52 protein-coding genes and 2 riboswitches (1 of these 54 only partly in view) are annotated in these 57671 nt (G+C 54.4%); of the genes, 37 read left to right on the forward strand and 15 right to left on the reverse strand.

The genetic code is table 11. From position 1 onward, the window contains the following. Positions 1–58: 58 nt before the first annotated feature. From AC5Q5A_RS03145 to AC5Q5A_RS03155, 3 genes are all read right to left on the reverse strand, one after another. Positions 59–631, reverse strand: coding sequence for a cob(I)yrinic acid a,c-diamide adenosyltransferase (locus AC5Q5A_RS03145; protein ID WP_064779858.1), 573 nt, complete (start codon positions 629–631; stop codon positions 59–61). A 46-nt stretch (positions 632–677) separates the two neighbouring features. Beyond that, the gene (locus tag AC5Q5A_RS03150) at positions 678–872 is read right to left on the reverse strand and encodes a twin transmembrane helix small protein (protein ID WP_008889168.1); all 195 of its coding nucleotides are present in this window, start codon (positions 870–872) and stop codon (positions 678–680) included. Positions 873–977: 105 nt separating this feature from the next. Then, on the reverse strand, positions 978–2924 hold the full coding sequence (locus AC5Q5A_RS03155) for a sigma 54-interacting transcriptional regulator (RefSeq protein WP_493894307.1): 1947 nt from the start codon (positions 2922–2924) through the stop codon (positions 978–980). A 211-nt stretch (positions 2925–3135) separates the two neighbouring features. Here AC5Q5A_RS03155 and AC5Q5A_RS03160 point away from each other — a divergent pair, with 211 nt between their 5' ends. The 7 genes from AC5Q5A_RS03160 (at position 3136) to AC5Q5A_RS03190 (ending at position 10496) form a co-directional block, all read left to right on the forward strand. Further along, the gene (locus AC5Q5A_RS03160; protein WP_493894308.1) at positions 3136–4602 is read left to right on the forward strand and encodes a CmpA/NrtA family ABC transporter substrate-binding protein; all 1467 of its coding nucleotides are present in this window, start codon (positions 3136–3138) and stop codon (positions 4600–4602) included. Between the two features lies 1 nt (position 4603). Then, on the forward strand, positions 4604–5434 hold the full coding sequence (ntrB, locus tag AC5Q5A_RS03165; protein WP_008889171.1) for a nitrate ABC transporter permease: 831 nt from the start codon (positions 4604–4606) through the stop codon (positions 5432–5434). Between the two features lie 11 nt (positions 5435–5445). After that, complete coding sequence (locus tag AC5Q5A_RS03170; protein ID WP_493894309.1) at positions 5446–6354, forward strand: ABC transporter ATP-binding protein; 909 nt, start codon at positions 5446–5448, stop codon at positions 6352–6354. 37 nt (positions 6355–6391) lie between these two features. Next, the gene (cynS, locus tag AC5Q5A_RS03175; protein ID WP_008889173.1) at positions 6392–6832 is read left to right on the forward strand and encodes a cyanase; all 441 of its coding nucleotides are present in this window, start codon (positions 6392–6394) and stop codon (positions 6830–6832) included. 214 nt (positions 6833–7046) lie between these two features. Further along, entirely contained in the window at positions 7047–7751 is a 705-nt protein-coding gene (locus tag AC5Q5A_RS03180) for a glutathione S-transferase N-terminal domain-containing protein (protein WP_493894310.1), read from the forward strand. 103 nt (positions 7752–7854) lie between these two features. Then, positions 7855–9021, forward strand: a complete 1167-nt coding sequence (locus AC5Q5A_RS03185; RefSeq protein ID WP_493894311.1) for an adenosylhomocysteinase — start codon at positions 7855–7857, stop codon at positions 9019–9021. A gap of 137 nt (positions 9022–9158) precedes the next feature. Then, positions 9159–10496 (forward strand): ferredoxin reductase family protein, encoded by a 1338-nt coding sequence (locus tag AC5Q5A_RS03190; protein ID WP_493894312.1) that lies wholly within the window; start codon positions 9159–9161, stop codon positions 10494–10496. A gap of 95 nt (positions 10497–10591) precedes the next feature. Here AC5Q5A_RS03190 and AC5Q5A_RS03195 read toward each other — a convergent pair whose 3' ends face one another. The 3 genes from AC5Q5A_RS03195 to ccrA form a co-directional block, all read right to left on the reverse strand. Next, positions 10592–12682 carry a methyl-accepting chemotaxis protein gene (locus tag AC5Q5A_RS03195; protein ID WP_493894313.1) on the reverse strand — a complete coding sequence of 697 codons (2091 nt, stop codon included), beginning with the start codon at positions 12680–12682 and terminating at the stop codon, positions 10592–10594. A 236-nt stretch (positions 12683–12918) separates the two neighbouring features. After that, positions 12919–14586 carry an acyl-CoA dehydrogenase family protein gene (locus AC5Q5A_RS03200; protein ID WP_493894314.1) on the reverse strand — a complete coding sequence of 556 codons (1668 nt, stop codon included), beginning with the start codon at positions 14584–14586 and terminating at the stop codon, positions 12919–12921. A 161-nt stretch (positions 14587–14747) separates the two neighbouring features. Beyond that, entirely contained in the window at positions 14748–16028 is a 1281-nt protein-coding gene (gene ccrA, locus AC5Q5A_RS03205; protein ID WP_493894315.1) for a crotonyl-CoA carboxylase/reductase, read from the reverse strand. A gap of 291 nt (positions 16029–16319) precedes the next feature. Between ccrA and AC5Q5A_RS03210 the strand changes: the two genes are divergently transcribed. Continuing rightward, complete coding sequence (locus tag AC5Q5A_RS03210) at positions 16320–18377, forward strand: protein meaA (protein WP_493894316.1); 2058 nt, start codon at positions 16320–16322, stop codon at positions 18375–18377. Between the two features lie 84 nt (positions 18378–18461). Here AC5Q5A_RS03210 and AC5Q5A_RS03215 read toward each other — a convergent pair whose 3' ends face one another. The 4 genes from AC5Q5A_RS03215 to ispH form a co-directional block, all read right to left on the reverse strand. Continuing rightward, on the reverse strand, positions 18462–20822 hold the full coding sequence (locus AC5Q5A_RS03215) for a putative bifunctional diguanylate cyclase/phosphodiesterase (RefSeq protein ID WP_490412415.1): 2361 nt from the start codon (positions 20820–20822) through the stop codon (positions 18462–18464). 268 nt (positions 20823–21090) lie between these two features. Beyond that, complete coding sequence (rnhA, locus tag AC5Q5A_RS03220; protein WP_008889182.1) at positions 21091–21540, reverse strand: ribonuclease HI; 450 nt, start codon at positions 21538–21540, stop codon at positions 21091–21093. Positions 21541–21565: 25 nt separating this feature from the next. Beyond that, entirely contained in the window at positions 21566–22534 is a 969-nt protein-coding gene (locus AC5Q5A_RS03225; RefSeq protein WP_008889183.1) for a homoserine kinase, read from the reverse strand. A 45-nt stretch (positions 22535–22579) separates the two neighbouring features. Further along, a complete protein-coding gene (gene ispH / locus AC5Q5A_RS03230; RefSeq protein WP_008889184.1) occupies positions 22580–23527 on the reverse strand; it encodes a 4-hydroxy-3-methylbut-2-enyl diphosphate reductase in 948 nt (315 codons plus the stop codon). A gap of 256 nt (positions 23528–23783) precedes the next feature. On the opposite strand from ispH, the gene AC5Q5A_RS03235 reads away from it, so the two are divergent. The 7 genes from AC5Q5A_RS03235 to AC5Q5A_RS03265 all read left to right on the forward strand — a co-directional run bounded on the left by AC5Q5A_RS03235 (position 23784) and on the right by AC5Q5A_RS03265 (position 30853). Beyond that, positions 23784–24341: a hypothetical protein gene (locus AC5Q5A_RS03235; RefSeq protein WP_063088556.1), complete on the forward strand. Its 558-nt coding sequence runs from the start codon at positions 23784–23786 to the stop codon at positions 24339–24341. A 103-nt stretch (positions 24342–24444) separates the two neighbouring features. Next, a riboswitch (glycine riboswitch) is annotated at positions 24445–24543 on the forward strand. Between the two features lie 3 nt (positions 24544–24546). Next, a riboswitch (glycine riboswitch) is annotated at positions 24547–24654 on the forward strand. Between the two features lie 59 nt (positions 24655–24713). After that, positions 24714–25826, forward strand: coding sequence for a glycine cleavage system aminomethyltransferase GcvT (gene gcvT / locus AC5Q5A_RS03240; RefSeq protein WP_493894317.1), 1113 nt, complete (start codon positions 24714–24716; stop codon positions 25824–25826). 74 nt (positions 25827–25900) lie between these two features. Further along, positions 25901–26272, forward strand: a complete 372-nt coding sequence (gene gcvH, locus AC5Q5A_RS03245; RefSeq protein ID WP_008889187.1) for a glycine cleavage system protein GcvH — start codon at positions 25901–25903, stop codon at positions 26270–26272. A 3-nt stretch (positions 26273–26275) separates the two neighbouring features. Continuing rightward, positions 26276–27631 (forward strand): aminomethyl-transferring glycine dehydrogenase subunit GcvPA, encoded by a 1356-nt coding sequence (gene gcvPA / locus AC5Q5A_RS03250; RefSeq protein WP_063088557.1) that lies wholly within the window; start codon positions 26276–26278, stop codon positions 27629–27631. Next, positions 27628–29124, forward strand: coding sequence for an aminomethyl-transferring glycine dehydrogenase subunit GcvPB (gene gcvPB, locus AC5Q5A_RS03255; RefSeq protein ID WP_008889189.1), 1497 nt, complete (start codon positions 27628–27630; stop codon positions 29122–29124). The genes gcvPA and gcvPB overlap by 4 nt, the downstream gene beginning before the upstream one ends. Positions 29125–29326: 202 nt before the next feature. Next, positions 29327–30238 carry a protein phosphatase CheZ gene (locus AC5Q5A_RS03260; RefSeq protein WP_493894318.1) on the forward strand — a complete coding sequence of 304 codons (912 nt, stop codon included), beginning with the start codon at positions 29327–29329 and terminating at the stop codon, positions 30236–30238. A 210-nt stretch (positions 30239–30448) separates the two neighbouring features. Continuing rightward, positions 30449–30853, forward strand: a complete 405-nt coding sequence (locus tag AC5Q5A_RS03265; protein ID WP_040822685.1) for a hypothetical protein — start codon at positions 30449–30451, stop codon at positions 30851–30853. A gap of 89 nt (positions 30854–30942) precedes the next feature. Here AC5Q5A_RS03265 and AC5Q5A_RS03270 read toward each other — a convergent pair whose 3' ends face one another. Both AC5Q5A_RS03270 and AC5Q5A_RS03275 read right to left on the reverse strand, forming a co-directional pair. Then, positions 30943–31422 (reverse strand): peroxiredoxin, encoded by a 480-nt coding sequence (locus AC5Q5A_RS03270; RefSeq protein WP_008889192.1) that lies wholly within the window; start codon positions 31420–31422, stop codon positions 30943–30945. A 222-nt stretch (positions 31423–31644) separates the two neighbouring features. Continuing rightward, the gene (locus tag AC5Q5A_RS03275; RefSeq protein ID WP_493894319.1) at positions 31645–33852 is read right to left on the reverse strand and encodes a protein-disulfide reductase DsbD family protein; all 2208 of its coding nucleotides are present in this window, start codon (positions 33850–33852) and stop codon (positions 31645–31647) included. Between the two features lie 320 nt (positions 33853–34172). Between AC5Q5A_RS03275 and AC5Q5A_RS03280 the strand changes: the two genes are divergently transcribed. Beyond that, entirely contained in the window at positions 34173–34751 is a 579-nt protein-coding gene (locus AC5Q5A_RS03280) for a YqgE/AlgH family protein (RefSeq protein ID WP_493894320.1), read from the forward strand. Between the two features lie 88 nt (positions 34752–34839). Here AC5Q5A_RS03280 and AC5Q5A_RS03285 read toward each other — a convergent pair whose 3' ends face one another. Continuing rightward, a complete protein-coding gene (locus tag AC5Q5A_RS03285; RefSeq protein ID WP_064779841.1) occupies positions 34840–35625 on the reverse strand; it encodes a hypothetical protein in 786 nt (261 codons plus the stop codon). Positions 35626–36454: 829 nt separating this feature from the next. On the opposite strand from AC5Q5A_RS03285, the gene coxB reads away from it, so the two are divergent. The 21 genes from coxB (at position 36455) to rnhA (AC5Q5A_RS03390) (ending at position 56224) form a co-directional block, all read left to right on the forward strand. Further along, on the forward strand, positions 36455–37306 hold the full coding sequence (gene coxB, locus AC5Q5A_RS03290; protein ID WP_338183906.1) for a cytochrome c oxidase subunit II: 852 nt from the start codon (positions 36455–36457) through the stop codon (positions 37304–37306). Positions 37307–37317: 11 nt separating this feature from the next. Continuing rightward, positions 37318–38901, forward strand: coding sequence for a cytochrome c oxidase subunit I (gene ctaD / locus AC5Q5A_RS03295; RefSeq protein ID WP_338183904.1), 1584 nt, complete (start codon positions 37318–37320; stop codon positions 38899–38901). An 80-nt stretch (positions 38902–38981) separates the two neighbouring features. Continuing rightward, a complete protein-coding gene (cyoE, locus tag AC5Q5A_RS03300) occupies positions 38982–39908 on the forward strand; it encodes a heme o synthase (RefSeq protein ID WP_197146034.1) in 927 nt (308 codons plus the stop codon). Further along, on the forward strand, positions 39905–40045 hold the full coding sequence (locus tag AC5Q5A_RS03305; RefSeq protein ID WP_157097699.1) for a cytochrome c oxidase system small membrane protein: 141 nt from the start codon (positions 39905–39907) through the stop codon (positions 40043–40045). Before cyoE ends, AC5Q5A_RS03305 begins: the two co-directional genes overlap by 4 nt. Positions 40046–40051: 6 nt before the next feature. After that, on the forward strand, positions 40052–40642 hold the full coding sequence (locus tag AC5Q5A_RS03310; protein WP_338183900.1) for a cytochrome c oxidase assembly protein: 591 nt from the start codon (positions 40052–40054) through the stop codon (positions 40640–40642). Positions 40643–40727: 85 nt separating this feature from the next. Then, positions 40728–41528 (forward strand): cytochrome c oxidase subunit 3, encoded by an 801-nt coding sequence (locus AC5Q5A_RS03315; protein WP_008889200.1) that lies wholly within the window; start codon positions 40728–40730, stop codon positions 41526–41528. A gap of 104 nt (positions 41529–41632) precedes the next feature. Beyond that, complete coding sequence (locus AC5Q5A_RS03320) at positions 41633–41920, forward strand: DUF983 domain-containing protein (RefSeq protein WP_493894321.1); 288 nt, start codon at positions 41633–41635, stop codon at positions 41918–41920. Between the two features lie 6 nt (positions 41921–41926). Further along, a complete protein-coding gene (locus tag AC5Q5A_RS03325) occupies positions 41927–42658 on the forward strand; it encodes an SURF1 family protein (RefSeq protein ID WP_287450872.1) in 732 nt (243 codons plus the stop codon). A gap of 65 nt (positions 42659–42723) precedes the next feature. Continuing rightward, positions 42724–44211 carry a carboxypeptidase M32 gene (locus tag AC5Q5A_RS03330; RefSeq protein WP_493894322.1) on the forward strand — a complete coding sequence of 496 codons (1488 nt, stop codon included), beginning with the start codon at positions 42724–42726 and terminating at the stop codon, positions 44209–44211. Positions 44212–44326: 115 nt separating this feature from the next. Beyond that, positions 44327–44746, forward strand: a complete 420-nt coding sequence (locus tag AC5Q5A_RS03335) for a cyclic nucleotide-binding domain-containing protein (protein ID WP_063088567.1) — start codon at positions 44327–44329, stop codon at positions 44744–44746. Between the two features lie 186 nt (positions 44747–44932). Then, entirely contained in the window at positions 44933–46330 is a 1398-nt protein-coding gene (gene thrC, locus AC5Q5A_RS03340; protein ID WP_493894323.1) for a threonine synthase, read from the forward strand. Positions 46331–46377: 47 nt separating this feature from the next. Next, positions 46378–47637, forward strand: a complete 1260-nt coding sequence (locus tag AC5Q5A_RS03345; RefSeq protein ID WP_008889206.1) for a M16 family metallopeptidase — start codon at positions 46378–46380, stop codon at positions 47635–47637. A gap of 119 nt (positions 47638–47756) precedes the next feature. Then, positions 47757–48677 carry an ROK family protein gene (locus tag AC5Q5A_RS03350; RefSeq protein WP_493894324.1) on the forward strand — a complete coding sequence of 307 codons (921 nt, stop codon included), beginning with the start codon at positions 47757–47759 and terminating at the stop codon, positions 48675–48677. 176 nt (positions 48678–48853) lie between these two features. Beyond that, positions 48854–49825, forward strand: a complete 972-nt coding sequence (locus tag AC5Q5A_RS03355) for a sensor domain-containing diguanylate cyclase (protein ID WP_493894325.1) — start codon at positions 48854–48856, stop codon at positions 49823–49825. Between the two features lie 220 nt (positions 49826–50045). After that, complete coding sequence (locus AC5Q5A_RS03360; RefSeq protein WP_493894326.1) at positions 50046–51620, forward strand: DUF6538 domain-containing protein; 1575 nt, start codon at positions 50046–50048, stop codon at positions 51618–51620. A gap of 180 nt (positions 51621–51800) precedes the next feature. Continuing rightward, positions 51801–52025 carry a hypothetical protein gene (locus tag AC5Q5A_RS03365; RefSeq protein ID WP_493894327.1) on the forward strand — a complete coding sequence of 75 codons (225 nt, stop codon included), beginning with the start codon at positions 51801–51803 and terminating at the stop codon, positions 52023–52025. A 12-nt stretch (positions 52026–52037) separates the two neighbouring features. Then, the gene (locus AC5Q5A_RS03370) at positions 52038–52487 is read left to right on the forward strand and encodes a hypothetical protein (protein ID WP_493894328.1); all 450 of its coding nucleotides are present in this window, start codon (positions 52038–52040) and stop codon (positions 52485–52487) included. Between the two features lie 73 nt (positions 52488–52560). Next, a complete protein-coding gene (locus AC5Q5A_RS03375) occupies positions 52561–52983 on the forward strand; it encodes a hypothetical protein (RefSeq protein ID WP_493894329.1) in 423 nt (140 codons plus the stop codon). A 790-nt stretch (positions 52984–53773) separates the two neighbouring features. Beyond that, complete coding sequence (locus tag AC5Q5A_RS03380) at positions 53774–54433, forward strand: recombinase family protein (protein ID WP_493894330.1); 660 nt, start codon at positions 53774–53776, stop codon at positions 54431–54433. A 47-nt stretch (positions 54434–54480) separates the two neighbouring features. Beyond that, a complete protein-coding gene (locus AC5Q5A_RS03385; protein ID WP_493894331.1) occupies positions 54481–54864 on the forward strand; it encodes a hypothetical protein in 384 nt (127 codons plus the stop codon). Between the two features lie 883 nt (positions 54865–55747). Then, complete coding sequence (gene rnhA / locus AC5Q5A_RS03390) at positions 55748–56224, forward strand: ribonuclease HI (protein WP_493894332.1); 477 nt, start codon at positions 55748–55750, stop codon at positions 56222–56224. Positions 56225–56557: 333 nt separating this feature from the next. Here rnhA (AC5Q5A_RS03390) and AC5Q5A_RS03395 read toward each other — a convergent pair whose 3' ends face one another. Then, the gene (locus AC5Q5A_RS03395; RefSeq protein WP_493894333.1) at positions 56558–57298 is read right to left on the reverse strand and encodes a M48 family metallopeptidase; all 741 of its coding nucleotides are present in this window, start codon (positions 57296–57298) and stop codon (positions 56558–56560) included. Positions 57299–57303: 5 nt separating this feature from the next. Next, positions 57304–57671, reverse strand: the 3' end of a protein-coding gene (locus AC5Q5A_RS03400) for a type I restriction endonuclease subunit R (protein WP_493894334.1). Its footprint extends 2632 nt past the window's final position; only the last 368 of its 3000 coding nucleotides appear in the window; the start codon falls outside the window, past its right edge — the gene reads right to left on this strand; the stop codon is at positions 57304–57306.

Consider the following 57671-nt stretch of genomic DNA (forward strand, 5'->3'; position numbering starts at 1 on the left):
CGGCAAAAATCCGCAAGGGAACAAGGATTTTGTCCGATAATCTTGTTATCACGTCAGTTTATCGGGTCAGCCCGGGCTTCCAGAGAACATCATCCTTGCCGCCATTATTGGCGTGGCGGGCCAGAACAAACATGTGGTCTGACAGCCGGTTGATATAGCGCACGGCCTCGGGATTGATGGTTTCAATCCCGGCCAGTTCGACAATAAGGCGCTCCGCCCGGCGCGAAACGGTGCGCGCGACATGCAGCTGTGCCGAAAGCGCACTACCACCGGGCAGGACGAATGATTTCAGCGGATCAAGGGCTTCGTTGATCTGATCGATCTCGGCCTCAAGCCGTTCGGTTTGCTTGGCGGTGATGCGAAGGGCGGGCCGTTCGGGGTTATCATCGCTGCCATCGCCCGGCGTGCACAGATCAGCACCCAGATCGAAAAGATCATTCTGGATTCGGGCCAGCATTTCATCGACGTTGCCATCTGCATGCAGGCGGGCGACACCAATCACGGCATTGGTTTCATCAACGGTGCCATAGGCCTCTACGCGCACATCATTTTTGGCAACGCGCGTGCCATTGCCGAGGGCGGTTTTGCCCTTGTCGCCGGATTTTGTATAGATACGAGTCAGTTGAACCATGTGCCGTCCGTAATCTTGGTTTGTGTGTTCAAGGCTTATGCCTGGCTTAGGAACCGACCGCCATCAGCGACAGGATGAACAGCAGCAACAGGGCCAGGCCCTGCAAAAGGACGCGCATTTGCATCAGTTTGTTTTGTTTGCGCGCATCCTTGCCGCGTGCCATCGAAACGATGCCCATGATCAGGACCCCGGCGACAGCTGCCATCGCAAGCAAAACACCAATCTGTAAAAAACCAGCCATTCCTGTTTCTTCCCTGTTTCTGCCTGCTGACTTATACCGCGCCCGGCGGCGACATGCTGCGCCAAATGGACGCAACAGGCAACCAGACGATGGCAATTTTGGCAATTAGTCGATGGTTTCGTTTGCCGCAAAGCTGCGACGGTCGATTTTGAATTTCTTGATACGCGATGCCAACGTGGTTGGTTTGATATCAAGAAGGGCGGCCGCACCATTTTCACCAAATACCTTGCCCTTGGTCATGGTCAGCGCGTGGATGATGTTGTCATATTCAGTTTGGCGCAGCTCACCCCGGGTCAGTACGGGTTTTTCCGGTTTGCTTTCGGGCTCTGTCGCAGGCGCTGCTAATTTGCGGCTGTCGCGCCCGCCCAGTTCGGGCAGGTCAAAATGCAGCTTGCCGTCATGGGCCAGAATCGCAGCCCGTTCGATGACGTTTTCCAGTTCGCGGGCATTTCCCGGCCAGCCATAGTTTTGCAAGGTGCGGACCTGCCCCTTGGTTAGGGTGGGCTGGGCGATATTAAGGCGCTGACAGATATTGCGCAGGAAGTGTGATGCCAGCGGTGGAATATCATCGGGCCGTTCGCGCAAGGGTCGGCATTCGATGGGGAAGACGTTGAGGCGAAAATAAAGGTCTTCGCGGAAACGTCCCTGACGGACTTCTTCCTTTAGGTCGCGGTTGGTGGCGGCAATCAGGCGGACATTGACCTCACGCGTGCGTTCTTCGCCAATGCGTTCGAACTTCTGATCCTGCAAAACACGCAGCAACTTGCCCTGCAATTCCAGCGGGATTTCCCCGACTTCATCGAGAAACAGCGTGCCCCCATCGGCCAGTTCAAACCGGCCGACGCGATCACGCACGGCACCGGTAAAGGCACCGCGGACATGGCCGAAAAACTCGCTTTCAAACAGTTCATGCGGGATTGCGGCACAGTTCACACGCACCAGAACGCGATCGGATCGCGCGCTGGCCTGATGGATGGCGCGCGCAATCAGTTCCTTGCCGGTGCCGGATTCACCGGTGATCAGAACGTTGGCATCGGTGGGCGCAACAAGGTCGATCTGTTTAAGCGCACCCTGAATGGCATCGGACTGGCCGATGATTTCATGGTGGTTGTTGGTTGAGAGGATTTCTTCCTGCAGATAGGCGTTTTCAAGCTCCAGCCGTTCACGCAGCCGGTCGACCTCGGCAAGGGCGGCGTGCAGCTTTTCCTCGGCAATTTTACGTTCGGTGATGTCGCGAAAAACAATCACCGCCCCGATCACCAGCCCATGGTCGCGGATCGGGGTGGAGGTATATTCCACCCGGATCGGTTTGCCGTCGCTGCGCCAGAAGACCTCGTCATCAACCCGCCTGACGATGCCTTCGCGAAAGGCGTTGTAAATCGGGCATTGTTCGGCGTGATACGGGTCACCATTGACGTGGGAATGGTGGATGATCGAATGGATTTCGCGGCCGACCAGTTCCTCTGCCGTCCAGCCCAGCATGCGTTCGGCTGCCGGATTGACGAATGTCGTGATCCCGTCGCTATTGACCCCGTAAATGCCTTCGCCAGCGGCACCCAGGATCAGCTGGTTTTCGCGCTCAATCTCGCGGAAAAACCGTTCGGCACGGCGCCATTCGGCAATGCCTTCGCGTAAGTAATCATCGGCCTCCGAGTCCACATCGCGGCGATGGCGGGCATCAAGATCGGAAATCGTGACGGTCAGATAGTCTTCGCCGTCCAGAACGAGCGGACGCGCTTCGTGTTCAAGTTTCAGTTCTGTGCCGTCGGGACGGGTCAGGTCCAGACCGCGGGTCCAGGCAAATCCGTGATAAAAGGCCGCCTCGCTAAACACGACCAGACTGGGCACCTGACCTTTGTGCAGCGCACTCATCGAGGTCGCCAGAAGTTCTTCGATGCTGCGCCCCAACAAGTTCGCAGCGGCCTGATTGGCAAAGACAATCCGGTCCGTTTTGGGATGAATCAGCAAGGTTGGATGGGTGTGTGCGAGCAATGCCTGCAAATGCAGGTTTTCAATCATCACCGGTAGGGGATTGATTTCACTGATCCTCATCACACTCTCCTACGAAATATCGTAATATTTACTACGATATTTCGTGAATTACGATTTTTCGTATGTGGTTAGCGTCTCACTCAAAGGCGCAAGAGTCCAGCGTTTTCAACGAAAAATGACGCATTGCACAAAATGGCACGCCCGTTGCTGTAGGGACTGTGAACATCTGGTGCTGCCTTTCTGGCGGCGTAACAACACAGGGGGTGATCACATGTCAGTCAAAAGTCTGGGCAATCCATTTAGTGGCGATACCGATCTGCGTCACAGCAAATCATGCAGCTGTGATGTCTGTTCGTCAAAAGATGGGCATACACATGCATCACATAAAGACCATGACCATGGCGTAAAACACGATTTGGCCAGCATGCCGGCCCATAGTGATATGGGCGATATGGATGCCAAAACGCCGGAAAGCAGCGAAGAAATGCTTGATCGTGCCATCGACAGCGCGATTGTGCGTTCGGTGTTTGGTCATAACGACATTTCGCGTCGTTCCTTTGCCAAGATGGTCGGCGGCAGCACCATGATGGCAGCCCTTGCCTCGGTCCTGCCAATCGACAAGGTCAAGGCGGCCATCCTTGATGATCTGGGCACGCCGGAAAAATCCAAACTGAATATCGGCTTTGTGCCGATCACCTGCGCAACGCCGATCATCATGGCCCAGCCGATGGGCTTTTATGAGAAATACGGCCTTGATGTTGATGTCATCAAGACCGCCGGTTGGGCAGTTGCCCGCGACAAGTCGCTGAACAATGAATATGACGCGTCGCACATGCTGACCCCGATGCCGCTGGCGATTTCGATGGGGGCGGGTTCGACCGCAACGCCGTTCCTGATGCCGGCCGTTGAAAACATCAATGGTCAGGCGATTGTCCTGCATAACGATCACCTTGATAAACGTGATCCCAAGCAGTGGAAGGGCTTCAAGTTCGGTGTGCCGTTCGAATATTCGATGCACAACTTCCTGCTGCGCTATTACGTCGCCGAGCATGGCCTGGATCCGGATAAAGACATCCAGATCCGTGTCGTTCCGCCGCCCGAGATGGTGGCAAACCTGCGTGCTGGTAACCTTGATGGTTATCTGTCACCCGATCCGTTTAACCAGCGTGCAGTTTGGGAAAAAATCGGCTTCCTGCACACCCTGACCAAAGATATCTGGGAAGGCCACCCGTGCTGTGCATTCGCATGTTCCAAGGCGTTTTCCGAAGAACTTCCGAACACCTATGGCGCGCTTTTGAAATCCATCGTGGACGCGACCCAGTACGCCGCCAAGGCGGAAAACCGCAAGGAAATCTCGGCCGCCATCGCACCGGCCAACTATCTGAACCAGCCGGTTCCGGTGATTGAGCAGGTCCTGACCGGCCGTTACGCCGATGGTCTGGGCGAAGTGAAAAACGTGCCGGATCGCATCGATTTCGATCCGTTCCCGTGGCACTCGATGGGTGTCTGGATCCTGACCCAGATGAAGCGCTGGGGCTATATCGAGGGCGATGTCGATTACAAGAAAATCGCCGAAGAAGTCTATGTCGCGAGCGATTGCGCCAAGATCATGAAAGAGCTTGGCTATGAAGCGCCGACCGAGACTTACAAAAGCTATACCATCATGGGCAAGACGTTCGATCCCGATCAGCCTGAGGCCTATGTCAACAGCTTTGCCATCGGCAAAGGGGTAAGCTGACATGCTGGCATCGCTCAATGCCAGGGCGTTGGTGTTGTCACTTGTACTTCTGGCGGTCTTCCTTGGTCTTTGGGAGGCCGCCAGCCCAAAACAACAACTCGCTGGCGAACTTACGGAATATGAACTTCTGATGGGCGGGGCAGAGCCAAAGGCCGCTGTGCCGCCCCCCTCGGACGTGATCGCCAAGGCATGGGAGGAGCTCAGCAACCCGTTCTATGACGCCGGTCCCAACGACAAGGGCATCGGTATCCAGATCGGCTATTCGCTTTATCGCGTGTTGAGCGGTTATTTCCTTGCGGCGGCAATTGCCATTCCGGTCGGGTTCCTGATCGGGATGTCACCCCTGATGTACAAGGCGCTTGATCCGTTTATTCAGGTCCTTCGCCCGATTTCCCCGCTGGCATGGATGCCACTTGCGCTGTTTGTCATTCAGGACAGTCAGGCATCGGCGATCTTTGTGATCTTTATCTGTTCGATCTGGCCGATGTTGATCAACACAGCCTTTGGTGTGGCCGGGGTTCGCAAGGACTGGGTCAATGTGGCACGCACCCACGAACTGGGCCCACTCAAAACCGCCTGGATCGTCATCCTGCCGGCTGCGGCCCCGACCATCCTGACCGGCATGCGGATTTCAATCGGCATTGCATGGCTTGTGATTGTCGCGGCCGAGATGCTCGTGGGTGGGACGGGGATTGGCTACTACGTCTGGAACGAATGGAACAACCTTGATCTGACCAGCGTGGTGTTCTCGATCCTGATGATCGGTGTTGTCGGCATGTTGCTTGATACCGCCTTTGCCTACTGCGCACGTCTTGTGCAGTACCAGGAATAAGGAGACCTGAAATGTCGAAACCATTCCTGAGTTTGCAGAACCTGACCAAACGTTTTCAGGCACCCAAGGGCGGTGAAGCCCTGACGGTGTTTGAAAACGTCAATCTGGGGATCGAGAAGGGGGAGTTCGTTTGCATCATCGGCCATTCCGGCTGTGGCAAATCGACAATCCTGAACATTCTGGCTGGTCTTGATGAACCGACCGAAGGGGCGGTCATCATGAATGGCAAGGAAGTGTCGGGTCCCAGCCTTGATCGCGGGATCGTATTTCAGAACTATTCCCTGCTGCCATGGTTATCAGCACTTAAGAACGTCACCTTTGCCGTTCAGGCGCGCTATAAATCCTGGAGCAAGAAACAGGTTCACGACCATTCGATGAAGTATCTGGAAATGGTCGGGCTGGCTGGCGGGGCGGAGCTTCGCAAACCATCGCAATTGTCGGGCGGCATGCGTCAGCGTGTGTCGATCGCACGTGCCTTTGCGATCCAGCCGGAATTGTTGCTTTTGGATGAGCCGTTCGGGGCCCTTGATGCCCTGACACGCGGCAGCATTCAGGATGAATTGATCCGCATCTGGTCGGGGTCGGACCAGACGGTGTTCATGATCACCCATGATGTGGATGAGGCCATCCTGTTGGCGGATCGCATTTTGCTGATGACCAACGGGCCCTATGCCCGTGTCGCAGAATCGGTTCAGGTCGATATCCCGCGCCCGCGTGAACGGGCCAACATCATTCACTATTCCGACTATTACGACATCCGAAACCACTTGGTCGAATTCCTTGCCACCCGCTCCAAGGCGCTTGCCGGCAAGCAGGAGGAAGGCACACCAAGCGAACCATCCATCGTGCGTTTTGGTGCGCATGGGGTGGTTTCAGATCCCAAAGACAACCGCAAACCGGCCACCAGCCCGGTGGAATAAATCACCTGCACGCTGATTACTTAGAAGGAGAAAAGCTGTGAAAAAAGCAGATGTCAAAGAAATGATCATCGAAGCCAAAAAGGCCAAAGGCCTTGGCTGGGAAGAAGTTGCCAGCAAGATCGGCATGTCGCCGGTATGGACGACTTCGGTCTGTTTTGGCATGAATTCCGCGCCAAAGGACAAGGCCGACATGCTGGTCGCCCTGTTTGACCTGCCGCCTGAAGCATCGGCTGTCATGCAGGAATGCCCGATGAAAATCTGGGATCAGGCCGTGCCGACCGATCCGGCGATCTATCGCCTGTATGAAATCGTTGGTGTTTACGGCGAGACCATCAAGGAAATCATCCACGAGAAATTCGGCGACGGCATCATGAGCGCGATCGACTACGAAATGTATATCGAACGCAAGGAAGACCCGAAGGGCGACCGCGTTGTCATTACCCTTGATGGTAAATTCCTGAAATACCGCGCCTGGTAAATCAAGCCAATCGGTGGTTCGCAGTCACCTGGTACGAGCAGTCGCAGAAGACGAAACCGGTCTGTTTCACGCAGGCCGGTTTTGTTTTTCAGGCGCGCGCATTGGCAGAGATAACGTGCGGGAAACAATAAGTTGCCAGATTGCCGGTGGCACATTTCGAAGGATCATCTAAATGTTATGGTCAACACTATAACGATTTCAAAAGGGCTTTATCATGGCTGATCTGTCGAACTTCGAGATTACCAAACGCTGGCCTGCGCAAAATCCGGACATTATCCAGCTTTATTCCCTGCCGACGCCCAACGGGGTGAAGGTTTCGATCATGCTGGAAGAAACCGGTCTGGACTATGAGCCGCATCTGATCAATATCGGCGAAGATGAAACCTGGACGCCGGAATTCCTGTCGCTGAACCCGAATGGTAAAATCCCGGCAATCATTGATCCGCATGGACCGAATGGCAAACCGCTTGGTCTGTTTGAATCGGGTGCCATCATCCAGTATCTGGCGGAGAAGACTGGCAAGTTGTTGCCTGTCGATCCGGCCAAACGGATCGAGGCGATCCAGTGGGTTTATTTCCAGATGGGCGGACTAGGCCCGATGTTTGGCCAGCTTGGCTTCTTCCACAAGTTTGCCGGCAAGGAGATCGAAGACAAGCGTCCGCTGGATCGGTATCGCAAGGAATCAAAGCGGCTTCTGGGTGTGCTTGAAACCCGCCTTGACGGTCGTGACTGGATCATGGGCGATGAATACAGCATTGCCGACATTGCGTCGCTTGGCTGGGTGCGCAACCTGATCGGTTTCTATGACGCGGGTAGCCTTGTGGATTATCACGAGTTCAAAAACGTTCCGGCGTGGCTGGAACGCGGTCTTGATCGCCCGGCCGTTCAGCGCGGGCTGAACATCCCGGCCCGTGATTAATCCCCGCTGATTTTGACCGGATGGAGACAAATGCTTTTCATCCGGTCAGGCTGGCCTTAATTAGGGGATGATCCATTGTCCCACGAAGTTAAGAGACCAATTCATGACCAGCCGCATCAAGGACGCCGCCCTTGCCCAACAGATCACTGACGAGACCCTTGCCTGGCGCGAGGTGATTTGTCCGGTGACGGCGAAATACGGGAACTATGTTGCCAAGCGTGATCTGCGCGACAAAACCATCGTCAGTTTCCAGCACGTTCTTGAAGACACCATTCCCACATTGCTGCCGTTTGTGAAGGCCGGTGCCAGGGTCAAGGTTGGCGCATGTAACCCTGATAGTACTGATGATGCGGCCGCCGCCTACCTTGCCGCCCATGGGGTAGAGGTCCATGCCTTTTCCGGCATGACGCGCGATGAATATGCCCAAAGCATCGATATCCTGTCGTCCGAGCCCGCAGACATCATTGCCGATATGGGCGGGGAGCTGATTGAGGCGTTTGTCAAAAAAGGCCACAAGGTCGATGGCGCGCTTGAAGCGACTACGACCGGTGTGCACCGGGTTGAGAAGCTTGATTATTCCTTCCCGGTGTTTAACTGGAACGATATTGCCATCAAGGATCGCCTGCATAACCGCCACCATGTGGCACAGGAAATGTGGCCGGTCTTTTCGAATGTGACGGGTCTTGCACTTTATGGGCGCACGGTTCTTGTGATCGGGTTTGGCCCGGTCGGGCGCGGGGTGGCCGAACGCGCGCGCAATCTTGGTGCGGTGGTGTCGGTTGCCGAACGCGACCCGGTCCGTGCGCTTGAGGCGCAGCATCATGGCTGCCGGGTTGTCAGCCTTGAAGATGGCCTGAAAGAAAACGCGATCATTGTGACCGCCACCGGCCTTTCGGGCATTCTGGGTGCTGCGCAGATCAAGCAGTGCCGTCGCGGTGCGATTCTGGTCAATGTCGGGCATTCCAATACCGAGATTGACGTCAAATGGCTGGATACCCAGACGCGCACGAAAATGCGCCGCCATATCGAACGGTTCGAGCTGGATAACAGCCGCGAGGTGTATCTTCTGAACCGCGGTAGCCTACTTAACCTTGCACCCGGCATGGGGGGATCGGGCAAGGATCTGTTTGATCCGTTTTCGGCCATTCTGATCCGCGGGATTGACTGGCTGGCATCGGGCGGGGCGACCTCGTTCAAGCCGGGCTTTTATCCCTATCCGGAAGATGTCGAACGCGAAATTGCCCAAGCGATCCTGCAATCGCACAGCTGATCAATTTTGCTGAACTGACGAATCGCAACGAACCACCCGGTGCTGTCTGGTAACCTTAATGGGTTGATGTCGGGGCGCGCGCAAACATTTGCGCTCAATCGCCCACGGCATCACTCATTATAGGATGGAGGCCGGTCATGAGAACGATTTCAAAGGTCTTTTTTGGCTTTGTTCTGGTGATGACCGGCATCTGGCTGGTTTCAAATCCCGATCTTTTTGCGGCATCCAGTTTCATCAGCCTTCGCCATTTTATGGTGCAGTATTCGGGCTTCCTTGCGATCAGCATGATGAGCCTGATCTTGTTGTTGTCGGTTCGGCCTGTGTGGCTGACGCGACGGTTGGGCGGGCTTGATAAGGCATATCGCCTGCACAAGTGGCTTGGCATCAGCGTGCTTATCGTAGCGACCCTGCACTGGGCCTGGCGGATGGCGCCGAAATGGGGTGTTGCGCTTGGCCTTCTGGAACGGGGGCGGCGTGGGCAAAGGCAGGATGGAACGGGCCTGCATTGGGCGCAATCGCTGTTTAATGAGCAGCGCGGGCTGGCGGAAACGGTTGGGGAGTGGGCGTTTTATATTGCCGTTGCCTTGATCCTGATAGCGTTGATCAAGCGCATCCCGTATCGCTGGTTTGCCAGAACACACACCGTTCTGGCCGTGATCTATCTCGTGCTGGTTTATCACAGCATCGTTTTGCTTGATTTCGCCAATTGGGCAACACCGGTTGGCTATGTTCTGGCGGCGATGTTGCTGGTGGGCACGGTGTCATCCATCATTGTTCTGTTTGGCCAAATCGGGGCCGGGCGCCGATCCACCGGCGAGGTGATCGAGGTTGATTATTTGCCGGAGATGAAATCGCTTCAGATCGCGATCAGATCGGATGGCGGGTGGAAAGGCCACCTTGCCGGGCAGTTCGCCTTTGTCCGGTTTGGCAATAGCAACGAAGCGCATCCGTTTACCATTGCATCTGCCTGGCGCGACGGGGTTCCGGGCCTAACCATTATCGCCAAGAAACTCGGCGACTATACCAGCACGCTTTACGAAACATTGAAGCCGGGCGACCGGGTGGCGCTTGAGGGGCCTTATGGCACCTTTGTACTGGATCGGGAAAAACGCCATCAAATCTGGATTTCCGGCGGGATTGGACTGACGCCATTTGTTGCCTGGCTTGAAGATCTGGTGGCCCATCCGGCAAAGCTTGAGATCGATTTTTATCAGGTTGCGCCGCATTGCGATCCCGAACTGATGGCACGGATCAACGATCTTGCCGGGCGTGCCGGTGTTCGCTTGTACGAATGGCGTGATGCGCGCGACGGCTTTCTGACCGGCGAGAAAATCCGTTCTGATGTGACCCATTGGCAAGAAGCGCAAGTCTGGTTCTGTGGGCCGCGCCAATTTGGCGAAGATGTCAAAAACGATCTGGTGGCCGCCGGATTGCCCTGCAATGCCTTCCATCAGGAGCTGTTTGATTTCAGATAGGAAAACCAGAGTTTGGCGCTGAATAGAGTGCGGGCGGTCCGTTATGGAACCGCCCGCTTTTCGTTTGCTCGTTATCCAAATTGGTTTGGCAATTCCTAGGATTTGTAGCCGATCCGAAGGTTACCCCACTGTTCGCCATTGACCATGATCGGCACGTCGCATTCCTTCATGAAGACGACGGTGTTGCCCATGTCACGGAAATAGGTCTGCAGCAGGTGGGGCTTGGTGTTGCGCCCGGCCATCAGACCGGCACGGTCATCAAAGATGCGCCGGTTGCGGCAGTTGCCCATATTCCAAGCGGGTTCGCCCGGTCTTTGCGGTTGGCTGTAGACCTTGTTGTGGGTCGGCAGATAGCCGTTGGTATCCACACCGGCGGCAAAGACGATATGTTCGTCCTTTGCAAGAATGGCTTCCTGCAGCGGGGTGAAGTTGCGGTCGGTAAAGGGCACATACGGCGTCATGAACTGCTTGGGATCGGTGCCGTCAATCGGCTCGTAGCGGGTGTTGAACAGATCATCATGGGTGAATTCGTGACTGCGCAAGCCGCCCTCAAGAACCTTGCCCAACTCGCCGGCCAGTTGCTTGCCGAGATCGGCAATCTTGGCGTCATGTTCGTGGGTTTTCTTAAGCAGTCCCAAAATGACCTTGGTTGCTTCGTCGTCGATTTCGGTGAACTGGATGTGGGTGCCGAGTGTCGAGTACGCTTTGACCGTCCCCTTAAGCCGGGTGCCGTCGGTCATCGTGATCGTGATTGCTTTGTTGCGGTCATCTTCGCTGGCATCAATACGCGCAAGCAGGCCGGCAAGCGACATGTCAGCGGTCACACCCTGGCGCACATCACCGTTGCCAAAGTCGACCTTGATATCAACCGCAATAGGAACCCGTTCTTCGTGACGACGGTTGGTGTTGTCTGCACTGCGCAGAACCATGCGGAAGCGCGTTTCCATCTCGTTGATATCATTGCGGATATTCGAAGACAGAATGCGAAGGTTTTCCGCCGTCTGGCTGGCATTGTGCGATTTGTGGCTGGCCAGTTCGATGTCGCCGGAAATGCCCTGCATGTGGGTGGAAACTTCCTGCGCACTTGTCGAGATTTCGGCAATGGCGGCTGTTTGTTGTTCGACCGATGCCGAGATATCGCTTGATAGCTGGCTGACTTCGTCAATCGCGCCACCGATGCCCTCAATCGCGGTAACCGCCTCGGATGTGGCGCCCTGAATGGCGGTGATCTGGGCGTTGATATCAAGGATGGCTTTTTCGGTCTGGGTGGCGAGGTTTTTGACCTCGTTGGCGACGACCGCAAAGCCCTTGCCGGCGTCGCCGGCGCGCGCGGCCTCGATGGTGGCATTGAGTGCCAGCATCTTGGTCTGATCGGAAATGCGTTTGACGATATCAACAACCTTGCCGATTTCGGTCGCGGTTTCCGACAGGCTGCCCATGGTGGTGGATGTTTCCTGGGCGCGGGTGACGGCCTGACTGGCAATGTCATTGGTTTTGTGGATGCGTTCGGCAATTTCGTGGCTGGATGCCTGCAGTTCCTCGGTCGCGGATGCGACGGTTGCGACATTGCTGCTGGCGACTTCGGTGGTGGCAGTGATGCGTTCGACCAGTTGGGAAAGCTCGCTGGCATCACTTTCCATGGCCTGCGCCACGTCATTGGTGCGCCCGGCCTGGAAGCCGACCTCGGAAATGATATTGTCGGTTTCACGTTCGATGATTTCCGACATCGACTGAATTTCAGAGGCCGAACGCTGGTTGGCCAAAACGGTCTGGCGCGCCGATATCAGGCTGCCCATATCCGCCATCAGCAGGCATCGCGCCGCATCAGCCGCCGCAGTGCCGCCCTTGGACCGCGCGGCAAGCGTTGCACAAAGTGCTGAAACCTTGTGGTAGGCCAGTACAAGGTGATCGGGAGCCAATCCGATGACCGCATTGGCCAGAACGTGCTCTTTAAAGCATTGGTTGAATGCATCAGAGCTGTTTGCATTGATCAGCGTTGTAAAACGTCGGGACAGTTCGGCAACATGATGTTGCGGATCACTTGGCGCAGCACTGCTTTGCCCGGTCCCCAACAGTTCGGTGACCAGATTTTCTGCAAGCTGTTCTCCATGTTGCGCAAACAATTCCGTGGCGGCATTTATACGCGCATAGATTGTACTTTCTGGCATTGCAGAGCTGTGATTCATTTGCCATTCTCTCCCTTATTCCCGGCGGACCTTTTAGCCCGATTTTTTCACAGACTTTTAGTAGTCTGTGTGTGCTTTTGGGGAGTGTATCACTACTGGTAAGTCCAAAATATATCATACTTTAGGTTGATATGGAAAAAGGCCCGCCAGTGTTGGCGGGCCAAGTTTGCCCTCGTTGTTCACAGGGGCCACGGTTCGGATGAGAATTTTATCAGTATTTCAGAATGTTATGTCGTTCACCGGGTCAGAATGCCGCGCGTGACCACCTGTGCCTGAATTTCGGCGGCCCCTTCGAAAATGTTCAGAATGCGGGCATCGCACAGCACACGGCTGATCTGATATTCGAGCGCATAGCCGTTGCCGCCGTGAATCTGCAGGGCGTTGTCGGCATTCGACCATGCGACGCGTGCGCCCAGAAGCTTGGCCATGCCGGCCTCGATATCGCAGCGGATATCCTGATCCTTTTCAAAGGCCGAGAAATAGGTCAGCTGGCGGGCGATCATGGTTTCAACCACCATCCATGCCACTTTGCCATAAACCCGCGGGAAGGCGTAAAGCGGCTTGGAAAACTGGATGCGATCCTTGGCATAGCGCATGCCGATTTCAAGCGCGTTCTGGGCGACGCCGACAGCACGGGCTGCGGTCTGAATACGGGCCGACTCAAAGGTCGCCATCAGCTGCTTGAAGCCCTGACCTTCTTCGCCGCCCAAAAGGTTCTCGGTCGGGACTTCGAACCCGTCAAAGGAAAGCTCATATTCCTTCATGCCGCGATAACCAAGCACCTCGATCTCGCCACCTGACATGCCGTTGGCCGGGAACGGGTTTTCATCGGTGCCGCGTGGCTTTTCGGCCAGCAGCATCGACAGGCCGCGATAACCGGACTCGTCGGGGTTGGTGCGGGTCAGAAGGGTCATCAGATCAGACCGCGCGGCATGGGTGATCCAGGTCTTGTTGCCAGTGACCTTATAGGTATCGCCATCCTTTACCGCGCGCGTGCGCAGGTGGGCCAGATCCGATCCATTGTTGGGTTCGGTAAAGACGGCGGTCGGCAGGATTTCACCCGATGCCAGTTTGGGCAGGTAATGTTCCTTTTGCGCGTCGGTTCCGCCAAGGCGGATCAGTTCGGCGGCAATTTCGGAACGGGTCCCAAGCGACCCAACACCGATATAGCCACGTGACAATTCCTCGGTGACAACGCACATCGCGGTTTTGCCCATGCCAAGGCCACCGAATTCTTCGGGGATGGTCAGGCCGAACACGCCGAGTTCGGACATTTCATTGACGATTTCAATCGGGATCAGCTCGTCACGTTCGTGCCAGCCATGGGCATGCGGCGATACCTTTTCCTCGACAAAGCGGCGGAATTGATCGCGCACCATATCAAGTGTTTCGTCTTCAAGGCCGGTTTCGCCAAAGCGACCGGTATCAAGGCTGTCTTCGATTTCAGCGGCAATCGCCCGGCGCGCAGCATCGGAATTGCCACCACGTGCAAGGGTCGCGACCGATGGGTTGGCGGCAAGGGATGCAATCAGGTCATCAGAAACGCCAAGGGTCGAAAGACGGATGATCTCGCCCTGTGACATCGGAATGCCACCGATAATCTGCGCCAGATACTCCCCGAAGGCCGATTGCAGGATCAGTTGTTCGAGATTGCCGAACTTGCCCTGATCCTTAAGGCGGTTTGCCCATGCCTTCATCTGGCCAAGGGCGGTGACATAGGTGGTGAACCAGGCAAAGCCATGTGCAGCAAACTGGTTGTCATCAAAGGCATCGGCATTAACCCGGCCATCGACCGTTACAGCAGTCCGCAGCGCATATTCGGCCGCGTCATAAACCGGGCTGAGTGCCGCAAGGGCGTCATCGCACAAACGTTCGAGGTCAGGCAAAAGGGCGTTGTTCGTCATTCTTCGGGTCCTCGGATCAGGTCCTCGTCGTGCAATCCTGTGGGGCGATTGCGCGGATCAGTTATGAGTGCATCAAAGCATCAAGGGTGGTGGCACCCCATGCGCAGATCGGGCGAGAATGCGCGCGGGGTGCCAGCTATCAGTCGAAGATTAATGTGGGACTAGCCTTCGACTGCTTCTTCAAGGGTGCGCATTCCCGGGCGCTTTGCCTGCACCAGAACGGCCATGTTGCCGGGTTTGTGTTCGTTGCGCATCATCTTCATGTGGGCGCGCGGAATGTCTTCCCAGCTGAACACTTCAGACATGCTGGGATCCAGACGGCGTTCGATCACGAGCTTGTTGGCCTGTGCCGCCTGTTTCAGGTTGGCGAAGTGGCTGCCCTGAATACGTTTCTGGCGCATCCAGACAAAGCGCGCATCAAATGTCAGATTAAAGCCGGTGGTCCCGGCACAGAACACAACCATGCCGCCGCGTTTTACAACGTTGCACGATACCGGGAAGGTCTGTTCGCCCGGATGTTCAAAGACGATGTCGACGTCATTGCCCTTGCCGGTGATGTCCCAGATCGCCTTGCCGAATTTGCGGACTTCTTTCATGTAATCGCCAAATTCCGGGCCGTTGACGGTGGGAAGCTGTCCCCAGCAATTGAAATCCTTGCGGTTGATCACGGCCTTGGCGCCCAGTCCCAGCACAAAGTCGCGCTTTGTTTCATCGGAAATGACGCCAATCGCGTTGGCCCCGGCCGTTGTGATCAGCTGAATCGCCATCGAGCCCAAACCACCCGACGCGCCCCAGACCAGAACATTGTGCCCCGGACGCAGGATATGCGGACGATGGCCAAACAGCATGCGATAAGCGGTGGCAAGGGTCAGCGTGTAGCACGCACTTTCTTCCCAGGTCAGATGTTTGGGGCGCGGCATCAATTGCTGTGCCTGAACACAGGTGAACTGGGCGAAGGATCCGTCCGGTGTTTCATAGCCCCAGATACGCTGGGTCGGGGACAGCATCGGATCGCCGCCGTTACATTCTTCGTCGTCGCCGTCATCCTGGTTGCAGTGAATGACCACTTCGTCGCCGACTTTCCAACGGGTGACTCTCGATCCAACCGCCCAGACGATGCCCGATGCATCCGATCCGGCAATATGGAACGGGCAATCATGGACATTGAAGACCGAGATCGGTTTGCCAAGGGATGCCCAGACACCGTTATAGTTCACCCCGGCCGCCATCACGAGAACAAGCACTTCGTGGCTGTCGGGTTGGGTCACTGGCAGAACTTCGCACTGCATGGCCGTATCGGGTTCGCCGTGGCGTTCTTCGCGAATCGCCCATGCATACATATTCTTTGGCACATGGCCCAATGGCGGGATTTCGCCAATTTCATAAAGATCTTTTTCTTCCTGACCGCCACGGAAAGGCAGCACTTCAGCAGACGTATTCATGGCCTTCACTCCTTGTTCGGGGTCGATCCGGTTTGCAGGGTAATTAAATTACCAATGCTGCGTTGCGGTCGACGGATCCTCCAAGCCACGGAATTTATTTTATTTTCCCCGGGCATCTCCCGGTTTCCTGCGGAATTTCAGCAAGGATAACCTGGGCGATATTTGTTTTCGCTTTTATCGCGTTGCACAAATTGTTATATAATTACCCAAGTGATGTCTAGTAGATAATTTAATAACGTTCAGGCGTAATTATCGTAAAGACATTGAGTAATAAAAATACAAGAGGTCGCGATGTCGATGGAAAACAAGCGCAACGCAGCAAAGCCGGAACGCGATCGCCCGTGGCTGATCCGGACCTATGCCGGGCATAGCTCCGCACAGGCATCGAATGCGCTATATCGTCAGAACCTGGCAAAGGGGCAGACCGGGCTTTCGGTGGCCTTCGATCTGCCGACCCAGACCGGGTATGATTCTGACCATGTTCTGGCGCGCGGCGAAGTCGGAAAGGTTGGCGTGCCGGTTTCCCATCTGGCTGACATGATGACGTTGTTTGACGGGATCCCGCTTGATCAGATGAACACGTCGATGACGATCAACGCGCCAGCCGCGTGGCTTTTGTCGCTTTATATTGCGGTGGCCGAAAAGCAGGGCACCGCGCGCGCCAGCCTGCAGGGCACGACCCAGAACGACATCATCAAGGAATATTTGTCACGCGGGACCTATATCTTCCCGCCGGCACCCAGCCTTAAGCTGATTACCGATGTCGCGGCCTTTACCTATCGCGAGGTTCCGAAATGGAACCCGATGAATGTGTGCTCCTATCATTTGCAGGAAGCCGGGGCGACGGCCGAACAGGAGCTGGCCTATGCGCTGGCAACCGCGATTGCGGTTCTGGATGCAGTGCGCGATTCGGGGCAGGTGCCCGAAGAAGACTTTGCCAAGGTGGTTGGGCGTATCTCGTTCTTTGTGAATGCCGGGATTCGCTTTGTTACCGAGATCTGCAAGATGCGGGCATTCTGCGAACTTTGGGATGAAATCACCCGCGACCGTTACGGCATCGAAGACGCCAAATACCGCCGGTTCCGCTATGGGGTTCAGGTCAACTCGTTGGGCCTGACCGAACAGCAGCCGGAAAATAACGTCTATCGTATTCTGATCGAGATGCTGGCGGTGGTTCTGTCAAAGAATGCCCGGGCGCGCGCCGTGCAGTTGCCCGCCTGGAACGAGGCCCTTGGCCTGCCGCGTCCGTGGGATCAGCAATGGTCGCTGCGCCTGCAACAGATCATGGCCTATGAAACCGATCTTCTGGAATATGAAGACCTGTTTGATGGCAACCCGGCGATTGAACGCAAGGTCGGCGCGCTTAAGGAAGGCGCGCGGGCAGAACTTGCAAAGATTGATGAGATGGGCGGGGCGATTGCCGCAGTTGATCGCGGCTATATGAAACAGGAACTGGTGCGGTCCAACGCGCTGCGTCTGGCCGATATTGAAAGCGGTGTTACCAAGGTGATTGGTGTGAATGCCTTTACCGAAACCGAACCATCACCGCTGACATCGGGGGAGAAATCGATCCTGACCGTGGATGACATGGCCGAACAGGATCAGATCGAAAAACTTAAAGCCTGGCGGTCGAAGCGCGATCAGGCCGAAGTCGATGCAACTCTGGCCGATTTGAAGTCAGCCGCCAGCGAAGGCCGCAATATCATGGAGAGTTCCATTGCCTGTGCTCATGCCGGGGTCACCACCGGCGAGTGGTCGGAAACCCTGCGCGACGTGTTTGGCGAATACCGTGCCCCGACCGGGATTACATCGATGATCGTGACCGGGGATGCCGAAAACCTTCAGGATTTGCGCAAACGCGTTGATGAGGTTTCCGACAAGCTTGGCGAACGCATGAAGATGCTGGTCGGCAAACCGGGTCTGGATGGTCATTCCAACGGGGCCGAACAGATTGCGGTCAAGGCGGGCGAAGCCGGGATTGAAGTGCTGTATGAAGGCATACGCTGGACGCCAGAGGAACTGGTGCGAAACGCGATTGAAGACGGCGCGCATGTCATCGGTCTTTCGATCCTGTCCGGGTCGCATGTGCCGCTGGTGCGTGAAGTGGTCAACGGGCTGCGTGCCCAAGGGGCTGGTCATATCCCGGTCGTTGTCGGCGGGATTATCCCGGAATCTGATATGCTGGTGCTGCGCCAGATGGGCGTTTCGGCGGTCTATACCCCCAAGGATTATCAGTTGGTCAAGGTGATTTCCGAGATTGTTGATCTTGTGGATCGCAAGTCATCTGACAAAACAGCCGTTTCATCAAATGGGGCCGGCGACGCACATGGGGATGCAGCGCTTTATTAACGTCCATGTCGGAACGCCCATCTAATAAAAAACCGGTCGGACCCAACAACGGGTGCGACCGGTTTGTTTTGGGATGTGCCCGGATCAGGACTTGGCTGAGACAGTTTCCTGTTCGGTGCCATGCCGCTCGTTGACCCAGCTTTCGAAGGTCGAAGCGGGCAATGGCTTGGAGAAGAGGAAGCCCTGGATAAAGTCGCAGCCCTTTTCCTGCAGATAGACAAGCTGTTCGACTTCTTCCACGCCCTCGGCAACGACTTCGAGATTGAGGCTGTGGCCCAGGCCGATGACCGCATCGACGATGGCCTTGTCATCGACATCGACATGAATGTCGTTCACGAATGAACGGTCGATCTTGATTGAGGTCACCGGGAACCGTTTGAGATAGTTCAGCGACGAATAGCCGGTGCCAAAATCATCAATCGCGATCAGAACACCAAGTTCCTTGAGTTCCTTTAGCGTCGAGACGGCCTTTTCCGGGTTGTTCATCAGAATGGATTCGGTGATTTCAAGTTCCAGCGTGCCATGCGGCAGGGCGGTTTCCTTGACGATCTTGGTCACACTATCAACCAGTTCGGCATCCTGGAACTGTGCCGGGGACAGGTTGACCGCAATGCGAAGATCGGAAAGTGATGAGTCGCGCCAGATACGTGTCTGACGGCAGGCCTTTTCAAGAACCCATGCACCCAGACGGTTGATCAGGCCGCATTCCTCGGCAACGGAAATGAATTCGCCCGGCAGGATCAGGCCGCGTTCCGGGTGATGCCAGCGCACAAGCGCCTCGGCACCGACGACGCGTTCGGTGCGGCAGTCGATTTTCGGCTGATAGTAAAGTTCGAGTTGATCGTGTTCGAGCGCGTTGCGCAGATCTTCCTCGATGGTTTTGCGTTCCTTGACCCGTTCATGCATCGACGGCAGGAAGAAGCGGTAATTGTTGCGCCCTTCGGCCTTGGCAGCATACATCGCCATGTCGGCGTTCTTGACCAGCTGTTCGGGGTTTTCGCCGTCTTCCGGGAAAAGCGTAATGCCGACACTGGCCGTCGAATGCAGGCGGATGCCGCGGCAATCAAACGGCTGGCACAGTTCGTCGATGATGCGTTGGGCAAGGGCAATAGTGTCTTCGATGTTCTGGACATCGGTCTGGATGATGGCGAATTCATCCCCGCCAAGGCGGGCGGCGGTATCCGAATCCCGGATGATGCGCGACAGGCGCTGACCCATTTCCTGGATCATCAGATCGCCAACATCGTGGCCGAAGTGGTCGTTGATGTCCTTGAACCGGTCAAGGTCGACAAACAGAACCGTCACGCCGCGCTGGAAACGACGGGCAGACAGCAGCGCCTGACGCAGACGGTCAAGGAACAGGGTGCGGTTCGGCAGGCTGGTCAGAACGTCATGGACCGCAAGGTGACGCATGCGGGCTTCGGTTTGTTTACGTTCGGTAATATCGGTGTAGGTCGCAACATAACCGCCGCCCGGCATCGGGTTGTGATCAACCTGAATGACACGACCATTAGGGCGGGTACGTTCCATGCGATAGGGTTCACGGCGACGGGCAATCGCAACGCGGTCGGAAATCAGCGCCTGAATGCTGACATCGCCATATTCACCGCGTTCACCGTTATAGCGCAGGATGTCGGAAAGCGGGGTGCCTTCCTTCACCAGATCACGCGGCAGGTTGAGCAATTCGATATAGCGTTCGTTCCAGACCATCAGGTTCAGGTCCTGATCGAACAGACAGATGCCCTGGCCGATATTGTGAAGGGTTGCTTCCAGCAGGGCCTGTTTGCGCTGGGCTTCTTCCTGCGCCTGACCCTGAAGGGCGACCATTTCATTATATTCGCGGATCAGAAGCCCGAGTTCGTCCGAGCTGTTCCATTCCACCGGGCGGCGCAGTCGGCCGTGCTTGGTCATTCGGATGGAGTGCAGCAGTCGGTTAAGCGGTTCCTTGATCGAGCGTTTGTTGGCGATCAGAAGGCTTGCGGCCACGACCGAGATCAAAAGCCCGAACAGGATCATGTCGATCGCAATACGGCGGAACAGCAAATCCTGAACGCGTGCGTCGGTGAAGTAAATCACCAGTTCGCCAACGTCATGGCGGACGTTGTTGCGTTCGAAATAGACACGGCGCGAAAGGCGAAGCGTGTCGGCCAATTCGGATTGCGATACGCCGGTATGGGCAAATTCGGTGCCGTCTGCGCCCAGTGCCTGCACGGCAACAATGTCGCGATCGCGCGCCATGGCATTGAGTGCAGATTCAATATTGTCGACGTCGAGATACCAGAAAGGTGTGGCCAGAACGCGGGCGTTAATGTCGGCGGTCTGTTCGACCTTGCCATTCAGGTCATCGCGCAGCACCTTGTAGCTGACATAGCCAAAAACGATGAAAAGCGCGAGCGAGAACAGCGAAACAAGCGGCAATGCGATAAACAGCAGCCGACTGCTCAAGGACTTTCGTTGTAAAAACCCGTACGATCCGCGTGACAAGCGTTCTCTCCCTGACACCCACTTTAGGCTAGTCGAATATAATGTACTCGACCTTTGTATGGGTGCCAACACCCCCTTGAATTAGTCTCAAGTCAAACCGCAACTTGATGAAAACGCAAGTTTGATTTCGTTAAACATTCAATTATCTGACACAAGCCAGCAAAGCTATTTATCTTGTAGCGAAGTCCCTCAGCTTCAAGCATTTTTCCCGATAACCGCGAAAAATTCGTTATCGCGGCACAGCTTGTCGGGCCAATTCGTCGCATCTTTCGTTTTCCGGGTGACCGGCATGACCCTTTACCCAGTGCCACTCGACCTTATGTGGTTCAAGGGCTTGGAGCAAACGTTGCCATAATTCCACATTCTTGACCGGCTTTTTATCGGCGGTTTTCCAGCCACGTTTCTGCCAGCCGAAAATCCATTTGGTAATACCGTCGCGCACATAGCTGCTGTCGGTGTAGATATCGATGACGCAGGGACGTTTCAGGGCTTCCAGCGCACTGATGGCCGCCATCATTTCCATACGATTGTTGGTGGTTTCCGGATCGCCGCCCGACATTTCCTTTTCGACACCCTTGAAGCGCAAAATAGCGCCCCAGCCACCGGGGCCGGGATTGCCGCTGCACGCGCCGTCCGTGTAAATCTCGACGCGGTTATCGTCACCGTTACTTGAAGTCATATTGTCGTGTTCCCCGCCTTTGTGCCTAATCCAGGCCATAGGCTGTTGCGTTTTCCACACGTTGGTGGAACCGCAATTTGTTGATGTATTCGCGCGGGTTCTTCGGGGTGACCAGCGCATCCTTGGGTGTATTCACCCAGTCATACAGCCGTGTCAGAAGGAACCGAAGACTTGCGCCGCGCGCCAGAATGGGCAGGGCGGCCTTTTCGACGTCCGAAAGTGGACGGACCTTGCTGTAATGCGACAGAAGGTTTTTGGCCTTGGTCACATTGAAGCTGTTATCGGGTTCAAAGCACCAGGCATTCATGCAAATTGCAACGTCATAGCAAAACAGGTCATTGCACGCGAAATAGAAGTCAATCAGCCCGGAAACGGCTTCCTTGTTCGGAAAGAAGAAGACGTTATCGGGGAACAGATCCGCGTGAATGACCCCCTTGGGCAAGGCATGCGGCCAGTTTTCTTCAAGAAATGCGAGCTCTTCGCCAATCATCTTGCCAAGGCCGGGTTCGACATCGTCGGCATGTTCCGCGCAGCTGTCGAAAAGCGAACGCCATCCTTTGATGCTCAGCGCATTGGGCAGGTGCATTTCGAAGTCCTGACCGGCTGAGTGCAATTCGGCCAGTGCGGCGCCGACCCCGGCACAGTGATGGGGTTGAATACGCCTGGGCGACATGCCTTGCAGGAAGGACGTGATGGCGGCCGGGCGACCACAAAGGCGTCGCAGGGCAACACCGTCCTTGCCGTGGATCGGGGTCGGGCAATTCAGTCCCTTGGCCGACAAGTGATCCATCAGGCCAAGATAGAAGGGCAAATCATCTGGATTTACCCGCTTCTCATACAGGGTCAGGATATAAGGCGCCTTGGTCGTCTGAAGCAGGAAATTGGTATTTTCGACGCCTTCTGCGATCCCCTTGAACGATACCACGTCACCGATATCGTATTCGGCCACAAAGCGGGAAATATCTTCGTCTGAAACGTCGGTATAGACGGCCATGAGTTCTATCGTCGTCCTGATCTGAAAGTAAGCATGTCCGCAGACCTAGCTGGCAAGCTGACGCGGCAGTTTGAAGGTGACATTTTCGTTGGTCAGCGTGATTGTCTCGACCGTCACGTCAAAGCGTTCGCGGCAGGCATCAATGACTTCCTCGACCAGGATTTCAGGCGCGGACGCACCCGCAGTGATGCCAAGGCTTGAAATACCGTCAAGCTTGGACCAGTCGATATCCTTTGCCCGTTCGACCAGAACCGACCGTGTGCAGCCTTCGCGTTTGGCGACTTCGACCAGACGGTTGGAGTTCGATGAGTTCGGCGCGCCAAGGACCAGAATGGCATCGGCCTTTTCCGCGATCAGTTTGACCGCATGCTGGCGGTTGGTCGTGGCGTAGCAGATGTCTTCCTTTTTCGGCACCGCGATTGACGGGAAACGCCGTTGCAGGATTTCAATGATCTTGGCGGTGTCATCAAGTGACAAGGTCGTCTGGGTTACGAAGGCCAGATTTTCCGGATCGCTGATTTCGATGGTTTCGGCGTCTTCTTCGGTCTCGACCAGGGTCATGCTGCCGGGGGGTAACTGGCCCATCGTGCCGATGACTTCGGGATGACCGGCATGACCAATCAGAAGAATATGTTTGCCATCGGCGTGATGACGTTCCGCCCCGCGATGGACCTTGGAGACCAGCGGGCAGGTCGCATCAAGATATTCAAGTTTGCGGGTTTCGGCCGCCTCGGGCACGGATTTCGGGACACCATGGGCCGAAAAGATCACTGGCACGCCATCGGGAACGGCATCAAGTTCGTCAACGAAAACGGCACCCATATCGCGTAGGCGATTGACCACGAATTTGTTATGCACGATTTCGTGGCGGACATAGACAGGTGCACCATATTTTTCGAGTGCCTTTTCGACGATCTCGATGGCGCGATCAACCCCCGCGCAGAAACCGCGCGGATTGGCAAGAACGATCCGAAGGCTGGCTTTGTCAGACATGATACAGGTCCGGCTTTCCCAATTGCGTGCGGGCGTTGCCGACGCATTTTTCAAACATTGACGTTACATAACCTGCCTGATCATGCGGTGCAATGACTCTGGGGTAAATGGTCGGTGCGGGTTGGCCGAATTTTTGACGTTTTACACGGCCCAAGGCCGTTCAAGCGGGTTGTGCCGACATCCGCGACAGAATAGACTGCGCGCGGGCCGGTCGTCGCGACGTGGCCCGAAAACATTTGGTTTGATAGAGGCTTGGATGACAATCGGTAACGGACTTCGGCGCGTTTATGCATTGGGTATGGTCTCGCTTGGTGGATTGCTAAGCGCATGCGGCGGTGGCAACCCGTTTGAAGAACAGCCGGTCCCGGTTTGTCCGGCGGCCTATCTGCCAAAGGATACGGCAAAGCTTGTCCAGTTCAGTGGTGCAGGCCGTGACCTGACCGATGTGATCGTCGAAGCCGAATTTACCGGCTACCTTGGTGATTGCGGCTATGACCTTGATGACAAGGAACTTGATGTCATCATCAGCCCGATCATTACCGCCGAGCTTGGACCGGCAGCCCAGAACCGTAACGTTCAATTTAAATATTTCGTCGCCCTGCGTGACCCGAACGGCACCTTCATTCAGAAGTCGGTGTTTGACGTGAATATGGCGTTTGCCGACAATCTGAACATGGCACGCATCCGTGACGAGCAGGTGACCCTGTCGGTGCCGTTGGACGATGTCTGGACCGGTCCGGATTACGAAATCTATCTTGGTTTTCAGCTGAGCGCGGACCAACTTGAGTATAATCGCCGGTTCGGAACCGATTGATTTTATTCGGGTTTGTTTGCTTGAGACGCGGCAGACCGATCGTGCCCGAAAAATAGGGGCTGGTCGGTTTGCGCGGAAACCCGTATAACAGAAACATACCCAAATGATGCACGTGGGAGAGGCCGCAGTCCTTATCGGATGAGCGGACGCCGAAGGAGCAACCACCCCGGAAACTCTCAGGCAACAGGACCGCGTGGAGATGGGACTCTGGAAAGCAGGTGACCTGAATTTGTGATCAGGAACACCTCGCCGAAGATGTAAGCAGACCGGCTTCCTACCCCGGATGTGATTCTTTCAGGCTCCAAAGACAGAGGGGGAATGTGGTTGGCCACTGGTCGGCTATATTTCGCAACGATTGTCCTGGAGAACCTGATGGCGGATCAAGAATCCGAACTTCTAAAAACTGCCCTTTATGATTTGCATGTGGAACTCGGTGCCAAAATGGTGCCGTTCGCTGGCTATGCCATGCCTGTGCAATATCCGCTTGGTGTGAAGGGCGAACATCTTCATACCCGTGCGAAGGCAGGCCTGTTTGATGTGTCCCATATGGGGCAGGTGCGTTTGACCGGCGAGAACCGCGTGGCGGAGCTTGAAAAACTTGTGCCCGGTGATATCGCCATCCTTAAACCCGGTCGCACCCGCTATTCCGCATTTACCCAGGACGATGGCACGATCCTTGATGATCTGATGATTACCAATGCGGGCGACAGCCTGTTTCTGGTGATCAATGCGGCCTGCAAGGACGATGACATCGTTCACATGCGTGCCAATCTTGGCGATGGTGTATCGCTTGAAGAAATCGATGACCGTGCGCTTCTGGCACTTCAGGGCCCGGAAGCGGCCAAGGTTCTGGCACGCTTTGCGCCATCGGTTGCCGATCTGAAATTTATGAGCTTTGCCGAAATCGACATCGCTGGCAGTCCGTGCTTTGTGACCCGTTCGGGTTACACCGGCGAAGACGGCTTTGAGATTTCCGTACCCAACGCCGATGCCGAGGCGCTTGCACGCAAGTTGCTCGCCGAGGATGAGGTCGAGGCGATCGGCCTTGGTGCACGTGACTCATTGCGCCTCGAAGCGGGTCTTTGCCTGTATGGTAACGACATTGATACCACCACGACCCCGGTTGAAGGGGATCTGAACTGGATCATCAACAAACGTCGCCGGGCCGAGGGTGGCTTCAAGGGGGCGGATGTGATCCTTGATCAGCTTGAACACGGTGCGGATCGCAAACGTGTCGGCATCAAGCCCGAAGGCAAGGCACCGGCACGCGAACACACCCAGATTTTGAACGCGGATGGCGAAGACATCGGCGAGATCACCTCGGGCGGGTTTGGCCCGACCGTCGATGGTCCGATTGCCATGGGGTATGTTGCAATTGAATTTGCCGAACCGGGTACCAAGGTCGATCTTATGGTGCGTGGCAAGGCGCGCCCGGCCGAGGTGGTCGAACTTCCGTTCGCGCCGCATCGTTATTTCCGCGGTTGAGAACCAGAATTTATCATAGAGAGAGCGGCGCTACGCTGCATTGGCACTGAATTGATCAACAGGGACAATGGAAGATGACTAAGAAATTTTCGCAGGAACATGAATGGATCGAGCTTGAAGACGGTGTGGCAACCGTTGGCATTACCGATTACGCGCAGCAGTCGCTGGGCGATATCGTCTATGTCGAGCTGCCGGAAGTTGGCAAGAAACTGACCAAGGATGGCGACGCCGCAGTTGTTGAATCGGTCAAGGCCGCCAGCGACGTTTACGCCCCGCTGGATGGCGAAATTGTCGAGGTCAATGAAGAGCTCGATGACAATCCTGCACTGGTCAATGAAGCCCCGGAATCCGATGGCTGGTTCTTTAGAATGACACTGACCGATGAATCCCAGCTTGATGAGCTGATGGATGAAGCTGCCTACAAAGACTTCGTCGAAGGCCTTTAAAACATGCGTTATCTCCCACTGACACGCGCTGATCGTGCTGCGATGCTTGATACCATCGGGGCATCATCGGTTGATGAACTTTACTGTGATGTGCCGGACGGCGCGTTGCTTGATGCACCTGTTGATTTGCCATCCCACCTTGGCGAAATGCAGGTCGAACGCGATATGATGGCCTTGGCCGCCAAGAATATGGGCGCATCAAGCGTGCCCAGTTTCCTGGGTGCGGGTGCCTATCGCCACCATGTCCCGGCGACGGTTGATTACGTGATCCAGCGCGGTGAATTCCTGACCGCCTATACCCCGTATCAGCCGGAAATCGCGCAAGGCACGCTGCAATACCTGTTTGAATTCCAGACCCAGGTTGCCTCGATCACCGGGATGGATGTTGCCAACGCGTCGATGTGGGATGGTGCGACATCCTGTGCCGAAGCGGTTCTGATGGCCTGCCGCGCGACCCGTCGCAAAAAGGCGGTGCTTTCGGGTGGTCTGCATCCGCATTACCGCGAAGTGACCGAAACCTATTGCCAGTATAGCGACACCGAAGTCGCCGGGCGCGACGGGCATCCGGAACATCAGGCAACTGCCGAAGAACTCAACGATCTGATTGATGATCAGACGGCATGTGTTGTGGTGCAGTACCCGGACGTGTTTGGCCGCATTCAGGATCACACCCAACTGGCTGATCTTTGCCATGCCAAGGGTGCGCTTCTGGTGGTGGTCTTTACCGAGGCGGTGGCGTTTGGCGCGGTGAAATCACCGGGCAGCTTTGGCGCAGACATCGTTTGCGGCGAAGGCCAGTCGATCGGTAATGCGCTGAACTATGGTGGGCCGTATGTCGGGCTGTTTGCCACCACGCAAAAGCTCGTGCGTCAGATGCCGGGCCGCTTGTGCGGTGAAACGGTCGATCAAGACGGCAAGCGTGGTTTTGTTCTGACGCTTTCGACCCGCGAACAGCATATCCGCCGTGAAAAGGCGACCTCGAACATCTGCACCAACTCGGGCCTGTGTTCGTTGGCCTTTACGGTGCATATGAGCCTGCTGGGTGAAGACGGTTATCGCCGTCTGGCGACATTGAACCATGAAAATGCCTGCAAGGCGGCGGATGCGATTGATGCCGTTGATGGGGCGTCTGTGGTCAATGACAGCTTCTTTAACGAATTCACCGTCAAGCTCTCCAAGCCGGCCGCCGAAGTGGTTGAAGCACTGGTTGCCAAGGGCGTCCTTGCTGGTGTGCCGCTGTCGCGCCTGTATCCGAACCGTTCGGATCTGGATAACTACCTGTTGGTTGCGGTCACCGAAACCAACACGGACGAGGATATCGCGGCCCTTGCGTCCGCATTGAAGGAGGCGCTGGCATGACCTTTACAACCCATACCGGCAACCGTGGACTTGTTCTTGAAGAGCAGCTTATTTTCGAGCAGGGCCAGCCCGGCCGAACCGGCGTTGATTTGCCGGAACCCAAGGGCACCAAATCGCGCCTTGGCGGTCTTGACCGTGACAGCGACGTTGGTCTTCCGGGCCTTTCGGAGCCGCAAGTCGTGCGTCACTTCACGCGCCTGTCGCAGAAGAACTATGGCATTGATGCCGGTTTCTTCCCGCTTGGTTCGTGCACGATGAAGCATAACCCGCGCCTGAACGAAAAAGTTGCGCGTTTGCCCGGTCTTGCCGATCTGCATCCGATGCAGCCTGAAAGCACCGTTCAGGGTGCGCTGGAACTGATTGATCAGTGTGCGCATTGGCTTTTGGTTCTGACCGGCATGCCGGCGGTTTCCATGTCCCCGGCAGCGGGCGCTCAGGGCGAGCTTTGCGGCATGATGGCCATTCGCGCCGCCCTTGATGCACGCGGTGAAAACCGTCGTCGCGTTCTGGTGCCGGAATCCGCCCACGGGACCAACCCGGCAACCGCAGCCGCCTGTGGCTTTACAGTTGATTCGATCCCCGCGACCGAAGACGGCCGTGTTGATCTGGCCGCATTCGAAGCCAAGCTTGGCGACGATGTGGCGGGCATCATGCTGACCAACCCGAACACCTGCGGTCTGTTCGAACGTGACGTGCGCAAGATTGCCGATCTGGTGCATGAAGCGGGTGGTTACTTCTATTGCGATGGTGCGAACTTCAACGCCATTGTTGGTCGGGTGCGCCCGGCAGACCTTGGCATTGATGCGATGCATATCAACCTGCACAAGACGTTCTCGACCCCGCATGGCGGCGGTGGACCGGGTTCAGGACCCGTTGTCTTTTCCGAGGCACTGGCACCGTTTGCCCCGATCCCGTATGTCGTGAAAAAGGGTGATGGCTTCCATCTGGTCGAAACCGCAGACGAAGAAGACGGCATGAAGCCGTTTGGCCGTCTGAAAGGCTTCCATGGTCAGATGGGCATGTTCATTCGTGCCCTGACCTATATGAAAAGCCATGGTGCAGATGGCCTGCGTCAGGCATCGGGTGATGCGGTTCTGAATGCCAACTATCTGCTGGCGCGTCTTAAGGACAAGCTCAGTGTCGCCTTCCCGGGCTATTGCATGCATGAAGCCCTGTTTGATGACGGCTTCTTGAAAGATACCGGGGTTTCGACACTGGATCTGGCCAAGGCAATCATCGACGAAGGGTTCCACCCGATGACGATGTATTTCCCGCTGGTGGTTCATGGGGCGTTGCTGATCGAACCGACCGAGACCGAAACCAAGGAGTCGATCGATCAGTTCTGTGATGCGATTCTGTCGCTTGTGGCCAAGGCCGAGTCGGGCGATGCAGAATTCTTCAAGAATGCACCGTACCTTACCCCGCGTAGACGCCTTGATGAAACGGCGGCTGCACGTAAGCCGGTTTTGCGCTGGAAGCCTGAAACAGCTTGATAACCAACGCAACCTGACCTTTTGGTGCACCCCGGTCTTTTGGCCGGGGTGTTCTTTTTCAAAGACTTGGACTTGAAACCCATTGGACTTGTCGCAATCTGCACCCTTATACTTGCCGTAATAGTAATGAACGCCGTCAAAATGGTGCGTTTGGGGATTTAGTGATCGGACGCATGTCCGTTCCGGAGGGTTAAAGTCAGTTATGTCTCGTCGCGTGCAAAAAGTATTCACTGCCGAACGTCGTCTTAAAGAACGCACCGGTGGTGTGGTTGAGGATTGGTCTGACTCCTTTTTTGACCCGACGCTGGAAAGCGGCATGGGGGCAGGGGAACCGATGCAGGCATCCTTGCCAGCAGCGACGAGTGCCCTGGAAACATCCGGTATTACCCAGGCTGTTCTTGATGAAATCAGAGCACTGCGTGGTGAAGTTTCGCAGCTGCGTCAGGCGGTGGCATCCGGTGGTGTTCCGGCCAGTGATGTTGCCACCCCGTTTGCATCAAACGATGCGCCGATGGATGAATTGCCAGAGCCGGTTTCAAGTAACCCAACCCACTCCAATCGCCCGGGGGCGGCAGAGCCCGATCGTGACGATCTGGAACTGATCCGTACCCAGATCGCGGAAATGAACGAGCACATCCACCGGGCCAAGGTTCAGATTGCGTCGCTGCGCCATCCAAAGGCGCAGGATGACCGACTGGTAAGTGCGACCTCGGAACTTGATGCCATCGTCAAGGATACCGAAATGGCGACCCACACCATTCTGGAATCCGCCGAGCAGATTGACGATCTGACGATGACGCTTAAAAACTCGGCGCCGAGCGATTTTGTCGCCGATCACGTCGAGCAGATTGCCTTCATCGTTACCAAGATCTTTGAAGCCTGTAACTTCCAGGACATTACCGGCCAGCGCATCAACAAGGTGGTCAGCACGCTTGAGTTCGTTGAAGAGCGCGTCCACAACATGATCTCGATCTGGGGTGAAGATGCGTTTGCCGAATTGCCGGTTCCTGAGGTCGAGGAAGAATCACGACCCGAGGATGCAGACCTTTTGAATGGTCCGCAGCTCGAAGGGGAAGGCATCAGTCAGGACGATATCGACAAGTTGTTCGAATAATTCGAAAAATGCTTGGTTTTGTGCTGTGATTTAAGGTAGTAGCGTGAGCTATATCTTCTTGATTAGAAGCGCTGGAGGCGTTTTTTTCCAGCCTTTTGTCAATCAAAAGTTTACATATGTAAGGTAAGTTCTTACCTATAAGAATAAGAAGCTATGTTGGGATGCGTGTGACATACGGTTGCACGCGTTTTGGCGTGCTTGGAGGTTAATATGGGATTTTGGTCTCTCGGTGCTATTCGCCAGCCAAAGGCACAAGATATAAAATGGCGAAAAAGCCCACGTGGGGAGTACTACCGCCTGTTTATGATCGACGATATTTCAGAGCTTAGCCTGGATGGGGTCGGTGGCGTTTACTTGCTGTGGCATGGTGGCCTGAAGCCGTCTTGGCTGGTGGCCGGTGCAACAGAAGATCTTGGACACAGTTTTTCTGAACTGATGCGAGATCCGGATATTCGCGAATATGACACCCGTGGCGGGGTCTATATGAGCTGGTCACCGATCAAAGACAGTTTCAGGGAAGGTGTTGTGCATTTCATTGCCAAGCACACCAACCCGACCTTTGAATGCGATTATGACAGCAAGGAAGACCCGATACCGGTTCTGCTTCCGCGCTGATCAGGCAATAATATTCCCTACATTCAAAGCAAAAAGCTCCGCAAATGATTGCGGAGCTTTAAGCGCTTGTTACGGGAAAGTTTCCGGTTTTAAAGCTTTTTCAGAACAGCTTCGGCACTTGAAACTTCAAACGCTCCCGGTTCTTCGACGGCAATGTCGGTAACTTTGCCGTCTTCGACAATCATGGCGAAACGGTTGGCACGCTTGCCAAGGCCGCGGCCGGTCAGATCAAGTCCAAGCCCGGTCGCATCGACAAACGCCAAATCCCCGTCCGAAAGCATGGTGACGTCGTTGGCCTTTTCCGCATCGGCCCATGCCTGAAGGACAAAGGCATCGTTTGATGCAAGGCAGGCAATCTCATCGACACCTTTGGCTTTGATCTCATCGGCTTTGGCAACAAAGCCCGGAAGGTGTTTGGCCGAGCAGGTCGGGGTGAAAGCACCCGGTACGGCAAACAGGACAACTTTGCGACCTGCGAAGAATTCCTTGGAATTGACAGCTTCCGGACCGTCGCTGGTTGCGCGGAAAAGGGTAACTTCCGGGAGTTCGGAACCGACTGAAATGGTCATGGGTATCTCCGTTATTTGGCGCAATCCCGTTGACTGCGCACTGGATCGCATGCCGGAATCAAACACCAAATCTGCTTGGCATTCAATGCTTTCACGCAGAGTTTTTAACAGGTTTCATCTGCCTGACTTGAATTGGCAGCAATTTTGGGCCTGTGTGCGCCTTACCGCCTGCCTGTTCACAGGAGCGGAAACAAAACACTACGCGTTCCCAATCAGATGTGATCACTGAACGGAACTGGCAAGGCTTGCCGAACCGTTTGCATCTTCAAGCGCGCCAAGAACCTCGTCCACACCGAGCAACTCCGAAAGCAAAATGCCATCCGGTGCCCCCGGACCAAATACCGCATTGAAAGGGATGCCAAACCGGCCATAGGAGGCAAGGTAATCGGCAATCTTTTGATCCGGACGGGTCCAGTCGGCCTGCATCAGGACGACATTATCCTGCATCAATGCATTTCGGACGTCTGGCTTTTCGAGAACCAGCTTTTTGTTGACCTGACAGGTCACACACCATTCGGCCGTAACATCGATCACGACCGTCTTTCCATCGGCAACCAAACGATCAATGGTTTCAGGCGCAAACGCCTGCCAGACAAGTGTGCCATTGTCCGATGATGCGCTCGGCGACGACGGCGGTTGTGAAAAGCCGGGCGCAAACAGTGCAACCAAGAAGCCCAGTACCGCCAGTGACGTAAAGGCAAAGCGTGGACGCAGGTTTGATATGCGTTTGCGGGCCCAGACAAAGACGCAGCCCAAAATCAGGCCAAGCCCGACAACAATCGCACCACCCATGCCGATCTGGACCGACAGAATACCCAGAAGCCAGATCGCCGTGCCGATCAGGGCAAGACCCAGAACAACTTTGACACCATTCATCCAGCGACCGGGTTTGGGCAGAATATGTGCCACACGAGGTTGGATGGCGATGGCAAAATACGGCAGGGCCAAGCCGATCCCCAGCAAGGTGAAGATCCAGAAGATGTCGAACACACTACCAGCCAGTGCAAAACCAACCGCCGTGCCAAGGAACGGGGCAGAGCAGGGGGTTGCCAGCAAGGTGGCAAACATGCCGGTCAGGAAGTTGCTGCTGATATGGTGGCCGTGGCTTTCGCTGCGTGTGATGGCGTCATTTGCCGCGTTGCCAAGCTGATCCGGGCCGGAAATTTCAAACAGCCCCCACATATTCAGCGCAAACAGGGCAAGGATGATCGTCATAACCGTCAGGAACAGCGGTTGCTGGAACTGAATGCCCCAGCCAATGGTTCCCCCGGCCAGTTTGATGCCGACCAGAACAGCGGCAATCACCCAGAAGGATGTGATGATCCCGGCCGCACTGGCAAGAAAACCAATGCGCACCCCGTTAATGTCCTGTTCGCGGGCCTTAAGGGCTGACATGACCTTGATCGACAGGACCGGTAATACACAGGGCATGACATTGAGGATCAAACCGCCAAGCAAGGCGAACAAACCGATCATCCAGAAACTCATGCCTGCCGTTGCGCCCGCACGGGATGCTGTGTTTATGGCGGCGTTGCCATCACTGACAACAAGCTTTTGCTCAACAGAAAGCGGACCGGCAATGACGGTGACGGTGACCGGCTGATCTTTCAGTGTCTGGTCTTCGGCCAGGCCCATGACAGTCAGATCGAAATACTGAACATCCTCGTTGCTGCCCGTCGCGGCCGTTTGCGGTTCGGGCAGACCGAAACCCGCACGCAGGTCGCTTTCAATCAGGATGTCGTCAATGTCGACCCCGGCATCATCAAGGCCGCGAACACCCAGACGCAGGCTGTGTGCATCGCCCTGATTGATGCTGGAAATACTGGTGACTTCGATGGGAAGGCCGGTGCCACGCAGCGGCACCTTGGAAACAAACTTTTCGATCTGGTGGGCGTGGTTGCTTGCGATCGAGGTGCCCGCACCAGCGGTGGTACTGGCGGGGATATCAAGATTAAAGCTGGCATTTGCCGGAATGCAGATGTCGCTGCATACCAGATAATCGACATCGAGGCGGATCGCGACCGGCTGCGTCGGATCGGGGATCGCAACATCAATCGGCAGAATGATGTGATCCTTATAGCCGAATGTTTCGAGGCCAAAGATCGAAAAGCGATGAGGGGCCGGCCAAAGGATATTTGCGTCGCCGACATTTTCCGATCCGGTCCAATCAAGTTGCGGAGGGAAACCGGCATCGCCTGCGCTGCGCCAGTAAATCTTCCAGTCGGGTTGCAGCTCGTATTCAAGACCAAGGCGGAGTGTCTGTTTGCCGCCGGTTTCGGTTTGCGCACTGATCAGGCGAACTGACGTGAAGTCCTCATCGACCCAGTCGGTTGCCATATCCGATGCCGCCAGTGCAACAGAACTTGCGCCGATAGATGACAGGCAGATGGCAATCAAAAGAGCCAAGCGGGTGATAAGGTGGCGGAGCACGTGTTGTTCCTTAAGCACGAAAAACCGATTTGCGCAGTGTTGGCCAAACTTGTGGCACAGAAGAGGCGTAATTCCAGTCCCCATTCAAATCAAGCCACGACTGTGTGAACGCCCTATCACTAGCACATGCAGGCAGGGGCTTGTCCTGATCCAACGCAAAACGAGATGGATCCATTGCCATGGCAGTGCGTTACTACCTACATGAGGTATATGGGAATCCGGAATGTCAAACGACAAAAAACACGGTTTTCCGGGTTCTTGATGGAAATGGGCAGGTATTCGCGCTAGGCTCTGTGAAACAGGATAAAGAGAGTTGCGACATGGCAGAAGGTATAGGCACGGGTGATTATCTCGGCGGCAAGCTGTTGGTAGCGATGCCGGGCATGCGTGATCCGCGCTTTTCGCAAAGTGTGGTCTATATCTGTGCGCATAACAAAGACGGTGCGATGGGGCTGGTGATCAACCGCCTGATCGACAGCATCACTTTTCCGGAATTGCTTGAACAGCTTGGCATTGCACGCCCGGCACCGACCATCGAAGACATTCAGGTCCATTTTGGTGGCCCGGTTGAAAGCAGTCGTGGCTTTGTTCTGCACTCGACCGATTTCTCGAACGAGGCGACCCTTCATGTTGATCGTGGCGTGTCGGTGACAGCGACGGTTGATATTCTTGAACAGATTGCCATCGGCGAAGGCCCGCAAAGCCGCATTCTTGCCCTTGGCTATGCCGGGTGGCGCAGCGGGCAGCTTGAAAGTGAAATCCTTGCCAATGGCTGGCTTCATGTCGACGCCGATGCGGATTTGCTGTTTGATACCGATTGCGAAGACAAGTGGGAACAGGCGTTCTCGCGGCTTGGCTTTGCGCCGGAACTGCTTTCGGGTGAAGCCGGACACGCTTAAGGCGTCCTAGCCCAAAACCTTCAGAACCCGCCATAAGAAAAGCCTGCCAATCTGGCAGGCTTTTGCATTTCGGACAGTCTTGATGCGATCAATCAAACAGGGCGTCGATTTCTTCCTGTGAGAAGATCTGGTCGACTTCGTCCTGAGATACACGGTTGGCATTCTGCGGTGCCTTGGTGACGGTTTTGTCCAGATTGTCGAGGCCTTTGGGATCTGGCGGCAGGTCAAAGTCACCAAAGTCATCCTCACCCCAGATTTCGATCACGCGGTTCACGCGTTCCTCGATATACTTCATGGTGTTGACGACCTTGGTAATCCGCTGCCCGGTCAGATCCTGGAAGTTACAGGATTCAAAGACTTTCACCACAAGTTCGACAATGTCATCGGCCAGCCCTTGCGTGTAGTCATCCGGGGCGGCGGAACGGATATTGTGGGCAACCGCGTCAATCTTTTCGACGGTTTCAAGGATGTTGGCAGTCGCATCCTCGGTGGCGGCGACGACGGAATCAAGTTCACCCTTTACGATATTCAGGCGCGTGCCGCTGTCATCTTCGGGCGCGGTATAAAGGGCTGCGATTTCGCGTTTTGTTTCCTGAATGGAATTGGCAAGGGCGCGAACTTCGTTTTTGACCAGGCGCAGCTCATTGCGCGCGTCGGCCTGTTCGTCGTCTTCCGGGTCGATTGCCTTGTTCGCCTTTTTCTGCTCTTCGATCATCACGCGGATGTCGGTAAGCAATTCAAGCTTGAGATCTTCGATCGCGGTATGCAGGCTCGAAATGTCGGCACCACCGACAGAGCCATTCGCATCAGTCGGCATGTCGGTCGGCAAGGCGACCATGTCGCTCATGGTTTCGAGTTTATTGAGCAACCGCATTTCCGCGGTAAATAGTCTTTTACTTCCTGAGCGTGCCATAGACGAACCTCTGTCTTTGAACCGTCTGCATCGGGCAGCAACCTGGCTGGTTGCGGTGCACGGAACATCGGGAATGCATACGTTTTGGTAGAATAGTCCGCAAAGCTGATATATCCAACCGAATTTCTATCCGTGATATTGGGGAAAAGTCCGCTCAATTAAAGGGTTCGGACAGTATTTTTGCATTTGGTTTCTTACGGCCTGCCTCATGCCAGTATCCGAATCGTTGGCAAAATCGATCCTGGAGCGGTCTGTTGCGAAAAATCAGCCCGGATCAGGACGCTGTCAGGATGACGTAACGTCGTGTTGATCCGGCGATGTAAGGATCGCGTAGGATTTGAAAAGAAACGGCTTTAGCCATTGGTTGAAGTGATTCTAACGAGTTTTGCGCATATATTGCAAAGCAGCATTCGTTTGGAAGGTGAAAATCGGCCATGCGGAATGGCGGTTTTTCTATCCAAGGGTGGGTGTTTAGAACGATTTCAGTCAAAACCACTGCGCTAATTTGATGGATTATCAAATACATTTTTTGTGCAACGCAGCGAGGTTTTTTCTGGAACAGGTGTCGAAGATACGCTATTTGCCTGCGTTACCAATGTACTTTCATGTGCAGGCTATTTAAGAATAAGATATGTCAGAGGAAATGCTCCGGCCCGTTGATTTTTAATCTTTGGTTGAAGCGGTGAAATGTCCCCCGCAGGGCACGTGACGCCGGGTCAACAAAAGCAGACGGGGGTGGGGAAGAGTGAGGCATATCGCCTTGAGATGTAATGCGAGGGGGCAGATTCGCATGTCGATCAAGAAGCTATTTCCCATTCTGTTGTTGGGATTGGCGGTACTTACCGGGTTAGACAGTGCAGCGATTGCTGCCGTTGGTCAGCCCGAGCCGTGGCAGCTTGGGCTGCAGGACCCGGTTTCACCGGTGGCTGTTGAAGGCCAGAAATTCTTTAATTTGCTTACATGGCTGATGACGATCATTACCGTGATCGTATTGGCTTTGTTGCTCTATGTGCTTTTCCGCTTCAGCGCAAAACGCAACCCGGTACCGTCAAAAACAACCCACCACACCCTTCTTGAAGTGGTTTGGACGGTTGTGCCGGTTCTTATTCTTCTTGTCATTGCGATCCCGTCCTTCCGTCTGCTGTATTTCGCAGACCGCGTTGAGGATGCCGACCTTACCCTTAAGATTATCGGCAAGCAGTGGTACTGGACCTATGAGTATCCGGATAACGGCAACTTCACGTTTGATTCTCTTATGATCGATCAGGAAACTGCTGTTGCCGAAGGCTTGAACCGCCTTCTGGATGTGGACAATCCCGTTGTCCTGCCGGTGGATCAGAACATCCGTCTTATCATGACGTCTGATGACGTGATCCATAACTGGGCCATGCCGTCGCTGTTCATCAAGCTTGATGCCGTTCCTGGCCGACTGAACGAAACCTGGACCCGCATTCCAGGCGAGTATGCCGGTACGACATTCTATGGTCAGTGTTCCGAGCTTTGCGGCGTAAACCACGCCTATATGCCGATCGCTGTCAAAGCTGTTACGATGGAAGAATACGAGGCCTGGGTAGCCAAGGCCCAAGAACAGTTCGCATCTGCTGATTTGCCGTCTGCGGTATCAGTGGCATCGGCAGAGTGAGGGAGAGACTAATGGCTCACGCTGACACACATGATCACGATCATACCCCCGGCTTCTTTGCCCGTTGGTTCCTGTCGACTAACCACAAGGATATCGGGACTCTTTATCTTCTCTTCTCAGTGATCGCCGGTTTGATCGGTGGCGCGTTCTCGGTCTGGTTCCGGATGGAACTGGCTCAGCCGGGAACCCAGGTCATTGATGATCCGCACTTCTTCAACGTGCTGGTCACTGCACACGGCATGATCATGGTCTTCTTTGTTGTCATGCCCGCCATGATTGGCGGTTTTGGCAACTGGTTCGTTCCGATCATGATTGGCGCGCCGGATATGGCGTTCCCGCGTTTGAACAACATTTCGTTCTGGCTGATTGTTCCGGCCTTCATCCTGCTGATGCTTTCAGCAGTGGTTGGCAGTGGTGCCGGGACCGGCTGGACGGTTTACCCGCCGCTTTCGGGCGTGCTGGGGCATCCGGATGCGTCGGTTGACCTCGCGATCTTTGCGCTGCACCTTGCCGGTGCCAGCTCGATCCTTGGTGCGGTGAACTTCATCACCACTATTTTCAACATGCGTGCGCCGGGCATGACCCTGCACAAGATGCCGCTGTTTGCATGGTCGATGCTTGTGACAGCCTTCCTGCTTCTGCTGGCGGTGCCGGTTCTTGGTGGCGCGATCACCATGCTTCTGACTGACCGTAACTTTGGCACGGACTTCTTTAATCCGGCCGGCGGTGGTGACCCGATCCTGTATCAGCACCTGTTCTGGTTCTTCGGTCATCCGGAAGTGTACATCATGATCCTCCCGGGCTTTGGCATCATCAGTCACATCATCTCGACCTTCTCGCGCAAGCCGGTCTTCGGCTATCTCGGGATGGCCTATGCGATGGTGGCAATTGGTGTTGTCGGCTTTATCGTGTGGGCGCACCACATGTACACAGTCGGCATGGATGTTGACACCCGGGCATACTTCACAGCGGCAACGATGGTGATTGCGGTGCCGACCGGGGTTAAGATCTTTTCGTGGATTGCGACCATGTGGGGCGGCTCGATCTCGCTTCGCGCTCCGATGCTTTGGGCGATCGGCTTCATCTTCCTGTTCACTGTGGGCGGTGTGACAGGTGTGATGCTGGCGAACTCGGGCATGGATCTGCCGCTGCATGACACCTATTTTGTTGTGGCGCACTTCCACTACGTGCTGTCGCTTGGTGCGGTCTTCTCGATCTTTGCGGGCTTCTATTACTGGTTCAGCAAAATGTCGGGCTACGAGATTTCCGATCTCGGTGCGAAGATCCACTTCTGGCTGTTCTTCATCGGGGTTAACCTGACCTTCTTCCCGCAGCACTTCCTGGGGCTTGCTGGCATGCCACGTCGTTATGCCGACTACCCGGATGCGTTTGCAGGCTGGAACATGGTTTCGTCTTATGGCGCTTACATCTCGTTTGCCGCGACCATCTTCTTCCTCGGTGTGGTGGCGCATGCCTTCATCCGTGGCAAGAAGGCCGAGGCAAATCCGTATGGTGAAGGTGCCGATACGCTGGAATGGACTGTGAGCTCTCCGCCGCCGTTCCATACCTTTGACGAACTGCCGCGTATCAAGTAAGTGATCCTGGTTTAAGTCCCCCGCAGACCCCGGTTTGCGGGGGACATCCTACCGCCCCGAAAGAGAAGACCAGAGTTCAAATGACCAAGCAGGCTGCCAACCAGACCATCGCACTCGAAAACGCAGTATCGCTGCCGGTTTCCGATGTGCGCGACTATATCGCATTGCTTAAGCCGGGCGTGATGACCCTTGTGGTTTTCACCGGTGCTGTTGGTTTGTTGATTGCCCCGGGCTCCATTCATCCGTTCCTTGGACTCGTCGCAATCGCCTGTATTGCCGTTGCCAGTGGTGCGGCTGCATCGATTAACATGTGGTATGATCGCGATATCGATATCCACATGAAACGTACCCAGAACCGACCGATTCCGGCCGGGCGGGTGCCCGCAGACGAGGCTTTGTCACTTGGCATTGCCCTGTCGATCGTCTCGGTAACCGTCATGGCGGTTGCCATCAATTTTGCGGCTGCGGCTTTGCTTGCGGTGTCGATCGCGTTTTACGTGTTCGTTTACACCATGTGGCTTAAGCGCAGCACACCACAGAATATCGTCATTGGCGGTGCCGCCGGGGCCTTTCCCCCGATGATCGGCTGGGCGTCGGTGACCGGCGGGATTGATATCAATTCAATCGCGCTGTTCATGATTATCTTTATGTGGACACCGCCGCATTTCTGGGCGCTGGCACTGTTCCGTTGTGGCGATTACGCCAAGGTCGGGGTGCCGATGATGCCGGTTGTTGCCGGTGAAGCCGCAACCAAAAAGCAGATGCTGGTTTATACCATTCTGCTGTTGCCGGTGACGCTTGTGCCGGTTGCGACCGGATTGCTTGGTGTCTTTTACGCCGTGACTGCGGGCCTGACGGGGCTTTGGTTCCTGCGTCATGCGGTTCGTGTTCTGCGCAATGCGGAGGAACGCGCCCCGCACAAGATGTTTGGCTATTCGATCCTGTATCTGTTTGTCCTGTTCGGGGCGATGGTTGCAGACGTCTGGCTTGGCGGGTTGATCGCATGAGTGAGGAACCCAAAATGAACAAGGCGGAACTCGACGCGTTCTATGCCAAGCGCAAAAAGAAGAACTGGGCCTTTCTGGTTATCCTGACCAGCCTGATCGTCCTGTTTTTTGCGATCACGATTTTGAAGATGAGCTAGGAAACTATGGCTGATCAGAAACACACAGATAGTATCAAGGCACGCAACAAGCGCGTTTTGCTGAGCTGTGTTGTCGTCGTTGGCGGCATGATCGGTCTGTCCTATGCATCAGTACCGCTTTATGAACTGTTCTGTCAGGTCACCGGCTTTGGCGGGACGCCGCAGGTGGGCAAAGACGCCGGCGTTGAAGTCTCGGAAAAGACCATCAAGGTTCGGTTCAATGCCGATGTGAATTCCGGCCTGCCGTGGCAGTTCAAACCCGAACAGCGTGAAATCACGGTGCGTCTGGGCGAAGACAATCTGGCCCATTACGTGGCCGAAAACATGTCGGTCAAGCCGATCACCGGTCAGGCTGTCTATAATGTGACGCCGCTCAAAGCCGGGCAGTATTTCAGCAAGATCGCGTGTTTCTGTTTTGACGAGCAAACCCTTCAACCGGGCGAGCGCGTTGACATGCCGGTCAGTTTCTATGTCGATCCGGCAATTGCCGACGACATCAATACCCAGGACGTGAAGACGATTACCCTGTCATACACTTTCTTCAAATCCGAGGCATCGGTGGAAGCAAATGACGGGAACGAAGATCAGGGAGGCTGACAGAACACGGTTTCGTGGACTGGACGGTCTTTGGTTAACAAAGCGAACTTAGAGTTTCTTTTGTAAGGATTGAGGGGGGCAAGGAATGAGTGATCATGCACAAAAGCATCCGTTCCACCTGGTAGACCCGAGCCCGTGGCCGCTGGTGGCTGCGGCGTCCGCCGGTCTTTTTACCGGTGGTATGGTCATGTTCATGCATTCGGACCGTGCGCCGGCTGACTTCTGGCTGGCGGCGATCGGCATTGCAGGCATTCTGTTTGTGATGTTCCGTTGGTGGAGCAACGTGATCAGCGAATCACACATCTATCATAACAAGGTCGTTCAGATCGGCCTGCGTTATGGGATGTCGCTGTTCATCGCATCCGAGGTGATGTTCTTTGTCGCCTTCTTCTGGGCATTCTTCCACAACGCGTTTGTGATCTTCAGCCCCGGCGTGACCGAATGGCCGCCCGCAGGCGTTGAAGTGCTTGATCCATGGGATCTGCCGTTCCTGAACACCCTGATCCTGTTGCTGTCGGGTTGCACCCTGACCTGGGCGCATCATGGGATCCTTGAAGGCAAGAAAAAGGACCTTGTTCAGGGTCTGGCACTGACCGTTGGTCTTGGCGTCATCTTCCTGTTCCTGCAGGCATATGAATACAGCCACGCGGCATTTGGCTTCTCTGACAACATCTATTCCTCGACCTTCTACATGGCGACCGGGTTCCATGGTTTCCATGTGTTTGTCGGAACGGTGTTCCTGGCGGTCTGCCTTGTGCGCGCAATGAAAGATGGCTTCAAGCAGGATCATCATTTCGGTCTCGAAGCAGCAGCCTGGTACTGGCACTTCGTTGACGTTGTCTGGCTGTTCCTGTTCTTTGCCGTTTACATCTGGGGTGGCGAATAAGTCGTCGTCAGGTGACACAAAAGATCATGGATGATTATTATCCAAACCTTTCCCCCATTCGTACCGGGTTGGCATGCAAATGCCCCCGCTGCGGTGGGGGAAAGTTGTTTTCGGGCTATTTGAATGTGCGTGAAACCTGCGAGGTTTGCGGACTGGATTTGCGCGGCCATGATTCTGGTGATGGTCCGGCTGTGTTCATCATCTTTATTCTCGGATTTCTGGTGGTGCCGATGGCGCTATGGGTCGAAATGACCTATATGCCTCCACTCTGGCTGCACGCGGTTGTGTGGGGACCGGTGATCATTGGTTTGACGCTGGTCTTGCTAAGGCCGCTTAAAGGCATCATGGTGGCGCTGCAATACCGCCACCGATCGACATCCGAACAGGACTGACCCTTCATGCCACTTCTTAAAACGCGTCCCAGTCTGGCGATGAAAATTTCCGCCGGACTGTCTCTGATCATTCTTTTGGGGCTTGGTTCCTGGCAGGTTGACAGACTGTTCTGGAAAAAAGACCTGATCGAAATGCGTCAGGCGCAGGCACAGATGCCACCAATTGCCGTGCCGACCGATACCATCCTTGACCCCGATATGGCATTTCGCGCGGCCTACGCCGAAGGTCGTTACCTGAACGATCAGGAAAAATACCTGATGGCGCGCACCCGGCGCGGCAATGTCGGTTTTCAGTTGATCACCCCGCTTGAACAGGAAGATGGGCGAATCATTCTGGTCAATCGCGGCTGGGTGCCGCAGGATTACCGCGAACCTGAAACCCGCCCCGACAGCCTGATCGAGGGTCCGGTGCGTGTATCGGGTGTGTTGCGTCTGCCAAGTGAAAAGCATTGGGCACAGCCGGAAAATGACGCGATCCGTAATCAGTGGTTCTATGTCGATGTCAATCACATGGCCGAAGATACCGGTGCCGACCTTGCCAGCCCGTATTATCTCGAACTCGACGATACGCCGATCCCGGGCGGATTGCCGATTGGCGGGCAGGCAAAGGTTGAGTTACCCAACAACCATCTGGAATATGCCATCACCTGGTATAGCCTGGCACTTACCCTGATCGTGATGTTTGTCCTTTATCACCGCCGCCCAAGCAGCGATGACGAAAAAGACGCGCAAGCCTGATCTTGTCGCCACCAGTTGACTGATATTTTGCGGACAGCAACCGGACTGCCCGCGCAGGAGTTCCCATGACAGAAGCGTATAAAAAGCTCGAAGCCCGTTTTCACCGTATGAGTGTCCTGTCCGGTATTAGCGGGATGTTGCACTGGGATATGGCTGTGATCATGCCGGACGGCGGCGCAGATGCCCGTTCCGAACAGCTTGCAACATTGAGTGTTCTGGAGAACGAACTGATCAATGCGCCGGATCTGGGTGATTTGACCAGCAGTGCGGAAAGCGAGCAGCTTGACGATTGGCAGCAGGCCAATCTGGCGGAGATGAAGCGCGCATGGGTTCATGGCACGGCGGTGCCGGCCGATCTGGTGGAGAAAATGTCACGGGCGGAAACCCGCTGTGAAGTGGCATGGCGCAAGGCGCGCGCCGACAACGATTTCAAGGGACTCCTGCCGCACTTGCAGGAAGTGCTTGATCTGTCGATTGAGGCGGGCAAAGCCAAGGCAGAGGCATTGGGTACCTCGGTATATGATGCGCTGTTGGATCAATATGATCCGATGATGCGCTCTGATCGGATTGATAGCTTGTTTGCCGAGTTGGAAAGCTTCCTGCCCGATTTCACTGCCGATGTGATCGAACGCCAGAAATCCGAAGACAAGCCGGTTAAGCCAACCGGTCCGTTCCCGGTTGAAACGCAAAACCGGATTGGCCTTGATCTGATGAAGGCGGTTGGTTTCGATTTTGATCACGGACGGTTGGACATTTCCCATCATCCGTTCTGTGGCGGCATTCCGGAAGATGTGCGTTTGACCACGCGCTATGACGAGAATGATTTTACCTCGGCCATCATGGGGGTTCTGCACGAAACCGGCCATGCCATGTATGAGCGCGGATTGCCCGCCGATTGGCAAAATCAGCCTGTGGGCAAGGCGCGTGGCATGACGATGCATGAAAGCCAGTCGCTTTTGGTGGAAATGCAGGCCTGCCGGTCAGAAGAGTTTCTGACCTATGCCGGACCGGTGTTCAAGGCAGCCTTTGGCGGTGACAACGCCGCGTGGGGGGCTGCAAACCTGCACCGCCTTTATACCTGCGTTGAGCCGGGCCTGATCCGTGTTGATGCCGACGAGGTGACCTATCCCGCACATGTGATCTTGCGCTATCGGTTGGAGCGCGCGCTGATCGAAGGCGACATGAAGCTTTCTGATCTGCCGGGTGCCTGGAACGAGTTGATGCAGAAACTTCTGGGTATTGTCCCCGAAGATGACCGCAATGGTTGCATGCAGGATATCCACTGGCCATCGGGTGCATGGGGATATTTCCCGACCTATACGTTGGGGGCGATGGCAGCAGCGCAAATCTTTGCCGCAGCCAAGGAATCCAACCCTGAAATACCCAACGCATTGTCGCGTGGTGATTTCGCCCCGTTGATGAGTTGGCTTCGCACAAACATTCACAGTCAGGCTTCAAGCAAATCCACCGATGCCATCCTTGAGGCCGCGACCGGAAAGCCCCTTGGCGTGGATGCGTTCAGAACCCATCTTGAGAATAGGTACGGCCAGTAAATTCAATTGAATGGGTCCGGCAATCTGCTAGCATTGATTTATTGATCGGTGATACACGCTGCCATCGATCCTCGGGACAAGAAGTTCCCAAACCTTTCATGGGCTCTGCAAACACATGGGCATAACCGACGGCAACAAGAAGGTGATGGACCGACAGGTCTTTGCCATCGATCAGGTTATTTTCCGCGAAGGAAAGCCTGGAAACGCTGCCTATGTCGTGCAGGAAGGCAAAGTTGAAATCTTCAAGACGCTGGGCGAAGGCAAAGAGGTTATTCTGGGCTCGATCGAGGCCGGTGGTCTGTTTGGCGAACTTGCGCTTGTCGATAATCAGCCGCGCATGGCCTCTGCCCGGGCCAAAGAACGTACCGTTTTGATCGCGATCAGCCGCCAGACGTTTGAAAAGAAAATGTCGGGGTCGGACCGTTTTATCAAAGCCGTTTTGCGAATCCTTCTGGGCAACTACCGCACGGTCGTGCGCCGGGCGGCATTGGCTGAGTCGAAGCTCAAGGAACATGGCATCCCGCTTGACGGTTAGGGTGGGCTGAATGCGGGGTGGGGCCGTGGCTTGCGCGATAATGCGTAAAGCACGGCAGGCTTGCTGGATTGTCCCTTGACTATATCTGCTCAAACCCTCACTAAATCAGGCTTTGGCGTGTTGTTTGGCGGCGATTTGTACCCAAATGCACGCAACCGATATTCGCCTTATGCAGGAGCAGGTCTAGTGCGCTATGTCAGCACGCGGGGAAGCGCCCCCGTTTTGCAGTTCGATGAAGTTCTTCTTGCCGGTCTGGCCCGTGACGGGGGGCTTTATGTTCCCGAAACATGGCCGACCTTTTCCAAGGATGACATTCGTGCGCTGCGAACTCTGACTTATGCCGAAGTGGCCTTCAAAGTCATCCAGCCGTTTGTTGCAGGCACTGTTGATGACGACGCCCTTAAGACCATTCTTGAAGATACCTATCGCGGCTTTGATCACGAAGCGGTCGCACCGCTTAAACAGCTTGGCCCGAATGACTGGGTGATGGAGCTGTTCCATGGCCCGACGCTGGCGTTCAAGGACTATGCGCTTCAGGTGGTTGGTCGCCTGTTTGACCATGTTCTGGCCAAACGTGGCGAGCGGATCACGATTGTGGGGGCGACGTCGGGTGATACCGGGTCGGCAGCGATTGAAGCCTGCCGGGATCGCGAAAATATCGACATCTTCATTCTGCATCCCAAAGGCCGCGTTTCGGAAGTGCAGCGTCGTCAAATGACGACCATCCTGTCGGACAATGTGCACAACGTTGCCGTCGAAGGTTCGTTTGATGATTGCCAGGATCTGGTCAAGGCGTTGTTTAACGACCATGGCTTCCGCGATGAAGTTGGCCTGTCGGCGGTGAATTCGATCAACTGGGCGCGCATCATGTGCCAGATCGCTTATTACTTCTGGGCGGGTGTGCAGCTTGGCTCGCCGGAACGCGAAATTTCCTTCTCGGTGCCGTCGGGCAACTTCGGCAACGTTTATGCCGGTTATGCCGCCATGCAGATGGGGCTTCCGATCAAACAGTTCGTGGTTGGTGCCAACCGCAATGACATTCTGGCCCGTTTCTTTGAAACCGGGACCATGAAGATGGAGGGCGTTGAGCCGTCGCTCAGCCCGTCGATGGATATTCAGGTCAGCTCGAATTTTGAACGTCTGATGTTTGATCTTTATGACCGTGATGGGCTTGCGATTGCCGAGATGCTGACCAAGTTCCGTGAAACCGGTGTTATGGAAATGTCGCAAGGCCAGTTTGGCCGTGCGCGTGAACATTTCGATGGCTATCGATTGAGTGACGATGAAACCAAGGCGGCGATCAAGGATGTGTTGGCGACCAGTGGCGAACTGGTGGATCCGCATTCGGTGATTGGCATCGTTTCGGGCCGTCAGTGCAATCGGGACAAATCGGTACCGATGGTGGCACTGGCAACCGCACATCCGGCGAAATTCCCCGATGCGGTCAAGCAGGCGTCGGGCATCTATCCGGACTTGCCGCCGCGTCTTTCTGATCTATATGACCGACCTGAAAAGGTCGAACCAATGTCCAACGATGTGGCGGCCTTGATGGCGCATGTCCGCAAGAACCGGCGTGCAGCCTGAAGACCAGCCATGGTTGGGAAAAGAATGCGAAACAGGAGTAATGCTATATGACAGTCGAGCTCACCCAGCTTGACAATGGAATGATTGTCGCGACTGACCGCCTTGATCATGTGCAGTCGGTTGCCTTGGGCACGTGGGTTGATGTCGGGGCGCGTAACGAGACGCCTGACATTAACGGCATTTCCCATATGCTTGAACATATGGCGTTCAAGGGCACGCGTCGTCGTTCCGCGCTTCAGATTTCCGAAGAAATCGAAGCAGTTGGCGGGCAGATGAATGCCTATACCTCGCGCGAGAACACGGCCTATTATTGCAAGGTCCTGCACGAAGATCAGGAACTGGCGATTGATGTGATTGCCGATATCCTTCAGCATTCCACACTGGATGCGAAGGAACTTGAACGCGAACGCCAGGTGATCTTGCAGGAAATCGGTCAGGCCAATGACACGCCTGATGACATCATTTTCGATTATTTTCAGGAAACCGCCCTGCCAAATCAGGCGCTGGGGCGTTCGATCCTGGGTAGTCCGGAAAATGTATCGTCGCTCAGCCGTGATCATCTGTTTGATTTCATGTCGCGCCGTTATAGCCCGAAACGCATGGTGTTTTCGGCATCGGGCAAGGTCGAACATAATCGCGTTGTCGATATGGTCGCCAAGAAATTCGACAGCCTTCCGGCTCATGAAGATCACGAGATGGAGCCGCTTAAATACGAAGGCGGCAGCCGGATCGAAAACCGCAAGCTTGAACAGGTGCATGTGATCTTTGGTCTGCCGACCGTGTCCTACACCGATGACAGCTTCTATGACCTGCAGGTGTTCAACACCCTTCTGGGGGGCGGCATGTCATCGCGCCTGTTCCAGGAAATCCGTGAAAAGCGCGGGCTGGTTTATTCGGTCTATAGCTTCTCGTCGCACTATGTTGATGGTGGCTTGTTCTCGATCTATGCCGGGACCGGTGCCAATGACGTTGGCGAATTGATGCCGGTCATGTGTGATGAACTGGTCCGTGCGACCGAGGATCTGACCGAGGAAGAAGTCGCACGTGCACGTGCGCAGCTTAAGGCATCTGTGGTGATGGCGATGGAAAGCAATTCCGGTCGCTGTGAAACACTGGCCCGTCAGATCCAGATTTTCGGCCGCCCGCAAAGTATGGAAGAAATCGTTGAAAAGATCGACGGTGTTGACCTTGAAAGCGTGCGTCGTTCCGGCAAGGCATTGCTGGATGGCACGCCGACCGTGACGGCCCTTGGTCCTGTCGACCAGATGCCGTCCTACGATGATCTGGCGGCACGCCTGCGTAGCTAGGCTCACGCGATCTTTAACACATTAACGGCACCTGCCTGACCCGGCTGGTGCCGTTTCTTTTTGCGACGTACTCTAGGCTGGTGTATCCCGGTAGCAGGACAGTTCGTGGAAAGTGCAGTATGCAATATGCCTTTGACATAGGGGGCTCGAATATCGAGTTCGGTGTTTTTGATGCGGGTGGGGCGATGGTGCTTCATCGCAAGGCATCAACACCGCGTGATGACCGCGATGCCTTTGTCAAAACCCTTGCGGGATTTGTGCATGAGGCCGATGAGCAATATGGCAAATGCCCGGTCGGCATCAGTCTTGCCGGCGGGATGGATCCGCAAACCGGGTCGGTCATTTCTGCCAATATTCCGGCCATCAAGGATTGGCTGCTGGCGGCCGAACTTTCAGGCATTCTGGACCGTCCTGTTCTGGTCGAAAATGACGCCGATTGTTTTGCCTTGGCCGAGGCAACAACAGGTGTGGCCCAAAACGCCCGCACCGTCTTTGCCATTATCCTTGGCACCGGGGTTGGTGGCGGCATTGTGTTCAATGGCCAATTCGTTGGCGGCAACAGCGGTATCCGAGGTGAATGGGGGCACGGCAATGATGTCACCGGTAGCCTCATCAAACATGACCTGTCGGCTGTTGCCTGCGGCTGCGGGCGCAAAGGGTGCCTTGATAGCTGGGGCGGGGCGCGTGGGCTTGAACGGATTTACGCGCAACTCCATGATCAGGCACCTGCAAGCCACGACATCACAACTGCATGGCTGGCCGGGGATGACAAGGCAGCACGGGTTATCGACATCTATTGTGATCTGGTTGCCCGTGAATTGGCATTGATGATCAATGTTCTTGATCCGGACTGCGTCCCGGTGGGCGGCGGATTGGCATCCGAGACGGCCTTGATCGCAGAGATCGACACCCGGGTCCGCAAGCACGCCTTGGGGCGCTATGACGTGCCGCTGGTGGTGCCCGGTGCCTATGCCCGGGATGGCGGGTTGCGGGGGGCGGCCCTGTTGCACCAGATGACAGTCCGACCGAAATCCGCATAACCGACCCGGTCATATCAGAAAAATATTATCCAATCAGAAGAATGGCCTATGCCTTGGTATGCTTACGGTTTAGAATTTGCCGCATGCGATTATCGGACTTAATTGTCGCACTATAACAAGGCTTTATGACTGGCGTTTTTGTGCAAGGCCGTGCCAGTCAAAAAATGGGAAATCACATGACCACCGAGTTTGAGACCGATCATCAGGGCGAAATGGCCAAAATGTTCGAACAGCGTGTTGAGGCGATCCTGAAGCTCGGTATTGAGCAGTTTGGTCTGCCAGTCGGCATCTTTAGTGCGATTGGCGAACAGACCTATGAAATTCGACAGGTGTTTCATCCTGAAAATGTCCTGACCCCGGGCATGGAATTCGATCTTGATGAGACATTCTGCAGTCAGGTTATTTCGGCCAGCAAAGTCTTTGCCTTTCATGATGTCAGCGAAAGCGAACTGGGATCGCATCCGGCGGGCGAGAAATTCGGGTTTGCCGCCTATCTTGGCGCACCGATTGTTGTCGAAGGCGAATGCATCGGGACCCTTGCATATGGCAGCCCCGTCCCGGTGAAGGCCTTTACCAAGCACGATATCGATCTGGTGCAGCTTTTTGCCGACTCAATCGGGCAGGCGGTTGCCCATATCCACGATCGCAAGGCACTTGATCAGGCGCGCAAGGATATCGAGCTTTCGGCCAATACCGATCCGCTGACGGGGCTTTACAATCGCCATTACATGGAAGGTATCTTGCGAACGGAGCTTGAACGTTCAAACCGTTATGGCAATGCGGTTGTGATCGGGATGGTCTATTTCGATAATCTCAAGAACCTGAATGAGAACTTTGGCTACGATGCCGGTGATGCCGCGCTAAAACTGTTTGCCAAGGTGGCCTCGGGCATGAAGCGCGAAACCGATGTCATCGCGCGCTGGAGCGACAAGGAATTCATTATCCTGATGCCTGAAACCGGGGCCGCAGGTGCGCTTAACTACCTACAACGCTTGACCGAGCGCGTCGGTGCCGAGGATTTCGAGGCCGGAAGCGCACACCCGAAGCTTACACTCAGCATCGGCCTTGGCATCGCCGAGGCGGGCGATACGCTTGATAAACTGGTGTCGCGCGCCAGCATAGCCATGCACCAGTCAAAGCAGTCTTGAACGGATAATGTGTGGTCGCACCTTCGTGTGCGGCCATGTTGCATCAAGCGGGCAAAAGAAAACCGCTTTGAGGAAAACCTCAAAGCGGTTTGTCTTGGCTGGGGCGGTAGGAGCCTAAATCGAATAGGCCTCAATCCATTGAGCGTGTTGATTTTGTTGACTTTAAAAGACCCCGTGTACTAGGAACGTGTACTACCAACGTGTACCACCGGGACCAAAAATGGCCGATACAAGCTACCTTAAGAAACGCCGTCAGACGTGGTACTTCGCAATGAAAATCCCGGTGGATGTGCGTCATGCCTTCGATGGAAAGTCAGAGGTTGTTAGGTCGCTTGGAACGCGTGATTTGACTAAGGCGCAAAGTGCCCGGTGGCCGCTGGTAGCAGAGTATAAAGCCCGGATTGATGTAGTTCGAGGGCATCGTGAGTTAACACCTGCCGAAATCGAAGACCGGGCCAACCATGAATTCGACCGTGCTTTGCAAGAAATGCAAGAGTATCAACAGGATGAAGATGCTTGTGGCATCCTGATCGGCCATGAAGGCGACAAGATTGAGACGGGTCGGCTCAGTGATTTAGAATACGCCATGTCATTTGCCCGTATCAAAGCAGCTAATGGCCGGATAGCAGCATTGAACGGAAAGCCCTTTGAGCGTCCTTTGACCTTCGGTCGCTCCGCCATTGATCCGTTGACCCTGAGACCTGTAACCGCAGCGAAGAAGAAAGCCAAAGGAGCTTCTTTCAAGGATGTAGCAACGCGGTATCTTGAAGAAATACAACGTGACAGTGGAGCGAGGATTACCGCGCAAACACAAGGTCAATATGAGGCAGTATTCCGCCTGTTTGATAAGTGGGCCGGTAGCCCGGAGCTGGAAGACATCGACCGGGCAAAGGCGTCGAAGTTCCTGACCCTTGTTAGTAGTCTTGATCCCCATTGGGGCCGTAGTTCTAAGACGAAAGAACGCACCTTCAGCGAGATCATCGAGCTATATGGCAATCATGAGGTTGGTCTCAGTAACCGCACTATTAACCGCTTTTCGATGGCTTTGGGGCTCGTCTGGAAGTGGGCCAAGCGTGTTGGTGAGTTTAATGGAGAGAACCCTTGGGAGGGGCAGCAAAGGCGTGAGGGCGAGCGACGTAAGGTTGGCAAGCTTCCCTTTACTTCAGACGAACTTAGTTTGTTGCTGCGGCACAAGCCCAAAGTTGCTCCCGAGAAGCCGAATTATGAGACAACCCTGCAATGGGTCTGCTGGATTGCGGCCTATAGTGGGATGCGATTGAATGAAATCTGTAATCGGACCATAGCAGACATCAAGCAGAAGGACGGTGTTTGGTGCTTTGACATCACGAATGCCAAGACAGAGGCGGGTGATCGTCTTGTGCCAATCCATAGCCGTCTGATCGAAGTGGGCTTTATCGACTATTTGAAGCGTCAGGACGGCGATTGGCTGTTTCCGGCTCTCAAGCCCGGTGGACCGGACCAGAAGCGTTCTTGGTACCTTTCAAAGACATTCACGACCTATCGCCGCAAGCTTGGCGTGACGCATCTTAACCCGGACAACAAACGTGACCGGGTGGATTTCCATTCATTCCGACGCAGTGTTATTCAGGTCTTGGAACGTGCAAGGCTTCCGCAAACAGAAGTGGCGCAGGTTGTCGGACATGAGAAGGCAGGTATCACCTTTGGTACCTATAACCCTGATGGGTTGGAGATTTCGACACTTAGGGAAGTTGTGGAAGCGATCCGCTATCCCGAACTGAATGCACCCGCTGTCATGCCTAAGTTAGCTGAATAAAAATTTCGTCTGCGTTCCACAAGTGGGAAGTATTCAAGCTGATGATGTCTCACACGAAACTGAATGGTGCTCTCCACAAGTGAAATACATCGTTGAAATAATTGAATTTTTTGTGTTGACGGTATGATCCTTGGTGACTCATGGTTGGCTTGTTTTCAACCATGTGCAAGAGGAAAAATCATGCGTTTTACCATTGGTCACAGCTTCAAAATCGAACCCGGTTATATCCACCTTCCGTACTTTGGGTCTCTCTATTGGGAGCGTTCTAGTCATGCGAAATGGGGCAAACTTGAAACGGAACAGCATGACCGGGAGATTGAAGGAATATGGGGGCGCTGGCGGTTTGTTCTGACCTCCAATTGCCGCCTTCTTGCCGATCAACAAAGCTCTTTGAGTTTGGTATAGGTGGGGCAGGAGATGTTCCGAACCCCTTCCGCAAGACCCATAAACGCTACCAAAGCTTTCTTTGAGTGTAACCCGATCCTTAAAGAAATAGTTTTGTCTGCTTCCGAGGCAGCGCATTATTTCTCAGGAGCGGACCGAAACGCTATTGCTTTGGAACGGGAAGATGCACTCATTCGAGTATATGAGGCGATGGTCTATTGGGCGGAATACCCCGATCTTCCATTTGAGTTTCAAGCAGAGACAACAGTTTTAGATAACTTGTTCGAAGCTCTCTTTGTTGGAGTTCGCGGGATAAGATCGAGCATAACTCACGACGTATTGCGTGATGCTGAGAAGGTGACGCGGTTTCTTATATGGCGCTCTTTTGGGGGGCATGACCCGAACGAGCCAATCGTATCTCTCGAATATCAAAAACCAAGAGCCAGATCGAAACGTACTCAGAAACTAAAAGTTGAAGACTGAAGAAATCTGCGGTTTTGACAATTAGGTACCCCCTTAGAATGAACAACGTGTCAACTAAACGGAGTACCTCAAAGTGAGCCCTTCTTTTTGCACCATGACTGATCCCGAATGTCTATCTGATAAAGCTATCGAGGATCAGTTCCACGAGATTTCGGACGTGTTTTCCAATATATTGGAAGGTCTTGATGACCGTAGAGACCAAAGGTTGGAGCGAGAAAATATAGAGTTGCATCGTTGGACAAATGCTCGGGATATCTGCCAAGAACTTTATATCGCTTATGATGATTATCAGGCGGCAGAAAGACTTGGTATTTCTCGTGATATCGTCAAAGACTACTTGGTAGAGTCTCCATTGACCAAGGCTTTACAGCACAAAGTGAAGGCTTGGGACGCTCCATCCTGCCTGTTGGAAATTTTGATTTACCGGGAATGGCTGCAAGCAGAACGGTCGCGCCGTTCTTCAACGGCTTCCGGCGGTTCCACAACGCAGAACTAAGCAACGCTTGAAGGCATTTCCAGCGGGACTCCAGGGAAACAAAAACGCCCCGAAAACAAATCTCGGGGCGCATTTGTCTATCTAAGCATCAAGACCGCTGCTGCGATCAAAGCACGTATCACGGCAGGTTCGATGTATATCAACATCCTAAACCTCTAAGTTACGCGATAGCTAGTTCTCCAGTTCCCCAAAAAAGGTCCAATAGTTGACCTATAGACTGCAATTGAGGTACAAAATTTGTTGTTACTAAAAATTTTTGTAGCACTAACTACCGCAGTTTATGTTTGCAAAAATTCGAAAGGGTGCTCTTGCCGGAGCGCCCTTTTCTTTTTGCGACGACTTAACTCCCTCACTTTACCAGCCCGGCTTGTCACCAAAAAGAAATAAGTTTGCAAGATGATGACGTTTCCTACGTAACGTTACGTAGAGATTCTTTGGGTTATTTGGGGCATCAATTTTTTAGGAAAACCACTTTTTTGCTAATTTCTGATGCCGACTCGGAAGATATGATTTTCCTAATATTCAATATTTCATGCACCGACTTGTGGTGGTTTTTGGGTCAAAAATCTGAATGGGTATACGCTATGACCGAAGCGGCGATTTCCCCCCTGTAGGGGCCCGTGTCGTTTCGTTCTCGTATGCTGTGGCTATAACGCAAAGGGGTGGGGTGGGTGCTTGGAGTGCCCTCCTCCCTACTGAAAAGTAGTGTTGTAACGCCCACAACGTTCGTTGACATTTGTAACATCCTGTCTTATGTGCCTGTAACAAGGCAGTGAAGCAGGTGGGGACCATGCAGCAATATGTGATCTACAAGCGTGTGAGTACAGCAGACCAAGGGCGGAGTGGGTTGGGGCTGGAAGCGCAAACGAGAGATATCACCCTTTATCTGGATACGTTCAGCCCTGAGCCTTTCGAAGTGATCGGGGAGTATCTTGATGTGCAATCAGGTAAGGATGATGACCGCCCGGAGTTACTCAAGGCTATTGAACATGCCAAGACTGCCAAGGCCACACTGCTTGTTGCGAAGCTTGACCGACTAAGCCGTAAGGTGTCGTTCATCTCTCAACTTATGGAAGACAAGCGGCTAGACTTCCGTGTTGCGGCAATGCCGACAGCTACACCATTCCAGCTACATATCTATGCAGCGCTGGCCGAACAGGAGCGTGAGTTTATCTCGCAGCGAACCAAAGCCGCACTCAAAGAAGCCAAGCGGCGAGGGGTTAGGCTTGGTGGTCTCCGGGACAGCACCATGAAACGGAATGACGTGCTCAAGGCTCAAGCGCAACAGCGAGCGGGTAAGCTGGAGAATATCGTGGTTCCGATGCGGGAGAGGGGGGATAGTATGCGGGCAATAGCTTCTGCGCTTAACTCCGCCGGGATTGCAACGCCAAGAGGCGGTAAGTGGCAGGCACCTCAAGTCAAAAGGCTGTTGGACCGAGTTGCAAGATGAGGGTCTTTTAATTCGTGGTGTTTTATTGTTTAAAATAGGAGACCAAAATGGACTTGGATGAGAAAAAGCGGCAACTTGACGAAGCAAAATCCGCTTACCTTGCAGCTAAAGACAAAATTAAAACACTTAGGCAATCAATTGCAGAAGAAATTTGCCCCTTAAACGTTGGCGACAAAGTTTGCGTTAAAGATGGTGGTAAAGAGTACGAAGGCATAGTTGACATAATATTCTATCCTCCTACGCACGAAGAACTACTTGATCCAGTTGTGGGTGTTGAAGTGGGGTGGGCTGTTGGTGGCGCTCGCATCAAAAAAACCACAGGGCAACTAGGGAAATGGACCTTTGGGTTTAACAGCTTTAACGCTAAACTTGATGGCGGTAAGTGGATTGTGACTCACAAGACAATAGGCGAAATTCTTGGGATAGACTAGCAACGGCAGATACACGAAAAGAGAGAAAATAGAATTGTTCGTAACTGCATTCTTTGGGATGCGGTCCAATCGATCTACGCGCAGTGATGTTTTCTCGGCCTCTGCTCAGAATACAACCTGATAGAGAAGCATTGAAGCAGTATGCTAGATGCTTTCAAGTCATCGGACTTCGATTGCGAATTGAATCTCTCAGTGGGTTGCAGCTGCGTAACGCTGATATTTTTACACCACACCAATCTATTATCATCTGTTTGTTCTAACTGCGGGAAGGTCGCTCAAAGCCAACATGTGGCGTACCAGAAGCCCGCACAGATTCCCTCCGGGAAAGCAGTTTCCGTTTACCCAAGAAATCTAAATCCTCTCCATTACCCGGAAATCGGCTTCAAACTCCATGCGATTAGGTACCCCCTAAGAGAAGGGGAAACCCTGCTCAGGTGTGACGGCGGGCGACACTCAGTCAACAACGAGTTTCGTGTCAGTCACCTCCTTACTGTTCAGCCTTCCCGGCATGAGCCACCTCTCCCCTGAAAAGGGCAATGTGCAAAGCGTGAACCGGGCATAGGACTTATCGAGAAGTGGTGGCGCTCGATAGGGTCCGGGCACCTGAAAAGGGTCAGTAAGACGGGTGACTTAAGGTGTTTAAACAGGCTCAATCTAGTCAACATACTGTTGTTGTCTTTAGGTGTGGCCGTATCTCACTCATAGCCAGTTTCAAGCCTGCTTAGGGCCTGCTTCATGCTGTCTCAAGGTTTCTTTGAGTGGTCTTGTCTCTCCCTATTTCCTGTCCTTCCTTTCCAATCCACCACACAGCAATGACCTCATACTTTGAAGCATGGGGTCTTTTTTCATGAGTTAATGAACTGTCCTGTAAAGGTACTAACCAATGACCAAAACTGAATTGTTTGCCGATGGTGCTTGCCTCGGAAACCCCGGCCCCGGTGGGTGGGCTTATCTACTACGGAAGCCCGGTAAAGAGAGGCTCAGGGGCGGTAAAGCTCGCCATACGACCAATAACCAGATGGAGCTAACTGCCGTTATCAAAGGACTGGAAGCACTCAAGTCGCCTCGTGTCGTCCATGTAGTGACTGATAGTCGCTATGTGGTCGATGGGATGACAAGTTGGATCATCAAATGGAAAGCCCAGGACTGGTCTTTGAATAAATCAGGGAGCAAGCCGGTCAAGAATGCTGAGCTATGGCAAAAGCTGGATCAGCTTTGTCAGAAGCATGAGGTTACTTGGGAGTGGACCAAGGGACACGCAGGACATCCCGAGAATGAACGGGTAGATCAGGAAGCTAGCAGGCAGGCGGGGATTGCTGCTACGGCTCCTCGTAAGGGAACTGATCAGGCTAATTGTTGAATTGGCGTTTAACAGACCTGATCCGTAACCCGTAACGAGGCCAAGGGTTGGCTTCAAGCTAACCTTTGGTCCCTCCGAATGCCTCATAACGAGGCTAGGGGGACAAGGTTGCTATCGGCATGTTTTGTTCTTGTTGGAAAATGGTCGATGGACGTCAATACAATTTGATTGAAGTAAGTCAGGCAATGGCCGCCAGCTCCCATTGTCACCATCAAAGACAGCCAAGCGTTCGCCAATAGCGGGGACGTTGCGGAGTTCTTTGGGAAACGCCATGCAGATCGCTGTGCATCTAACCTGCAAGACTGTTTTTGCCCTGTAAACTTTCCAGCGCGTTCAGCTTGTCTCAACCCTGTTGATAGCCAGCATATGTTCGTTCTGATCAAGCCAAGCTTTTCGGGATTGGTAATCTGGAATCAATGATCCGACCAAGTTCCAGAAAGGCTTGTCGTGATTGCGGTGACGCAGGTGGCAAAGTTCATGAACCACCGCGTATTCAAGGACTGTCTTCGGGGCAAAGATCAGGTGCCAGTTGATATTGATCACCCGGTCATTGCCGCAACTGCCCCATAGGTGCTTCTGATCCTTGATGCGGTATGCTTTGGGCTTTAGGTCGTTCTTTGGCCCATAGCGACGAATGAAGTCAGCAACATCCTGTCGCAAGCGTTTCTTGAGCCATAGCCGCAAGGCATCCTCAATCAGCATGTCCTGTGAGTGCGGCGAAGCAGAGGTTGGATATTCGATATACAAGCCATTCCGGTAGGAAACATGCACCAGCGTATCATCCGTTGAACCAACCTTTAGCCGCGTCATGCGTCCGCGAAATGGTATCTTTGCCCCGCTGACAAACCGGTACAGCGAAGGCGATCTTTCTGCGGTTTCGCGCATCTTGCGGGTCTGATCAAAAATCCATTGCCGCCTTCTATGAACGGCATTGTTGATCTGCTCGTCCGTTGCAGTGGGCGGAACGACGACTTCCACCAGTTCAGGCGTCACAGTGATCCTTGCCTTCTCGCAAGTACCAACGCGCTTTAACTCATATGGAATGTCAGTATTGCCGATTGTCAGGACAGGCATGGTCGTCACTTCGCAAATGTCTTGAGGGCCAATTCTTCAACTTCCTCGGACACAAGCTTCAGGTTTCCAAAGTCAGCTTTATGAAGCTTCTGGCGGACCTGTTGACGAAGGTTCTTTCTAAGCTCGGTTTTCTCGTGCCATGTCGGTGGTGTGGCTTCGTATATAGCTTCAACCGATACAGCGATTTCAGCCAAGCCGTCTGGCGTCATCTCTTCGGGTTGATAGGTTTCAAGAACCTTCATAATGCCATATGCCTCGGGCGACATATCACTGCCCTCATGGGCCTTGGCCTCTGCCTCCAAGTCCTTGGCAAGTTCCTCCGCCATCCTGAGTTTATCCGCCCAGGACAACTGTGCGCCGTCCATCTTCTCAA

It is taken from the genome of Thalassospira sp. CA1 (genome assembly GCF_059052855.1).

Coding starts and splice junctions, on each gene's coding strand:
- AC5Q5A_RS03160 (WP_493894308.1), top strand. CDS start 3,136: ATGTCAGTCAAAAGTCTGGGCAATCCATTTAGTGGCGATACCGATCTG.
- AC5Q5A_RS03235 (WP_063088556.1), top strand. CDS start 23,784: ATGACAATCGGTAACGGACTTCGGCGCGTTTATGCATTGGGTATGGTC.
- AC5Q5A_RS03260 (WP_493894318.1), top strand. CDS start 29,327: ATGTCTCGTCGCGTGCAAAAAGTATTCACTGCCGAACGTCGTCTTAAA.
- gcvH (WP_008889187.1), top strand. CDS start 25,901: ATGACTAAGAAATTTTCGCAGGAACATGAATGGATCGAGCTTGAAGAC.
- AC5Q5A_RS03145 (WP_064779858.1), bottom strand. CDS start 631: ATGGTTCAACTGACTCGTATCTATACAAAATCCGGCGACAAGGGCAAA.
- AC5Q5A_RS03325 (WP_287450872.1), top strand. CDS start 41,927: ATGCCACTTCTTAAAACGCGTCCCAGTCTGGCGATGAAAATTTCCGCC.
- AC5Q5A_RS03395 (WP_493894333.1), bottom strand. CDS start 57,298: ATGCCTGTCCTGACAATCGGCAATACTGACATTCCATATGAGTTAAAG.
- AC5Q5A_RS03200 (WP_493894314.1), bottom strand. CDS start 14,586: ATGACGAACAACGCCCTTTTGCCTGACCTCGAACGTTTGTGCGATGAC.
- AC5Q5A_RS03335 (WP_063088567.1), top strand. CDS start 44,327: ATGGGCATAACCGACGGCAACAAGAAGGTGATGGACCGACAGGTCTTT.
- ccrA (WP_493894315.1), bottom strand. CDS start 16,028: ATGAATACGTCTGCTGAAGTGCTGCCTTTCCGTGGCGGTCAGGAAGAA.
- rnhA (WP_493894332.1), top strand. CDS start 55,748: ATGACCAAAACTGAATTGTTTGCCGATGGTGCTTGCCTCGGAAACCCC.
- AC5Q5A_RS03280 (WP_493894320.1), top strand. CDS start 34,173: ATGGCAGAAGGTATAGGCACGGGTGATTATCTCGGCGGCAAGCTGTTG.
- AC5Q5A_RS03385 (WP_493894331.1), top strand. CDS start 54,481: ATGGACTTGGATGAGAAAAAGCGGCAACTTGACGAAGCAAAATCCGCT.
- AC5Q5A_RS03305 (WP_157097699.1), top strand. CDS start 39,905: ATGAGTGAGGAACCCAAAATGAACAAGGCGGAACTCGACGCGTTCTAT.
- AC5Q5A_RS03355 (WP_493894325.1), top strand. CDS start 48,854: ATGACCACCGAGTTTGAGACCGATCATCAGGGCGAAATGGCCAAAATG.
- AC5Q5A_RS03170 (WP_493894309.1), top strand. CDS start 5,446: ATGTCGAAACCATTCCTGAGTTTGCAGAACCTGACCAAACGTTTTCAG.
- AC5Q5A_RS03270 (WP_008889192.1), bottom strand. CDS start 31,422: ATGACCATTTCAGTCGGTTCCGAACTCCCGGAAGTTACCCTTTTCCGC.
- rnhA (WP_008889182.1), bottom strand. CDS start 21,540: ATGACTTCAAGTAACGGTGACGATAACCGCGTCGAGATTTACACGGAC.
- AC5Q5A_RS03360 (WP_493894326.1), top strand. CDS start 50,046: ATGGCCGATACAAGCTACCTTAAGAAACGCCGTCAGACGTGGTACTTC.
- AC5Q5A_RS03150 (WP_008889168.1), bottom strand. CDS start 872: ATGGCTGGTTTTTTACAGATTGGTGTTTTGCTTGCGATGGCAGCTGTC.
- gcvT (WP_493894317.1), top strand. CDS start 24,714: ATGGCGGATCAAGAATCCGAACTTCTAAAAACTGCCCTTTATGATTTG.
- gcvPA (WP_063088557.1), top strand. CDS start 26,276: ATGCGTTATCTCCCACTGACACGCGCTGATCGTGCTGCGATGCTTGAT.
- AC5Q5A_RS03365 (WP_493894327.1), top strand. CDS start 51,801: ATGCGTTTTACCATTGGTCACAGCTTCAAAATCGAACCCGGTTATATC.
- AC5Q5A_RS03210 (WP_493894316.1), top strand. CDS start 16,320: ATGTCGATGGAAAACAAGCGCAACGCAGCAAAGCCGGAACGCGATCGC.
- cyoE (WP_197146034.1), top strand. CDS start 38,982: ATGACCAAGCAGGCTGCCAACCAGACCATCGCACTCGAAAACGCAGTA.
- AC5Q5A_RS03225 (WP_008889183.1), bottom strand. CDS start 22,534: ATGGCCGTCTATACCGACGTTTCAGACGAAGATATTTCCCGCTTTGTG.
- ntrB (WP_008889171.1), top strand. CDS start 4,604: ATGCTGGCATCGCTCAATGCCAGGGCGTTGGTGTTGTCACTTGTACTT.
- AC5Q5A_RS03185 (WP_493894311.1), top strand. CDS start 7,855: ATGACCAGCCGCATCAAGGACGCCGCCCTTGCCCAACAGATCACTGAC.
- AC5Q5A_RS03315 (WP_008889200.1), top strand. CDS start 40,728: ATGAGTGATCATGCACAAAAGCATCCGTTCCACCTGGTAGACCCGAGC.
- AC5Q5A_RS03265 (WP_040822685.1), top strand. CDS start 30,449: ATGGGATTTTGGTCTCTCGGTGCTATTCGCCAGCCAAAGGCACAAGAT.
- coxB (WP_338183906.1), top strand. CDS start 36,455: ATGTCGATCAAGAAGCTATTTCCCATTCTGTTGTTGGGATTGGCGGTA.
- AC5Q5A_RS03370 (WP_493894328.1), top strand. CDS start 52,038: ATGTTCCGAACCCCTTCCGCAAGACCCATAAACGCTACCAAAGCTTTC.
- AC5Q5A_RS03285 (WP_064779841.1), bottom strand. CDS start 35,625: ATGCGGTTGCTCAATAAACTCGAAACCATGAGCGACATGGTCGCCTTG.
- ispH (WP_008889184.1), bottom strand. CDS start 23,527: ATGTCTGACAAAGCCAGCCTTCGGATCGTTCTTGCCAATCCGCGCGGT.
- ctaD (WP_338183904.1), top strand. CDS start 37,318: ATGGCTCACGCTGACACACATGATCACGATCATACCCCCGGCTTCTTT.
- AC5Q5A_RS03345 (WP_008889206.1), top strand. CDS start 46,378: ATGACAGTCGAGCTCACCCAGCTTGACAATGGAATGATTGTCGCGACT.
- AC5Q5A_RS03190 (WP_493894312.1), top strand. CDS start 9,159: ATGAGAACGATTTCAAAGGTCTTTTTTGGCTTTGTTCTGGTGATGACC.
- AC5Q5A_RS03310 (WP_338183900.1), top strand. CDS start 40,052: ATGGCTGATCAGAAACACACAGATAGTATCAAGGCACGCAACAAGCGC.
- AC5Q5A_RS03350 (WP_493894324.1), top strand. CDS start 47,757: ATGCAATATGCCTTTGACATAGGGGGCTCGAATATCGAGTTCGGTGTT.
- AC5Q5A_RS03195 (WP_493894313.1), bottom strand. CDS start 12,682: ATGAATCACAGCTCTGCAATGCCAGAAAGTACAATCTATGCGCGTATA.
- AC5Q5A_RS03330 (WP_493894322.1), top strand. CDS start 42,724: ATGACAGAAGCGTATAAAAAGCTCGAAGCCCGTTTTCACCGTATGAGT.
- AC5Q5A_RS03380 (WP_493894330.1), top strand. CDS start 53,774: ATGCAGCAATATGTGATCTACAAGCGTGTGAGTACAGCAGACCAAGGG.
- AC5Q5A_RS03180 (WP_493894310.1), top strand. CDS start 7,047: ATGGCTGATCTGTCGAACTTCGAGATTACCAAACGCTGGCCTGCGCAA.
- gcvPB (WP_008889189.1), top strand. CDS start 27,628: ATGACCTTTACAACCCATACCGGCAACCGTGGACTTGTTCTTGAAGAG.
- AC5Q5A_RS03155 (WP_493894307.1), bottom strand. CDS start 2,924: ATGAGGATCAGTGAAATCAATCCCCTACCGGTGATGATTGAAAACCTG.